The sequence below is a fragment of the Brucella sp. NBRC 113783 genome, from assembly GCF_040372265.1.
Lineage (GTDB): Bacteria > Pseudomonadota > Alphaproteobacteria > Rhizobiales > Rhizobiaceae > Brucella > Brucella teleogrylli.
The window spans coordinates 1-53,600 of record NZ_BAABRX010000016.1 but is presented as its reverse complement, the minus strand read 5'-3'; the positions used below and the strand labels follow the sequence as shown (position 1 = coordinate 53,600).

Sequence of the window (53,600 nt, the reverse complement as noted above, 5' to 3'; positions counted from 1 at the left end):
CCTATCTCTCAGACGTCCTCACCAAGATCGTCAACAATCATCCAAATAGCCAGATCGACGACCTGCTGCCTTGGGCCTATGCCGCAACGCACGATCTCAAAGCCGTGGCCTGAAAACAGCGCTTACCGTTGAACGACGGTGGCTTCAGATACGAAAAAGGCGTGCGCCACTTCCGGTATCGATAAACCGCCCAAGAGCCTGGCGCTGCTCGGCGGGCAACGGGGGATGGCAGGCCGTAAAGATCAGCCGCAACAGGTCATCATCAATGACTTCATCAAGCCTGGCTTCGATATTGGGATCGGCCTGTACCAGTTCCGTGAGGTCGATTGCCGGTTCGCGATGCTCGCCGTCGATCAGCGTGGTGCGACGCTGCCGGTCTAGCGCGCGGTACTTCGCCACATGCATCAGCCAGGCGGCAGGGTTGCGCGGTACTGTTTATGGTCGCGCCGTCAACCGCCGCGTGCAAGGTTCCGCCATTGAGAGTGATTGCGTCATTACCAAACGTGTCATGCTCTCGTCCGTGGCGCGGTTGGCCACGACTGTTCCTTGTGAGATAGTTGTGCCACCGGAACAGGAATTGGATCGATCAAGATAAAGCGTGCCCACGCCCCCATTTTATGAGGGCACCGGCCCCAGAAATAGTCGTTGCGGCGGTTGGAGCGCATCTTGAACCTTTGTGATCAGGCCGCTTCTTTCAAAATAGCACGGATCGGTATTGGTGGAGTGCCCAGATATCCCGCAATCATCCTGGTGATGTGCTCGACAATATCGGCCTCGTCCGAGAGGGAGTGGCCGCAGTCATTGAGAACGATGGCATGGGTCAACGTCTCCACTGTCGTTACGCATATAAACGCAGCCGTATCGAGGTCATTGAGCTGAACGTCTTCCTTACATTGCTCCAGATAATGCCGGACCAGATGGAGCGTGTCCTTTCGGATGGCTTCCACCTCGGCAAGTTTTCCAATACGGGGAACTTCTTCTTTCAAGATGCGGTGGAGCTCAGGATTAACCCGGTGCGCAGCAATCATCGCGCGAATGAGCTCCCGCATGGCGCTGTTCAGGTCGTCTGACGCGCATTCTTGCATGGCGTTTTCCAGCAGAGCCAGAATTTCACGATTGTGCCTTGCGACGAGCGCAGCCACAAGCGACTCCTTATTGGGAAAATACTGGTAGAGCGATCCAATGCTCACTCCCGCTACTGCAGCGACGCGATTTGTGCTGGCCCGCGCATATCCATCGCGCACCAAAACGCGAGCAGTGGCATCCAGTATCGCCTCGACGGTCATTTTCGACCTCTCTTGTGAGGCGGCTTTTCTGGGATTTGTAGCGTTGAGCTTGGCCATGTTCTCGATTTCCTAATGCGAGTAGACAATGTGAGTAAACGCTCACATATTTTGTATAAATCGTCAACAATAAATAATGTGAGCTCATTCAAGGCGTTCAAACGCCGAGATGGCGCTTCATTGTTCGAATTCGGAAAAACAAAGTAAGAGTTATATAAATGGTAATGAAGTCTATCCAAATCGTGATACTTGTTTCGGTAATGATAGTTGGAGCTGGTTGCGCCAGCTCTGGACAAAGATCCCAAATTTCAGCGGCAGACTGTGTCGTTACAAAGCACACTCAGACATTTAATGAAAAATGCGGCACGCCTCGACTGGGTTGGAAGGGCGCGAACGGAAGCGATTTCATTATTAGATAATGATCGTACGCCACAAGTCGATTAGTCTCGTGGCATCTTTCGCTTGAAAAAATGGAGGAGGGCAGTGCGTAGCCTAACATCCGAGCGGCTTCGTGGCCTTAATGAGGCCCTTGGCACCGAAGGGCTGCTGATCCATCTGTTCGGGTATTTTTTGCCTGGATTGGCCATTCTTGATCACTGGATGATAGCCATAGGCGGACTCCAATTCAAAAGCTCACACTGAGTTTCGCATTGAATCCGTTCTGTTTGGCGCCGGAAGCAAACTGGCCGTTATAGGAGATGCCGAGTGTGGCGTCTTCGGTCAGTCTAAAATCAAGTCCTGCTTCGATGAGAGCTGCATCTTCAGCGATCGGAAGACCGGAGACTGAGAATGCGTTCGAGCCGATGAAGCTCGCGGTGGAAACCGGCGTGATGTCGCCATAGGCATGGCGCCAGCCAAGATCGGTTCGCGCCGTTGCCGTGATGCTGCCCAGAAGAAACTCTGTTGATGCGCGGAGGCCAAGCGTTGAGAAGCTGGTTTCCGTCGTGTCAGACTGAACCGAAAGGGTGGCAGCAGTCTGGCCCTTCTCATCAAATCCGTCGGTCTTCAGGCGAACATAGGCAAGACCCGCATAGGGCTCGAACAGGGCTTTGCCATAGTGGATCTTATAGCCAAGCTCGCCAAAGAGCTGGAAAGATCCCGCATCGTAATCACTGGTCAGATTATCGGCAAAGCCGGGAAAGGCGACAGAACGGTTCATGTCGATATCATGCCATGTATAGGCAAGTCCGGATCGGAATGCCAAGGCATGGCCATTGTTGAGCGTCCATTCGGTTCCCGCATAGGCGCCGAGTGTATAATTATCGCTGCTGCCCGATGAAGCGCGATCATCCACATCGAAGCTGGAATGGCTGTAGCCGGCCAGAAGGCCGAGACGCCATGTGTCGAGGACAGTACCGTCGATACCGGTGACAAAGCCGCCAACAGAGGATTTTACCGATCCTGCATTGCTATTGCTATCCTGCCTCGTCCAAGCGCCATAGGCATAGCCCCAGGCGGTATAGAGATTTTGAGAAGGAGCAATGCCGACAGGGGCAGCGGCATCGATGGCAGAGGCTGAAGCCGAAACAGGCCTTTGCGCTCCGGCATAGGAAAGCGCATTGATTGGCGTTGCTGGAGCACCGCCAAATGCCTGTTGCAGACGACCGAGTGCCGCATTGCGGATAAACTGGCTGTCATCGATCAAGACGCCTTTTGCGGAAGCGTAAGCCTCGCCGGAAAGGCTGTCGAAGGCCGCACGTGCTTCATCGGCGGACAGCATCAGCAAGGTGTTGTACAAAGCCAGCGACGAACCCGTCTGCGCCAGACTATCCAGGCCGCCAGCCGTGGCATACTGATTGCGGGTCTGAGCGACCGTCGTAAAGAGGGCAGGGGAGGGCTTTTCAGGTTCGGGTGTGCCGGGGCCCGGAATCTCCGGATCAACAGGCCTCGGGCAACCTGTTTTGAGACAGATAATGAGATCTGCCGTCGTATCACCATAGGCAAGGCTCATATCGAGAAAGGCTGAGTTCGACACAACGCCAGCAAATTCACCACTGATACCGCCGTCGGCGGTCAGGATATGGTAGAGTTGGCCATTCTGGTAACTGGTTTCCGGATCGATGGTGGCAACCGAGACAGTGCTGCCGGGAGCTGTAGCAGTTCCCGCCACATCGACGCGATCGGAAGTGCCATTGCTGGCAATTTCGATCTCAAGAACTGAACCAGGTTTCAGCGTCAGATCGCCGTCGACAGTAAGCGTGCCAATGGAGTTGCCGGGAGACATTATGCCGCCGGACCGAACTGTCGTTTCTCCGAGCGAGCCATGACCGCCAAGAGTGGCGCCGGATAAAACGTCGATGGTACCTCGCAGTGTGGCGCTGCTATGGTTGATATCTCCAACGATTAGTTTGCCATCTGCGACCGTCGTTGTGCCGGTAAAGCCTGAATTATCGCCTTTGAGGAGGAGTGTGTCGGTACTCCCCTTGACGAGTTCACCACCCGGTGAACTCACGAATTGGCCGGAAAAACTGCCGCCATTTACGCGCAATTGATTGTTACCCCAGGATACTGTGCCGCCATGGCCCGGCGTTGCATCCTGTAAGTTACGAATTGTTCCGCCCTGTGTGGAGAAATCGATTTTAGCGCCGGAAGCGACGCGTGTTGCACCGGCGGCGCCGGACAGGCTTCCCAAAGTGCCATTACCGTCAATAAGGCGTCCATATGCGACCGTTATTGTCGAAGCTGGAGCAGCATTCGTACCGATGACGTCCATGATCACGTCACCTCTCGCATCATCGGTTCCGATGACCAGATCGCCCTCAATTGAGAAGCTTTGCCCCGCTCCGCCGTTGAGCCACAGCGAGGTGCCGGTTGCAGTGGTGATCGTCCCCGTTGTACCCGCTGCAACGAGATAGCTGTTGAGTGTGGAGCTCCCGAGAGCTGAGTGCAGCCGTCCCCCGTTGAGCGAAATCAGACCTGTGCCCAACGCGTCGATTACGCCATTACCATTCGCGTGATTGGCGACCAGAGTTCCTTCGGAGATATTCGTCCCGCCAGTGTAACTGCTTGCCCCGGAAAACGTTAGTACGTTTCCTCCACGGACGTTTACGACCCCATTCCCCGAAATCGCGCCGGAGAGCTCCAGATCTTTGAATGAAGTGTTAAAATTGACGCCAGAAGTGCCTTCGCCAAGACGCACATCGCTATCGAGCGTAAGGCCGCGGTCCAAAGCTGATATTGTTGCCGTTGCGTCGGCGTTAATAACAATTTCGCCGAGGATCGTCGAGCCCGAGTATAGATTAAGGCGATTTTCTGCCCCACCGAATTCTATCGCCGCTGATCGTGTGCCATTGTTCAAGGCGCCTGCGATCGTTCCCGCATTGTATATTGTGTCTTGACCACGGGTGATAATTGCGGTTCCCCCTCCGTTTCCCTCGCCGCCAATGACCGTACCAACATTGAATATGATATTGCGCTGACCACTGAGATTAATACCAGTGCCGCCCGCGCCATTTGTGCTTTTCACTCCAAAGCCGCCGCTTGCGCCGCCACTGCCTCCCACACCACCTGCGATCGTGCCGCTATTGATGATGTTTGCCATGCCGCCAAGGGAGAGCAATCCATCACCCCCCGCGCCACCACCGCCGCCAAATCCACCGTCTGCGCCGTTTCCGCCAAATCCTCCGACAATTGAACCGTCATTAGCGATGCGTGCCTGGGGTCCGACGCTAATGATCCCGCTGCCACCGCCACCACCGCCGCCACCGTTACCGACTCCACTTGTCCCGTTGAGGACACCACCGCCTTGACCGCCCGCTCCCCCAGAAATCGAGCCGAGCGAAGTGATAGAAATGTCTTGTCCGGAGTAACGGATCCCCGCCCCTCCGCCACCACCGCCGCCGCCGAAATTCGTACCTGAGGTGCCACCTGCACCGTCAAACCCAGTTCCTGAGCCATTTATAACCAACCCGTTTGCGGGGGAGATGAAACCCGGCCCGCCTCCATCGGCTGGCAAACCTCCGTCACCTTGCGCACCCGCTCCTCCGGTTCCGTTTCCACCCCAACCACCGGGATCCTGAGTGGTTACACCATCACCGCCGATGTGACTGGAACCGCCGCCTTGGCCATTGCCGATCCCTCCGTCCCCGCTGCGCCCCGGCACACCAAGACCGCCGGACGCCCCACAGCCCGTAATATCGGTTACGCTGCATTCCTCGGCCCAGGACGGTACGATTCCAACTAAACTCATCAGTGCGACTTGCAACGGGAGAAGAGCGGTCAGTATGGCACTTGGCGCATAAGCGGTTGAGGCGAACCAAAACAACTTTCGTGAGCACTGTGAAGACTCCCCGCGCGCGGAAATATCTTTAGTGAAGTGCTGCCTCATTACTGCCCCCCCGATGCGCATTCAACCAATGTGCTGCAATTTTATATATCAGGAACAGCTTTATTGCCAACAGACGAAGCGCCATATGCAATATATTCATAGACGGGCTTCATCTAATAAGTAGATGACAGGCTATTGAGGCGATAAACGATGTTCTGTTTCTCATTATAGTAGTCGCGACGCGCGTCCACTACGCCGTTTGGCATTGTTGTAATAATCGGACGCCTGCTGCACGGAGCGATGCCGCGATTGTTCCATGGCTTCAGGAAGCGGAATACCACGATTGGCCGCTTCGGTGAGATAGCCGGAGCGGAGGCCGTGGGCGGAGAATTCCGCGGCATCAAGCCCTGCCATTTGCGCCCGCTGTTTGACGATCCGGTTGACGGCGCTCGGTTCAAGCGCGCGAGCGGACACATTGCCCCAGCGATCGACTTTTCGAAACACGCTGCCCTTGTCGATCCTGGCTGCTTCCAGCCAGCGGGCCAGGGCTTCGACGGGTCGGCCGGTCAGATAGACGATTTCATCGTGATCGGCACCACTGGTTTTGGTGCGCCCGAGATGGATACCAAGTGAGGGGAGGGGGCAACCGTCCTCATCGGTGACAGCGGGCTGTTTAACAAGCTGTTCTACACGCAAGCTAGCGACTTCGCTGCGCCTGCGCCCGCCCGAGGCAAAGGCCACCATCAGGATAGCCCGATCCCGTAAAGCCGTTAGATCCTCTCCGGAACAGGTTGCCAGCAGCTTGCCCAGAATATCGCCGGTAATGGCATTGGCACTCTTGCGGCTGCGTGGCCGGCTCAAGGCGCGCACCGCAAGCCGGATGGCCGATTTGACGGAAAGCGATGAAAACGCACCCTCCAGACCGCGCCAGCGGGTCAGCGTTGACCAGTTGGCGAGACGACGGCGCACCGTTGCTGGCGCATGCGGTCCCGACACGCGCAGAAAGCCTTGTTGGCGCAATTCCTCTTCCACGCCGACCGGCATGCCGTGATCAGGTTCGATCTCGCGTTGTTGTGGCCGCCACAAATGATGCGCAATGAATTTCAGGAGCAGGGCTTCGGGAGCCGGGAAGGGGAGGGGATTGCCGGTTGCAGCCATCGACCAGGCTTCAAGATAGGCCAGATCCGAGGTCAGCGCGCGCAGCGTGTTTTCACCCATGCCTTCATTGACCAAATGGCGCAGTGTCTCGACGTCCTCATCAGTCAGAACCTCGGCTAGCATGTCGCGCCGGTTCATCGGCAAAACGGCGGCGATTGTATCTAAAGTCTCGGTGCGTTTTTCAATCGAACCTGACGACGAGCTACTCATTTCGGCAGTCCGTTCTCGTCATATAGTTCATCGTGGTTCGAAGTCTGGTGCATGTTTGCAGGCCTTCCCTTAAGCGCCAGCGCCCAGACGACCGCGAACGGACACATAGGCGGCGAATACACCGATCTGGCAGTTCGTTATCTTGCCAGCCGAACCTGTATACTGACGGGCAACACCACATGATGTCTTGCCCTGCTTGAGGAAGCCTGTTTCGTCGATGACCAGGACCGCATCATCCGTGGCGAGGTTTTCTACGACATACTCTCGTACGATGATGCGCAGCTCATCTGCATCCCAGCGCCCGCGCCCCAGAATGGCTTGTTGCCGCCACGGACCGGAATCACCGGCCGCCTCAGCACGCATCCAACCAGTCGTCCGCCGCTCGTCACCCAGCAAACCGTACAGGAAAAGGTTCGCAGAGGCTGCAACGCGCTCCTGCGTAAACAGTCCGCGCATACGAGCCTTCACGTCGCGCAACGATGATGGCATACTCTTCCTCCGTTACGCGCCATGGCAAACGTTTTGGACGGCTCGAGCGATCCTGGACAGCATGCTCTCCCCGCTTGCGCCATTTGCGCACTGTCTGATCACTGATGCCATAGCGTCTGGCGATGACACTTGCCGGCTCCGTTGATCGGGCGATCTCTGCTCGTACTGCTGGGGTCGTTCGTGCCTGAGGGTGGATTTGCATCATCTCAAAGGCCCTCGGTCATCATGGGTTCAAAACGCCAGGCATTTTCTACAATGGCCCCTCATAACTTATCCCAATGACGTTCCGCAACCAAACAGCAGGAAGTAATGACAACGCGACATTCGCTCTCAGGTCTACGGCCTGTTCTTCCCCTGCTGATCAATCAAGACTGCCTGCTGCCATCGGCTTGGCGCTTTGTCAGTGCGATGAACGCAGCCCCCCCAACAGCATGGGCGTTTCTTGCCCTCTAACAGTTCATCACAGGTTCGCTCAATACGACGCTGGCGCGTCTTTGGCTGTTTCGCATCATCCACCCAGCAGATGAATTCATTCCGTCCGAGCGGTGTTAGCCTTTCCCACAGCACGAAAACATTCGGATCCGATAGCAGGGCAGCCCGAAGATCCTCTCGTGCCTCGTGAACAGTACCGTGTGGAAAAGTGTTTGTCATGCAACCTCCAAATAATACGGCTCGTAGACCAAGCGACGGCGAGCCATTTGACCGCCGTCGTCACGTTACTTTTGTGTCCTGCGCCAATGTGTGTTCTACAACTGCGTTGGCGTGCCCGTGTCCCATTCCATGTTCGTTCTTCAGCATTGCGACGAGATTCTTGTGCTTTGACGGGAGACCCTTACGTACCAACTCCTGCCAATGGATGACGGGACGGCCGTACTTCTTTCAATTGAAGGGAAGTAGGAGGCCGGGCCCTTGACCGGTCCGTCGGGCATCAGTGAACCTACCCCATGTTGTCGGTAGCACCAAATATCGCCCGAATCGTTAATGAGCGCAACATGCTCCAAAGGGCAGCTTTCAGCAAAGTCTCACCATGAACTTGACGGCTGGCATGGGGTTGGAAACGGCCATAGATGCCATTCATGCTCCGGGTCGGCAATCTCTTGGGCTGTAACTGAAACCGAACTGACCGCTTCGGGCCTCTTAGCCGTCGGTGGATAATGCGCCCAATTTCAGTCATTACCGGAGCATTCTCTCGTTTTCCAAATCGGTGTTCCCCTTATCCTGCTTTCTACCGACGAAGGTGTGGAATGCAGCCTGCGAGAAGCGGAGCGGACTTCCTGTATCGCATGAGCCTGCTCCGCAATTTGGATTTGCGCGGCTTGTTGCCCAGCCGACGCAGACTTTCGTTATCGGGAAATTGGCGTTCGATAGACAGCTCCTGTTCCCCAGGTGCCAACCAGAAGATCACCATTCGTGGCACGGCCAAGCGCCACGGCGCTTCCTTCAAACCCCTCTACGACCACTTCGGAGCGGCCGTTGAAAGAAACCCTCCGGACCAGAGCTGCCCCGTTGTCGATAACAAAAACAGCATCGGGCCCATCGGATAGTATGCCTACGCCCGGCCGAGAAAAACTCTCTCCCAATTCCTGCATGGAGCCATCTGGAAGGATGCGTGTTACTCGCCCGCCATATTGTGAAGTTACCAGGCTGCCGTCTGCCATCTCGGTCACGCCAACGGGTAGTGACAAAGAGCGGGCGACGACGCGGGCCAATCCGTTCGACGGATCGATTGAGAGAATTTCGCCTGCGGCACGGTTTGCAACGAGCAACCGGCCTTCGGCAGAAAAAGCAATTCCAGTTGGAGTGGCCAGGTTCTCGGCAATGCGTGTATGACTTCCGTCTGGGTTGATGCGAACGATATAATCTCCAGAGTAGGAAGAGACGAATACGGTTCCTTCCGCATCGATAGCAATCCCGGCAGGAGAGGGGACGCCTTTCAAAACGGCCGAGCGCGTCCCATCCGCGGCAATCCGCTCAACCGTGCTATCGCCCCAGTTGGATACGTAGACTGTCCCGTCGGAATGGACAGCTATTCCGGTCGGGGCGTTGAACCCATCCCAGAGCTTTTCAGGTGTAGTGGGATTTGCGTATGCGGCGGTTGTAATCAAGGTTGGAAAGTCGGCAATGGGAGCGAAGGCGAGAACGCTGACCACTGCTAATGAACGTAGATGGGTCATCGTGCTGCTTCCCCCTTTTCGACGGAGAACCGGGCAGAAAACACTTCCTTGGCCGCAAACAGCCCATTGAGCGCCGCAGGAAAACCTGCATAGACGGCCATCTGCATCATGATCTCGGTGATTTCATTCTTGGTCAGTCCGACATTTAACCCCGCTTCGATATGAACTTTCAGTTGTGGGGTGGCCGTTCCCACCGCAGTCAGCGCTGCAATGGTGGCGATCTCGCGGGAGCGCAAATCAAGCCCGGGGCGGCTGTAAATATCACCAAACGAGAACTCGAAAACGTAATCTGCAAAGTCCGGCGCAATGTCAGCCAAAGCGGCAATGACATTGTGGCCAGCCTGGCCATCGATTTCAGCGAGCGCGCGCTTGCCGCGTTCCAGACGGCTTTCGTCGGGATTCGGGAGTTGATGCGTCATAGTCATTCATCCTCTGTTCGTTGCCAGCATATCCGGCAATCTTGGTATCGAGGACGACAAGGCAGGCTTGCAGTTTCGCCACATGTGCATGGACACGGTGGCGATGCTGTTCAAGCAACGCACCGCGTTCAGCTTCTGTGCCGACGCCACGCTCCCGCAAGGCTGCATAGTGCAGCATTTCCCGAATAGGCATTCCTGTCATTTTAAGACGGTCCAGAAATTCTATCCAGGTCAGGATCGATGCGTCGTAATCACGCTGGCCTGATTGATCTCTGTCAGCAAAAGGTAGCAGGCCGATCCGTTCATAATAACGGATGGTATAGGCCGACAGTCCTGAGCGCTTCGCCAACTCGCCAATCTTCATCGGAGCCCTTCTTTCGTCACGACGCAGAAGAAGCTAATTGTTAGAGTGTACTCTAAGTCAAGAGGCAAGTCGTCATTTATCATGCTCAATCGAGAAATTGGTCGGCTTTCGATTGGACAGGTGCCCAACGGCTATTCGTCTGTAAGCCATCGTGCGACCGTTCATGCTCCCGCTATGGCGATAGCCGAGAGAATTATGGCTAACAAGGTCGCAGCCGTAGGCCCCGCCTTGTCGATGACGAAGCCTGTTGCAACGGGTATCAAGCCTGCAGGAATGTAATCGCCGATGTTGAGAACATCATTCGCTTCAGCTCGATCATCGCCGGGGTGAAGACCGATCAGCGTCAGTCCAGCTAGCTGGCCAAGACCATGACTACAGCCTGCGTGAACTGTCGCACAAACGAGTGCGATCGGTTTCGAAAATGTAAGGGCCAAAACGTTCCAGTCATTGCGAGAACCGTTGCCGCCGCGTCCATCAGAAATACTGCGCGCACTGAAAGCCAGCAAGTTACATCCAACCATGGAGACCGATGGTGCATTTGTGTCATCGGTTCAAAATGAACCGATGACGGTGGCGAGCTTTAAAGCAGCCTGGATGCTCGCCCTCTACGCCGCTTGGCATTGTTGTAATAGTCGGACGCTTGCTGCACGGAGCGATGGCGCGATTGTTCCATGGCTTCAGGGAGCGGAATGCCACGATTGGCTGCCTCGGTGAGATAGCCGGAACGCAGGCCGTGGGCGGAGAACTCTGTGGCATCCAGCCCTGCCTTTTGCGCTCGTTGTTTGACGATCTGGTTGACGGCGCTGGGTTCGAGCGCTCGCGTGGACACATTGCCCCAGCGATCGACTTTTCGAAACCCGCTGCCCTTGTCGATCTTGGCTGCTTCCAGCCAGCGGGTGAGGGCTTCGACGGGCCGTCCGGTCAGATAGACGATTTCATCGTGATCGGCACCACTGGTTTTGGTGCGACCGAGGTGGATACCGAGCGAGGGGAGGGGAAGGCCGTCCTCATCGGTGACAGGCACCTGTTTGACAAGCTGTTCCACGCGCAAGCCAGCGATTTCGCTGCGACGACGCCCGCCTGAGGCAAAGGCTACCATCAGGATAGCACGATCCCGCAAAGCGGTTAGATCGTCGCCGGAACAGGTTGCCAGCAGCTTGCCCAGAATATCGCCGGTAATCGTATTGGTACTCTTGGGGCTGCGCGGCCTGTTCAGAGCGCGCACCGCAAGCCGGATGGCCGATTTGACGGAAGGCGATGAAAACGACCCTTCCAGCCCCCGCCAGCGGGTCAGCGTTGACCAGTTGGCGAGACGCTGGCGCACCGTTGCTGGCGCATGCGGTCCCGACACGCGCAGAAAGCCTTGTGGGCGCAATTCCCCTTCCACGTCGGCTGGCATGCCGTGATCAGGTTCGATCTCACGTTGCTGCGGCCGCCATAAGTGATGGGCGACGAATTTCAGGAGCAGGGCTTCCGGCGCCGGGAAGGGGAGGGGGCTACCGGTTGCGGCCTTCGACCAGGCTTCAAGATAGGCCAGATCCGAGGTCAAGGCGCGCAGCGTGTTTTCGCCCATGCCTTCATTGACCAGATGGCGCAGCGTCTCGACGTCCTCATCAGTCAGAACCTCGGCTAGCATGTCGCGCCGGTTCATCGGCAAAACGGCGGCAATCGTGTCCAACGTCTCTGCGCGCCGTTCGACCACGCTATTCATGACTTCCCCTCTTTTGCAGGGCCGCTTTTGCAGCCGTCGCTAGTTCGTGAAAAGTATCATTGGCCGATTCTATCGCTGTTTCTCCAATTTGTGAAACTAGCTGCTCCATGGTCGAGCGCCAGATACCGGTTGCCTCAATCATCAGTACACGACCGGTTTTTGTCAGGCGAAGACGTTTTCCTGACCGCCCGCGTCCGCCCTCAGCTTGGACCAGCCCGCGTGCCTCCAGGTTTTGAAGATTACGACTGATCGTCGTTGCATCAATATCAGCATCAAGAGCGAGACCAATGACCGTAACGCCTTCTGTGGCGCCGATGCCGGCAAGCAGACTGAATTGCTCGGCCGTCAAGTCGACAGATTTGAAACAGGCGCTGTAAAAGCGTGTCAGTGCGCGCGCTGTTGCACGGGCCTGAAAGGCAGGGCACCGCGCAGCAATTTCCTTCAGAAGATCCGGATCCAGTTTTTTCATATTGGTCTCTCGACAAGTCGCGATTATCTAAATACTGTATATACATGATTCTTTATCGCAACAACGGAGCGAAGCCTATGCCAGCCTATGTGCACATCAATTTGCGTATACTTGATACGGAGAAGCAAGCAGCGCTTGCGCCGCGTTTTCAAGCGGCTCTGCAAGACGCCGGAGGCCGCATATTGTATTTTGGCCGTGTTGCAGAGGTACTGGAGGGGGAAGACCAGCCTCTGCCGCTGGCCGGCGTCTTCGAATTTCCCACTCTTGCTCAAGCGCTCTCCTTCTACGATTCCGAGCAATATGCACCGATAAAAGCGGAACGACATGTTGCGCAGCAGGCACGCATGTTTGTCGTTGACGCATCCTAAGAGACGATGTGACTGGACGTGCCGCAAGGCGCCACGCAATCGCCCTTTACGGCTGGACTTGGCCTGACTTTCACAATGTCTGTCAACCAATTACGATACGACGGCGCACCGTTGCTGGTGCATGCAGTCCCGACGCGCGCAGAAAGCCATGGCTGCGCAATTCTGCTTCTACACCAGCTGGCATACCGTGATCAGGTTCGATCTCGCGCTGCTGCGGCCGCCACAAGTGATGCGCGACGAATTTCGGGAGCAGGGCTTCAGGCGCCGGGAAGGGAAGGGGGGGGCTACCGATAGCGGCCATCGCCCAGGCTTCGAGATAGGCCAGATCCGAGGTGAGCGCACGCAACGTGTTTTCGCCCATGGCTTCATTGACCAGATGGCGCAGCGTTTCGACATCCTCATCGGTCAAAATGCCGGCCAGCATGTCGCGCCGGTTCATCGGCAAGACGGCGGCAATCGTATCGAGTGTTTCGGCGCGCCGTTCGATGGCGGAAACGGGCGATGTGGTCACGGGTCAAAACTCCCTGATTGGCCTGAAAGCGGGCTTTCAGCGGCGTATTGGCCATGACTTTCGCTGATTTGCGGCTTCAAATCAATAAGCTTCGATAACCTATACTTATCAATGGTTATATGCGTAGGAGAATGCCGTCGATGTAACAAAAGCAAAAGAATAATTCAGTTTCATATAGCAATAATAGTCATACGTTTCCAATAGCTTGACTTGATTAATGCGCTCGCCAGTTCAACGCATATCGGGTGAATCGAAGCTGACCACTGCGCGTCAATGCGCCCTTGTCGACCAGATCCTGCAAATCGCGGGTGGCGGTTGCGCGTGAGGTCTTTGTTATGGCCAGATAGTTGTCGGCACTGAGGCCACCGATAAAACCCTCCGGTCCTGCCTCGAACAGACGCGCAATGACTTTCTCCTGACGGGGATTGAACGTTCCCCTGAACCGGTCGTAAAAATGCGCCTTGGCGATGTAGAAGGCGACGCGATCCAGCGTCGTTTGTTGAGCCGTCAGCACAGTTTGGGAAAACCACACCAACCATTTAGTGACATCGAGGGTTCGCTGATGGATTTCCAGCTGATCGTAATAGGCCTTCCGTTGCTGTTCGATGGTAAAACTGAGCATAATCAGGCTCGGCTGCCCAAGCGATTGGGCGAGCGCTTTCTCGGCCAGTGCGCGACCAAGCCGCCCATTGCCGTCCTCGAACGGATGGATGCTTTCGAACCACAAATGGCTAAGTCCGGCGCGGGTAAGCGCGGGGAGGGGTATACTGCCATTAAGAGCGCTTGCGTTGAACCACGATATGAACTGGTGCATTTCCTCTGGTACCTGCGCTGATGGCGGCGCCTCGAAATGAATCGTCGGACGGTCCAACTGGCCAGAGACGATCTGCATAGCGTCGGAATGGCTGCGATAAGCACCAATACTCTCCAAATGTCGGCTGCCTGCCATCAACATGGTATGCCACCGAAACAAAGTGGCGTCATCAAGCGGCAGGGCATAGGTGCCATAAACGTCGACCGTCATTTCTGCGATCCCGTGTTCACGTGGTTGCACCGAACGCCGGTCCGTGTCCAGGCCGAGTTGTCGCCGCAGTGATGACTGAACGCTCAAGCGGTCCAATGTTTCGCCTTCGATCGCGCTCGTCTTGATCGCTTCGTCACTTAAGAGTTCTATGCGCAACCGGTCGCGGTCGTCGGGATCGATGTGACGCACAGCGCCAATGACTTCGCCGGAGGAGAGCAGAAATCGCTGTTCCAGTGCCGCGAGCGCGGACGAGTCATAGCGAAAATGCGGCCAATCAGGCTGTGTCCAGTTCCAGGGCATGAGCGATAACATCCGTTTCTATCGCTCTCAATATCATATGTTTATGAGCAATAGAAGTCATCCCTGTTACTCACTGCCCTGATTGCGGAGAAGATGTTGCGTCCGCTTTGCGCCTTCAATCCGGCCTTTGGGACAAGTTTGGCGGACGCCTGTGAACAGTCGGTCCGCTTATGACTTTCGCTAAGCGCCATTTGCCGCTTCGATAGAAGCGCGCCAATTGCTGACGACGACCTACCAAAGGATGCCGACTGGTGGCAGGCCGACGCGGCCGTGTACACACTCGGGACGACGATCGCGAAGGCAGGTTCACGTGAAGCGTTTCGCGAAGTCGATCACGACTACCCCCTTGCCGTCGCCCGGCTTGCCAGGCGCATGGTACGCCGCGCTTGGCTGTCGTCTCCGCCATGGGCGCCAACCGCAATTCGCCCTTCTTCTATTCGCGGGTGAAGGGCGAACTGGAAGCGGATCTGGCTATGCTGGACTTTCCGTCACTGACCCTCGTGCGACCGGGGCTGATTGGCGGCGACCGGGCCGAACGGCGTGCCGGCGAGCATGTGGCTACGCTTGCTAAAACTTTTCGGCCCCGTCCTCCCCAAGGCTTGGCAGATCAATCCCGCTACAAGGATCGCGGAGGCTCTGCTCGAAGCCGCGCTTGGTCATCGCACAGGAACGAGGATCATCGGTTCGGCGGAGATGTCCTGATCCTCAGGAACGGTTCAGGTTCTTCGAACATGTAAACGTGCGGCACGGCCAGTTGCATGAAATGGACACTTTGAAGGGCTGATACGGCTCGGTTTTCCTGAGTCACGGCATCAGCGAAGCAGCACATCAGACGGATGAGTTCAGCTATGTGATCCAGAGGTACGTATCCGCCGTTGGATTGTTCTGTTGGACGCACTGTTCTTCGGCCAACGGCTCAACTGGAATAAAGTGGTTGGGACTGGAACTCGCTGACCGTTCGGAACTCTCAGGCAGCCCTTGAGGCGGGGCGATGCCTGACGGTAAACGTCCGCGAACCAGTAATAACTCAAGGGGAAGTAACGTCGCGATCGCCTGGCTCGACTAGAAGACGACACCCGTTTCATGGCTGATCAGTAGATCGGCAAGTTTCTGCGCTGCAGGTCCCAATGCCTCGTCCCGGCGGTGGGCAAGATAGGCACCAGACGTGATCTCGCCATTGCGACCGATGGCGTTGACATTGAGTCGCACGAGCGTTCCCTGTTCCAGGTCCCTCTCAACGAGCCAATGGGGGAGCCGCCCCCAGCCCGCGCCCTCCAGGATGAGGTGATGTTTGGTATCCTGCGTGTTGACGCGGCAGGTCTGTGACGAAACCACCCCGAAATCCCGGCCTGCTGATATGTCGGACGGGTCGGTCAGAACGATCTGGAGATGATCGGCAACATCCATCAGCTCCAGTGGTCGGCCCGCATGGCGGTGGGCCAGCGGATGGCTTGAAGCGACGACCGCGACCTGGCTGATGGATATCAGCGGCTCGAATTTGATACGGGGGTCGCGGAAATCTTCACCCACCATTACCGCAAGCGCACAACGGCTCTTCCTGAGCGCATCGAGCGGACCGCCCATAGCCTCCGACCATACACGGACGGCAACGGCAGGGTAATCGTGTCGCATTCGTGAGATCGCGCGTGCGACCTCGTGCATGGGAAAGAGCGTATCGACAGAAATCGCGAGTTCCGTCTCGACGCCATGCGCAAAACCGCGCGCCTGGGCGCGCAATACGTCCACGCGCAGAATGATGTCGCGTGCGTTGCCGAGCAATACCTGCCCCTGCGGTGTCAAGGCCGGCTTGTAGCCGGAACGGTCGAACAGTTCCACGCCAAGCGCGGCCTCAAGGTTGGCGATGGTGGCGCTGACGCCCGACTGGACGCGCGAAAGCTTCTGGGCTGCAGCGCGGAAGCTGCCGCTGTCGGCAATGGTTACGAAAGTCCGGATCTGATCAAGCGTAAGGGCATCCAGCATGATCTTTCCTCATGATCAACTATATCATTTTTATATCACTTATTTCGCTCATCCATTTGATGCAACCTTCCGCTCAATGAAATCAACGCGCGAGGTCGACGAGATGACGAAGGTGCTGGTGCTTTACTATTCCTCTTATGGTCACGTCGAGACGATGGCTTCGGCCGTGGCTGATGGCGCGCGTGAGGCGGGTGTGACGGTGGCGATCAGGCGGGTGCCTGAGCTTGTTCCCGAAGCGGTTGCTGCGAAGTCCGGATACAAGGTCGACCAGTCCGCGCCCGTCGCAACGGTGGCCGAGCTTGCGGATTACGATGCCATCATCATCGGAACGCCGACCCGTTTCGGCAATATGGCATCGCAGATGAAGAACTTTCTCGACCAGACCGGTGGCCTCTGGTTCGAGGACAAGCTGGTCGGAAAAGTCGGCAGCGTCTTCACCTCAACCGGCAGCCAGCATGGCGGGCAGGAAACAACGATCTTGTCCACCCAGACCGTTCTGTTCCACCTCGGCATGATCATTGTCGGCCTGCCTTACAGCTTCAAGGGCCAGATGCGGATGGACGAAATCACCGGCTGCTCGCCCTATGGTGCATCGACGCTGGCCGATGATGGATTGGGAGGGCATCGCGAGGTCAGTGAAAACGAGCTGGAGGGCGCGCGCTTCCAGGGACGGCATGTCGCCGGGATCGCGGCCACCCTCGTGGCCGGGCACGCGGCAAGGGGCTCGTGATGGACACGCCATCAACAACGAAAGCAGTGTCCACGCACTGGACCGCCGTGTTCGTCATCGTTGGCAGCGGAATTGCAGCCGCCTTGCAGGTTGGCAAGGCGGCGATTGCAGCGCCCCTGTTGCAGAATGATTTCGGAATCGGGCTGACGGCGATCGGCTGGCTGACTGGAATATTTGCGCTCATCGGCCTTGTCGGCGGCATTCCGACCGGGGCGTTTGTTGCGCGTTTCGGTGCGAGACGCATCCTCATCATCGGGCTCCTGGTCACGACAGTCGGCGCGGCGCTTGGCGCAGCGATACCGGGACTGCCCAGCCTGTTTTGTGGCCGCATTATCGAAGGGGCGGGTTTCCTGTTGGTGACGGTCGCGGCGCCCTCATTGCTCCAGGAGGTTACGCGACCAGCTGATAGTGATCTGGCCTTCGCCCTCTGGAGCTGCTTCATGCCAGTCGGCATGGCGGTGGCGATGCTGGTGGGGCCGTTCTTCGAGGACTGGCAGAGGATGTGGTGGGCAAGCGGGGCGCTGGCGCTGGCCATCTGCATCGCTGTTCCACTTGTCATTTCCGCTGGCGGGCAAGGCCAGATCATGTCCTGGAACGGCTTGCGCCGCGACAGCATGACCGTGGCACGCGACCGTAGCGCTGTGGGGCTGGCGATCACCATTGCGCTCTACAGCATGATGTTCTTCGCGGTCTTCAGCTTCCTGCCGGTGCTGCTGATGGAGCGGTTACAGGTGACGCACCAGACGGCCGGACTGCTCAGTGCACTGGCCTCGGCCGTGAACGTCATCGGCAATCTGACGGCGGGCCTGCTCCTCTCCAGGGGCTTTAGCCGCCCGGCGCTCCTGATCGCGGCATGCCTCGTCATGGGACTGGCCAGCTTCGGGATCTTTCTCCCTGTTCTGCCGGACGGTGCGGCCTTCGGCCTGTGCCTGTTGTTCTCGACTGTCGGCGGTGTGATCCCGGCGATCCTGCTGTCCTCCGCGCCACTCGTGGCGCCAGCGGCAAGGTTGGTTCCGGTCGTTCTGGGTCTGATCATTCAAGGCAGCAATCTCGGACAGATTCTTGGTCCGACAGCCATCGGCGGCGCACTGGATCGGTTCGGCTGGGATTCAGCCGCCTACATCGTCGCGGGCACGGCAGTGATTGCCGTGCTTGTGGTGGCCTCGACGCTCAGGCGGGTCGGGGCACAGCGGGTAAGCTTCGGGATGGGAGAGCACTGATGAGAATCGAATTCAACCACACGATCCTGGCGACACAAGACGCACACGGCTCTGCCCTGTTTCAGGCTGAAATGCTCGGACTGCAGCCGCCGCGCAGATGGGGGCCATTCTGGATGGTCAAGCATCGGCAATCTGCCACATGGGCGCATACGCCTTGGGGGCCGCTGCATACGCCGTGAAAGCGGCCAGCCTAGCCGCCTCAGATCAGGCCGAAGCCGCCGACAAAGAGATTGCTTGGCAACTCGGACAGGTTACGGCGGAAGTGCAGGCTGCACTTTTGCAGCTTCCGCCTGTTGGCGAGAACAAGTCTGGCCCGCTCGGCCCGGGTCTCCTAACTTCAGGTCAACTCGGTGAGATTATCTGCCAACTTCAAACCGGGCTTGCCAAAATCGGTGCAAACTGACCACACCGCGAACGGCAAGTATGAGGTATCGACCATTGGCGACGGGATGACCGAAATGGGGGTCGGAAGCTGTTGGACCGTTAAGCGCGTCATTGCAGATATTACCGTACAATTCACACGCATTCCAAAGCGGTCATTCCGCTTTTTTGCTGCTAACGACCGTGAAGGGTGGGGAGCGGAATGGCAGGTTCTGGAAAACTGCGCTGGGAAAGCCGCCTTCCACTGGTAATGGAGTTTGGACGACAACGCACGACAGTCCGAGTCGGTTGTTCCTCCCTCAGCCTCCAGCCGCCTTATTCTTCCGGTGATCCGCTAGTTGTTCCCACAAGCCAAGTACAAGCAGAGAGTGGATCAGGAGATCGCTGATCACTGCATTGATCATACCGCGCTCAAGCGTGCCATGTGCAATCGAATTCCGCAGGTTTAGTCCCCGAGGATCGGAGTATATAAGCTTGAAATAGAGCGTCAGATCAGCGCCGAGGATGTCCTTAACGGCCTTATTTCCGAATATTTCACCCATCCCAATAGCGATCTCGCGGTCTGGCATAGTTGGGTGCTTTTTCGTCACGGGTTCACCCAGTTTACCGGCGATAGTGCGAAGTGCACGCTCCACCTGGGGGACCAGCACATGGATTGCTTTCATGTGATCGCGAGCGAACCACGCGCCCACGCCTTCGAGTAGGAAGCTGGAATCTTCGAATAGGCTCGAGCGCTCAGCAAACCCGGTAACCGCATATGGGTTGAGTCCGTGTTTCTCGATCGCTGACTGCAGCGCGCGGTGCAGGTATGGTGAAGTCCACTGCACATTCTGCTGGGCATGATGGATTATACGTCCATCAAGATCGTCTTCTACGCCTCCAAGCATAGCGGCTTGATGATCTTTCGCCATTATCGCGATGGGAATAAAGTCCATGATCGAACCCTCGCCGTCATCCCCACCCTTTTTGATTTGGGCCTCTATCTGCGCGACCTCGGGCACAAACTGGTTCGCAATCCTGGCGAAAGTATGCAGCGGATTGTCGGTGACCACCGTGGAGACGAATATATCCATTTCCTCCTTCGTGATCGTCTGAGTCGTCTCAAACGTCTGCATTTCCTCACGAGACGCTTCGATCGCCTTTATCCGCGCGATCCTCGCTCGTTTGGCATCCTCTTGCTTGCCGGCATCGAGATAGGCGTTTTCGGCGCTCTGGAGCATTGAGGACGCGCGTAGGTTGTCACCGAGACGGGCGGTGTGCTCGAAAGCCCTACCCACTGTCTCCTGAAGCCGGACCACGTCCGGGCGGCTGCCGACGCGATTATAGTAGGCCTGCAGCCGTTCGGAGACGCTCTCGAGTTGGAAGGGGTCAAACCTTTCAGGGTTCGCAGTGTCTGCGTATTCAGCCGCCAGCCCCTCTAGGCTCTGGGCGAGGTGGGCACGTCTGTCATCGGTCAATGCCTTATCCCCAATCAGGCGGTCGTAGGTCTTCCACCACCACCCCTCTCCCGCCACGGCTTTATCATGAAGCTGCAAGAGCATGACGATCGCTGCCTCGGATCGGTCGTTGTCCCGAACTTGGCGAGCGATATCGAGTGCCCGGCTGGCTGACGCGATCTGCTCATGAAACTCTGTGACGAGACCGCTAGACACGCCTTCGAGATACGCATCAACGGCAGCGATGGCATGGCGAAAATCCGGTTTAGCATTGCCGACCGTCCTCGCAAGCTCCCAGCATAGGTCCGCGTAGCGAGCCTGCAGTCCGGGGTGCTTGAACTGACCGACACGACTGGCCCAATGCCGGAAGATCGCTTCATCGACCTGGTCGACAGCTGGCGCGAATGCCTTCTTCCCGTCGATGCTGATCCATGAGCCGAACGGGCCGAAGTAAGAATGCCACGGCTCAAGGCCCCAAGCTTCAGTTGTCAAGGTCCATGCGACGAGTTCAGCAAATGCACCGGCATTTAGGTCAACGTCGAGTTCGTTCCCGAGCTTCGTGCGGGCCTTCATCAACTCCGTCTGAAAGTAGTGAGATGGAATCGGCTCCTGTCGTTTTTCCACATCAGCGATAATGTTCTCGAATTCTACCGGTACCTTCATCTGTCCCTCCGAAATTTGCCTCTTTATGGATAGACGAAATCGGAACTTTGTGCTGCTCAAATGTCCTTTGGACTAGGGGCAGTTTACGAGAAGTCATCAATGATTTTGGAACGTCCGATTTGAGGTCGCAACCGGCCGATCGGCAATCCGCTTTATTTCTGTCATACATGCGGGCTATGAGATCCCCCAAAAGCAGCCAGTCGATTTATTTTAGCTGATGGTCCTGTTTGTGGTAGAAAAGAGAAAGGCGCTTTTGGCTGCTAGAACTAGGAAGTAGCTATTTACTGAAGCCGCATACCCTTATGTCCCGGGCTCTCAATGTTGATGTTAATATAAGCGCACATTTCATAGACAATGTGCGAGGCTCAGTACATATAGAGATCTCCCTGTCGTTACCAACTGCATCGCTTTCTGATGACATCTCCGGGATCTTGCCGATGCCTTGAGACAAAGACCTGTTTGGTCAACCGTTGCGAACCGCCCGCGTCCCGGTGGTAACAACTCGGACGGATGATGTTTATTGTGCAGAGCCTTAACTTGCGCAGCGCGCAAACCGCAACTCGAAGGATTGATCATGCAGGATGTCGCCCAACTTCGCATTGAGGCCGCTCACAAGAAAGTTGCGGAGGTGTTCTCGAAGGATTACTCCTTCACGATTCCGGCGTATCAGCGCCCCTATGCGTGGGAGACCACCCAGGTTGAAGAACTGCTGACCGACCTTTCGGATGCCATGGGGCCGGAGTCGCGGTCGGACGGGTTCTATTTCCTTGGAAGCATTGTTCTCGTCAAAACGCATGGCAGTCCTGACTCACGCGTCGTGGACGGGCAACAGCGCCTGACAACGCTGACTATCCTCTTCAGCTTGATACGCGACTTGACGGAAGATCCTGTGAAACAGGCCAGCCGCGAGACCTATATCAAGCAAGTCGCCAACGAGGACGAAGGCATCCCCGAAGCGTTGCGGCTTCAACTCAGGCAGAAGGACCAAGCGTTCTTCGAGAAGCATATTCAAACACGGGGGGCTACCGAAAGTCTTCCGTCGGCTGATGGCCACTCCGGGGCGAAGGCCCGGATCATCGAGAACGCCACGACCATTCGTGCGAAGCTGGTGGCGATGGGCGAGGACAAACGGAGCGAGCTTCTGCGTTTTCTCCTGCAGAGCTGTTACCTAGTCGTTGTGGAAGTGCCGACCCAAACCGCCGCCCGCCGCATCTTCACAGTGCTCAACGCCCGGGGGATGGACCTTTCTGCGACCGACATCCTCAAGGCCGACCTTCTTGAGCGCGCAGGCGAGTTGAGAGAACGCCACCTTTCCCAAAGGTGGGAGGACATCGAGGTCGCCCTTGAACGCGGAAAGTTCGGCGATCTGTTCACCCACATTCGGATGATCTTCGAGCGCGACAAACCGCGATCCGCGCTTGAGAACGGGTTCCCCGAGCAGGTGCCGATCTTCCGCGATGACCCCGTAGGGTTCGTCGACAAAGTCCTAGAACCCTATGCTGACGCTTTCACGTTGTCGCAGAATGACGCTGAACTCAGAAAACGGTTCGGACCCAAAACGGCCGACCTTGTGCGATCACTGGATAGGCTAGATAATAAGGACTGGCTTCCGCCGCTGATACTCTGTCTGAGGCAGAGTAACGAGGGCAAACGGGATGATGTTCCGGACATCGTGTTCCAGCTTGAGAGGTTGGCCTATTACCTCTTCATGGTTCGAGCGGACGTGAACACGCGTATGTCGCGATATGCGGACGTGCTGGATGCGTTGGAACCGCTTTCGGAGCTAAAGCCCAGAGTCAGCGTGAAGGATCGCTCGACAGGTTTCACCCTCACCCAAGCCGAAGCTTTTGCTATGTTCAACGCCCTAGACGGTGACGTGTATCTCGCAACGCGAGTAGTGAAACCGATTTTGTTGCGGCTAGAGCAAGCCTCAACGGACGGATCGGCAATCTATGACTATCCGACGATTTCGGTCGAACACGTCTGTCCACAGACCCTCCCGGACAATTCCCAGTGGGGAGAGTGGTTTTCCGACCTCGAAGCGCACAGTTCTTGGCTTCACACGTTGGGGAATCTTGTGCTGCTGAATTTTCGAAAGAATGCGGCAGCCCGAAATTTCGAGTTTGATGTCAAGAAGAGCCAATACTTCGCGCCTGGAAATTCAAGCGCATTCACTCTGACTAACGAGGTGCGCGCCTATTCGACATGGATGCCCTCAGATATTCGAGAACGCCGGGAAATTCTATTGCGGCGCTTGGCGAAAGATTGGCGTTTGGACGACACATTCGAACGATGGTGGATAGCCCAATGACCCCGCCGCCCTTCGGTATTGACGTTCACGCCGAGAACGGTAGCCACAGACGCGAATACTCCTACGGCCCACGGATCCAGCTTTGCGAAAACACTGACCCGACGCTGTTCCTAAAGAAGATCACGGCCGGCACGCCCTATTACGACCCGGCGATCAAGATCGAGAATATCTCGTCCGCAAAGCCGGCGATCAAGTGGCGGAGCCAGTTCCGGATCCGCCACGAAGCGCTGGCCAACATGAAACATAAGTCTGAGGTAGTGAATCTGGTGCTTTAGATTAAACCAGAGAACTTATTGAACTTCGACAACCGGCACGCCAGATTCCTGTAGTTTCTCCAGAAACTTGGCGACGTTGCGGAGCCCCTTGGAGTCCTCCGTCAGGGAGAACTTGAGCCTTTCCCGAGCACGCGACAAGGCGACGAAGAACACGTTCACGTCGTCGTCGCTGTTCCAGAAGGCATCGTCATTAAACTCCGTGAATATCACCGTATTGTATTCCAGCCCCTTCGACTTGTGGATCGTCATCAGTCTGACGACATTCTTTCCTTCCACAGCCTCTACGGCTTCGGACATACTGCTGGCTGGCCGCAGGCATTCGTCGAGAAAATCAGCCAACCCGGCGATTATCTTGTTCAGGTAATAGGGATTTGAATATTCCTTGAAGGCCTTGGTAAACTGGCTCCGGCGCCAATCAGGCAATGATAGTTCGAGAATTTGCGCTGCCGAAAGCTGCTGCGTTGTTTTACCTGCAGCGAGTTCGGCCAGATCTTTTGTGATTTTCTGAACCGTGCGCAAGCTCTCTGCATTTCCGCGTTCGGTGTTGATGTCATCACCCTGCAATTCGGCAACGATGTCGCGGCAGGTCTGGAAAGGTGTTCCATCCCTCACCTGAAATGCCATTTTTAGGGCTGACACGAGGAAACGTGCAACCGGTTCTTTCACAAGGTCCTGGAGCGCGACAGGGCCGTAGTTGCGGGCATCGTTACGCACTGTCAGGCCGGCATCTGCAAACGGTTGAGTAAGCCGCTCTTCCAATTTATCAACCCAAAGTCGTGCGAGGATTACAAAATCATGGACCTTCAGTTCCGGATCCGCGTCCAAGGCAGACTTGATATATCTGGCAAGGAATGCGCTCTCTTTGTCCCGCGTGGGAGACACCCATATCTCCGCTGCGTTCTCTGGCACCGGATCGTGTTCGCGAGCAGCTGTCGTCGGGACGGGATCGTCCTCAAACATTTCGGAAAGCGAGTTAATGAGCGCGACAATACGAGCATTGGATCTGAAATTGAAAAGCAGCCGTTGGCTGGATGCTCCAAAGTCGGCGTTGAACTCACCAAATATCGCTGGCAGGGCGCCAGCCCAGCCCATAATCGCCTGATTGGTATCGCCAACTGCCGTCACGACAGAGCTGCTATTGTGGAAGGCCGCTTTCACCAACGCATACTGGTGCCCGGTTACATCCTGAAACTCGTCCATGAAGACATGGGAGTAAGTCGCACGGATCGCGGCGAGGATCGTTGGTTGTGAGTTAAGTATGTGAACCGCCAGCATCTTCACCATGGCGAAGGTGAGAGCGGATTTTTTCCCTCGATAACAGTACCGCCACCACAATCTCCGGATATGCTCACCTTGTTCGGTGACAGGGTGGGAAAAGCTTGGGAATGCCTTATGCACAAGCTTGGCCAGACTGCCATCGTTGTAGTTATCAACGCTGGGCTCGTTCTGGCGACAAGACTGCCGGAAGTCCCGCCAGATATCCTTGTTGGGGAAGACTATGTCGTAGTCTGCAGATGGCCGTATGTTCTGCGGCAATGCCTCTAGGAATTGGTCAAGCAGTCGTTTGGCGAAGCCGTCAAGCGTGAGGGATTCAAAGCGGCGTGCAGCCTCGGGCGTGTTCCGCTTCTCGACCCGTTCCTGCAAATTACGGGCTGCGTCCACCTTGAAAGCTATCGCAAGGATCCGTCTTGGAGGAGGGCATTGTCCGGTGGTTAGCAGGAACGAAGCGCGTTGTGCCAAGATTTCCGTTTTGCCTGAACCAGGCCCCGCCAGAACGGACATTGACTTCACTGATTTGACGACCTCGAGTGCCACCCCTTCTAGGGTTACCCCGCCAGATGGCGTCCAGTCATCGGGGTTGACATAACTCATGCGCCTGTCTCCGGCCGCACGGCTGCGTGCGTACGGATGAGTTCCTCCGCACGCTTGACCAAAGCACGGAGTGGTTCCGGGCATTTCACCTTAAGGTCTTCACGCTTGATTTTTGCGAACGCCAGCAAGTGCGAGCCTGGTTTCGATCCAGACTTGAACAACGCCTTGTAATTGTGAAGCTCTTGCGGCGTAGCGGATTTTCCAACTGCCGTCAGCTCCGATACACCAGGTCCCTTGTCGCCGAAAACCGCTTTGGCAGTCTTGTCCGGTTCGTCCTTGGTTGCGTCATAGGCCGTCTCGGGAACATAAGCCTCTGGAAAGGCTTGCATCATCATCATGTCCAGATCGACAGGATCGGAATAGAAAATATTGTTCGCACGTGGCCAGTGGAGCCAATTTGGGTATGACGTTGCATTTAGCGTGCTGTTATTAGGCATGCTTGCTACTTGGGCGGGCTCGAGCACTTTTGTGGTTACGTTCTCAAGCTTGGGAACATACCCCGCACCAAGTGCTGCTAGCCATTGCACCATGTTTTTCAGGCGTCCCATCCCACCGCCATGGCGCCCAAGGTCGAAGTCCAGCAGCGTGATATGCGGAATCTGCAGGCCATTCAGAAGTCTCCACAAATGCTGGGCATGTCGGCCTCCGATCGAGACATAAGCGATGAATGACGGATCAAGACTGACGCCCAGTGCGTCGGCTACCTTCGGAATAACGACCCTCTCGGTGTCTCCTTCGCCAATGATAACCAGTTTGGCGAAATAGATCTCGGGGTTTGCAAGGATAACCTGCTGAAGGAATTTGTCTTCCTCGCTCTCGGCCGCCGGCAAGGGTAGCGGGAGTACTGAGGATGTCAACGAGGCGCTATCATTGCGGAAATAGCGTACCTTTCTCGGCGGGACACGACCGAGAATGCTGGTTGCGTGCGACGTAACAACTGACTGTGCGGCACCGGTTGTATTCAGCTGGTCAAGCAAGGCCATAAGGCGCGGTAGGTAGAATGGCGCGAGATGGTTTTCCGGTTCTTCCAAGGCGAAGATGGTGAGCGGCGGGTGAACAAAATCTGCGATTTTGAAACCGCCTAGCTGGCCGGGCAATGCCTTCTGCATATCCCACGAAATCTGGTGGAGCGTTGCTGAAAGAGCGAAATACAACAGCGACATCTGACCTTCGCTGAGCTCGTCAAGCAAACGACGTCCGCCGCCGGGCGATTTCTCGAACTTGAGGGTAAGATCGCGGATCAGCTTCTCGAACTCTGTAGCCACAACGCTAATGGTTGGATCTGCATCATAGTGGCCGTCATGCAATGACTTCCAAAACCCGCCCAATGTGGCCGTGACCTGCTTTATGGCATCAGTGTCGTTCAGGTTTTTCTCGAGATCGTCGGCAAAGCCTACCGACTTCTCTTTTGTATCGGCCGTCCAGTCGGCCGATCGCTCAAGCCGCTGCAGCACGTTCTTTAAGGCATACTGGCTGACACCACGAGAATCGCGGTGGGCAGGGATATAAACGACCTCTGCGTATTGCGTTGGCCGACCACGTAGTGGTGTTTTGCATTCGTCATCAGGACCGAACGGCACATCATCAAGTGTCCGCACGGAATAGAGCTTCACCTCGAGATCGCTTTCCAGCGACTGCGAGCGCTGATAGTGGCACTCGAGCCTGATCCGAACCTTCAGCTTTTGGTCTGTGGCGCTGAAAAACAAATCGTTGAACACCGTCGGAATCGCTGTTGTTGTGTCGAACCCGAAGACCGCATCAATCACGAGTTCGCGCTCTTCCAGATTGTTGACGTCTTCACTCAGGCCAAAATGAATATCCGAGCGCCTGATCTGACGATCGCCGGGATTTGGTGAGAAGAGCCGCTTTAACGCCTCCAGTGCAGTCGTCTTTCCTGATCCGTTGTTGCCAACGAACGCATTTGTGCCGGGGAGCAAGCTTATTTTTGTTCCGGGGTCACCGTAACAACGGAAGTTTCGAAGCTGGAGACTTTCAAGGTGCATCGCGGGATTTTCATTGTGAATCGACTGCTTATAAATTGGTGCGCTTGAAGTGGTTAGGCAATCAAAAATTGCTCAGGGCGTTATCTTGTGTCCGGTTTCCCACTGCTAGCTTGGTGAGCAGCGTCATATATGATGATGTGCTTTAAAGTATGCGGGAGAACACCATGGCTGAGGTCACACTCATCGACCTGTGACCTGTGTAATCTGGGCTTATGCGGCCCAAATCTTAAAGAGTCGAGTCTGCCATGCTGACCGCAGCTCAGCGGCGGCTATGCCACTCGCAGGTCCTGAAAGCTGTCATTCCGCTCCCGGCCCCATTCCCGTCGTTAGAATTCGATGATTTTCACTGGCAATGAAGTCAGCCGCCGACTTTTGTGCTCTAGTATCCTATGGCTGCACCAGCGACGGCTCGACTATCGATTGCGCCATAATAGCGGTTGTCGCCGCCTTTTTCGATGGCTGCCATATCCTTGCCACCGACAAGAATACCGGCTGCCTCACCCCAGACCGGCCAGTCATGGTCCTCACCAACCGTATAGCCCATACCGGTCAGTAGCCTGATCGTATCCGGCGAAAGAGCGTTTGCTTCCATATAGACCCGGTCGGGCAGCCACTGGTGATGGATGCGCGGGGCGTCAATTGCCTCCTGAATGTCCATGCCGTGGTCGATGACATTCATGATCGCCTCGAGCGTGATCGTGATAATGCGCGAACCGCCGGGACTGCCAATAACCATGAACGGTTTGCCATCCTTCGATACAATGGTCGGGCTCATCGACGACAAAGGTGATTTGCGCGGTTCAATGGCATTTGCTTCGCCTTGTATGAGACCATAGAGATTGGCCACGCCCGGTTTGATGGTGAAGTCGTCCATCTCGTTGTTGAGAAGAATGCCGGTGCCTTCGGCCACCTTGGCCGTGCCGAACGATCCATTCAGCGTATAGGTCACCGCAACAGCATTGCCGTCCTTGTCCACGATGGAATAATGCGTGGTTTCGTTGGACTCCTTGAATTCAGCCGGTTTCAGCGACTCGCTGACACCTGCGCGATAAGGATCGATACGACTGCGGATTTCTGCGGCATAGGCCTTGCTGGTGAGTTTCTCGATTGGATTATCGATGAAATCAGGGTCGCCCAATGCCGTGTTGCGGTCCACATAGGCATGGCGCATCGCTTCCACCATCAAACGCGTGGTTTCCGCCGAGCCATAGCCGAGATAGGAAATCGGATAACCCTCCAGCACGTTAAGGATTTCGCAGATGATCAGCCCACCCGAAGACGGCGGTGGCGATGAAACGATGTCATAGCCGCGATAGCTGCACTTGACCGGTTCCAGCTCGCGGACTTTGTATTGCTCGAAATCGGCCTTGGCGAGAATACCGCCTTTTTCCTCGCTCGACTTGACGATCAGATCGGCGATTTCGCCCTGATAGAAGGCTGCCGGACCTTTTTCCGAAATGGCCGAAAGCGACTTTGCCAAATCTGGCTGGACAAGCTTTTCACCCAAGGAAAGCGGTTTTCCGTCTTTCAGGAAGATTCTCGCCGCTGCCGGGTCTTTCGCCAGTCTTTCATTGCCGTCGGCAAAGGAGAGAATATCGCCCAGCTCCAGCGTAAAGCCGTCCTTGGCGAGTTTTAGTGCTGGATCAATCAGCTCCTCGCGCTTGCGGGTGCCATATTTTACGCGTGCCTCCTCGAGGCCAGCCACCGTGCCTGGCACGCCGATGGCGAGATAGGTTTCAGTACTGGCGCCCTCGACCGGCTTGCCATCCTTGTCCAGATACATGGTCTCAGTGGCGGCGAGCGGCGCGCGCTCGCGAAAATCCAGAAAGGTGCTCTTGCCGTCCTTGAAGCGGATCGTCATGAATCCACCCCCGCCGAGATTACCGGCAGTCGGATAGACAACCGCCAGCGCATAGCCGACCGCGACTGCCGCATCGACGGCGTTGCCGCCGTTCTTCAGCACATCGATACCGACTTGCGAGGCAAGATGCTGGGCCGTAACCACCATGCCATTCTGGCCTTCCGCCGGGGCTGGCGATGCCGCTTGAGCCAGAGGTAGATGACTTGCAATGGCGATGACAGTGGCAAGGGAAAGCGATTTCAGTGCGTAATGCTGCATGTCTTTCCTCCCAAGAGTTCTCCCGGATGGGTATCCGGTAACATCGTCAGCAATATTGATTGCAAAAGCAAGCAGGAGAAAATTATCCTGATTGATGTTGTGAACAGGGAGTGGGCGATACCAACTGGCCAACTTGCGGAATGACGTGGTGATTTATTGCTTCAGACTTTATTGCAATGTCTGCAATTTTCGGGGGCTGCGTCGGACTGATTAGCACCTTCCGCTCATTGCTTAGCGCTAACAATAGCTTAGAAAGACCTAAAGCTCAGGTCGCGGGTTCATTTCCCTTCAAGGCGTTTAGGGAACTCGATTGTTGCGGTTGAGAAGCTTGGCCCAGATTCTTGACTGACAAGCCGCACATCGGCTAACGGCGGAGTCAGCATAGAACACTTCGTTGTAGACGAATGGCTAAAAATTTAACCCAGAGAATGCACCGAGCGACACGTAAATATTTCTCGACTTAAAGGCTGGCAAAAAATCGGTCGGGTTCGAGTAATCCTTCTGATGCGTTGAAATAATCGGACAATCGCTATTTAATATTCATTCTATTATGAAATCTTAAAAATATAATGAATATACTGTTAAGAATAAATATGCTAAAATTTCTTGCAGACAAGAAGCATAATTGTTTCTACGTTGAATAGGATCCGATCCTCAAGAGCAGATTTTGCCATTAAATCGCGCTCAAAAATTATTGAACCTGTAAACCGGTTTGTCAGATAGTAATAGCTAACCGCGGCAATCGTAATATTCAGTTGCACAGGGTCGATGCCTTCACGAAAAACACCGTCCCTTACTCCTCGCTCCAATAGTTCCGCGACCATACTGACAAGCTTGCGACTGGAAGCCCGAACGATTTCGGATTTCTTGAGATGCTTGGCTCGATGCAGATTTTCGCTGTTTACGAGCGTGAGGAATTCGGGATTCTTGAGATAATACTCCCACGTAAAGCGCACGAGCCTTTCGAGCGCGGCTTTTGGATCAAGGTCCTTGAGATTTAATTTTTGCTCCGCAGCGCGAATTTCAAGATAAACGTTCTCTAACACAATGCGGAAGAGATCTTCCTTGCTTCCGTAGTAGTGATAAATCATCCGCTTGTTGGATTTGGCCTTTTCAGCAATATCGTCCACGCGGGCGCCGCCCAAACCGTTCTTTGCAAATTCTTTTTTTGCAGCTTCCAGAATGCGCAGCTTTGTAGCCTCGGCATCGCGGATACGTGGTTTTTGGCCTGATTTTTCTTGCTGCTCGCTTGTCACGCTCAAGGCCTGTCCTCCGCTGGGGTTGGTGTGTGCAATTTACTCATACACGTACGAATCGCGTGTCGTCAAAATCGAACCGTTAACACGACACGCGCAAGTTCATTGTAAGCCACTTGACGAGAAGTGCAATAATGCAGTAACCAGTTAGTGCGTTATAGGAGTGGCGCCGATCACGGATAGCGGACGAACGAACTCGCCAATGTCGAGCCAGTCGCAGCCCGGGATACGTTTTCAGACGGAATTCGGGAGGAACATATGTCAAGCTTCATAAAAGATTTTATTGAGCGTGAGACGCTTAACCGTCGGAATTTTCTTTTCGCCGCTGCAGCCGGATTGGGCACTGTTGCCATACCAGGAGTTTTCGGGCGTGGTGGGGCGCTGGCTGCATTGAGCGATCCCGCGATTGCGTGGAGCTATCGCGACCGCGCATCAGCATATTGGAATTCGGTCGTTTCGGGCGGCGAAGCCTTCGTGGAATCGCTTGGAAGGCCAAAAACGGCGCTAGTCAGTCTGATCAACGAGGGCTCGACTGAAAAGTCGCTGGCAGACATCAAGGCGTTTCTCGCCAAGAGCAATGGCAATTGCGCGATAGCCTGCGATCCCAACGATAGCCCCAATGCGCGTCCCGTGGTTGAAGCAGTCCAGGCTGCTGGCGGTTTTATTTCCACGATATGGAACAAAACCGACGATCTGCATCCCTGGGACTTCGGCGATAACTACGTCTCCCATATGACGTGGTCCGATGAGAAGCCGGCCGAGGAAACCGCGCGCATCCTTTTCGAAGCCATGGGCGGAGAGGGCGGCGTTGTGCATCTTGGGGGTATCGCTGCCAATAATCCGGCTGTTGAACGCCTTAACGGCTTAAAAAATGCCCTGAAAGATTTCCCGAACATCGAATTGCTCGATGCACAGCCTGCCGACTGGGATACCCAGAAGGGTGCGGCATTGATGTCTTCCTTTCTTACGCGATACGGCGACAAGATCAAGGGTGTGCATTGCGCAGCTGACAATATCGCTTACGGCGTTATTGAAGCCCTGCGCGCTGAAGGCATCGAGAATATGCCGATCGTAGCCTATGACGGCAATCCGGAAGCCGTGCAAATGGTGATGGAAGGCCAGCTTCTCGCTACGGTATTTACCAACCCCCATTGGGGCGGCGGCATCAGCGCTGCGCTCGCCTATCATGCCGCGATTGGAACCTTCAAGCCTTCGGAGGAGCCAAAAGAACATCGCGAGTTTTATGGGCCGACGATCCTCATTACCCAAAAAGATGCGGCCGAGTTCAAGGCCAAGTATCTGGATGCGGTTCCCGCATATGACTGGAAAGATTTCTGGGGTCCAACGAACGGTCAGATCAAATACTGATCTTTGTCGATTGGCGACGGTCAGAGTGCCGTCGCCATTTTTCCCAGTTCAGACTTCATAGGAAGAGGTAGTCCGACGTGGCACGTCATCTATCGCGCGAAACCTTGATCAAGTGGGCACCGCTTTTGGTGCTGATAGCTCTTATCATTCTTTTCACTGCGCTCAATCCCACATTCTTCTCGGTCAGGAATTTCGCACGCATTGCCATTGCATCGGCTCCGGCACTCATGGTGGCTGTGGGTGTGACTTTCATAATCATAATGGGGTCGATCGATCTCTCCATGGAAGGGGCGATTTCACTGACAGCGGTCTCGTTTGCCTTTGTCTTCGCTTATTTCGGCGGATCCTCGACAGGTCTCGGATGGATTGCCCTTCCGATAATATTGATGCTTGGCGGTTTCATAGGCCTATTGAACGGACTTGTGCATGTTAAGCTAAAGATACCGTCTTTTATGGCAAGCCTTGCCATGGGGTTCGTTGGAACAGGGGCCGCGATCCTGCTCACAGGCGGAGATATCGTCAGAGTTAGCGATAGCGCTTTTCGGAGCTTGCTGACCGTTCGCTGGCTGGGATTTCCATTGATGGTTTACATTGCGGCTTTTTTCTTCCTCGTGGCCTGGTTCATTCAGACGCACACCACGCTTGGGCGCAATTTTTATGCGGTCGGTGGCGGTGAGGATCTTGCTCACGCATCGGGTCTTAACGTCAAGCGCGTCCGTATTGTGGGCTTTGCGCTTGCGGGTATTTTCTATGCCATCGCCGCCATACTGGTTGTGGCGCGTATAGGCCAGGCGGAATCGGTAACAGGTGCAAACTTCATGTTCGTGTCCATCACTTCCGTTGTGGTCGGTGGTGTGGCTCTCTGGGGCGGAATCGGGGGCGTGTGGAATGCGCTCGTGGGCGTGTTGATCGTCAATGTGATAGACAACGGACTGGTCGTTATTGGCCTTCCCGATTTCATTCAGGACGGCGTGCTCGGTCTCCTTGTTATTGTGGCGGTTGTGTTGTCGACCGACCGCAAGATGGTCTCCTTCGTCAAGTGAGGTGTGCACTATGTATGAGCTCAAATCCCTCGACAAGAAATTCCCAGGCGTTCATGCCCTGAAGGGTATCAATTTTCACATCAAGCGCGGCGAGATCGTCGGATTGGTCGGCGAAAACGGCGCCGGTAAATCTACTTTGATGAAAGTCATTTATGGCGCCTATCAACCGGACGGAGGACAGGTGCTCATCAATGGAACCCCCGTTCGCTTTGCTAATCCGCGCCAGGCGATGGAAAAGGGTATCGGGATGGTGTTCCAGGAGCAGTCGCTCATCCCGAACCTCACTGTGATGGAAAATATCTTCCTTGGTTACGAACGCCAGTTTGTGCGTTTTGGCGTCGTCAACTGGAAGGCAATGGCAAAAGCGGCGAGCCAACAACTTGCCAAGGTAAAGCTTGATATCGATCCGACACTTGTCACGTCGAAACTGTCATTTGTTCAGCGTCAGTTGGTGGAATTGGCTAAGGTACTGACTCTGGAAGAACGTGTCGCCGGCGATCTTGTCATTTTGCTCGACGAACCCACCTCGGTTTTGTCAAAGGAAGAGGTCGGGCTGCTTTTCAAACTGGTACGAGAACTGACAACGCGTGCGTCCTTTATATTCGTCTCTCACCGTATGGATGAGGTGATGGAACTTTCTGATCGCATCTACGTCATGAAAGATGGCCAGGTCGTGGATGTTGTTGGTCGCGGCGGCGCGAGCGCCGAAGAAATCCAGCATAAGATGGTGGGGCGCAACGTCGACAAACAATATTACCGGGAACATCTCCAGAAGCCTTTTGACGCTGCAAATGTGCTTGTCGAGATGGAGAATGTCGGCCTGCCTGGCCCGGTCCGCGATATCTCGTTCAAGCTTCATGCCGGCGAGGTGCTGTGTTTGGTCGGCACGGAAGGGTCGGGCCGCGAGGCAATCCTTCGGACAATCTATGGCATGTTGACGCCGTCAATCGGATGCTTGCGGATCAAAGGGCAGGAGGCGAATGCTTATTCTCCGCGCCAGTCGGTTGCCAATGGCGTTGGCTATGTGCCGCGCGAGCGCAAGATTGAAGGCATTGTGTCCGGCATGAATGTCTATGAGAACATGACCCTTTCACAAATGAAGAAGCATTCAAACGGCGGTGTTCTGCGGGTCGCGGAGGAACGAGCCCTTGCCCGTGACTGGATCGACAAGCTGTCGATCAAAGCTCATTCCGAGTTTGCCGATTGTGGCAATCTCTCAGGCGGTAATCAACAAAAGGTTGTGCTGGCCAAATGGCGTTCAGGCGGTTCTGACATCATGCTTCTCGATCATCCCACCCGAGGTCTCGACATCGGCGCCAAGGAAGACGTCTACGACATGATCCGTGAGATGAGCGCGGCAGGAGTTGGGATCGTTTTGGTTGCAGATACGCTGGAAGAAGCGATTGGATTGTCGCACACCATTGTCGTTCTCAAGGATGGGCGTATCCAGAAATGCTTTTCGGCCGACCCGGCTTCCAAGCCGACGCCGTTTGATCTGCTGCATTATATGATCTGAGGATAAGATGGATATTCAGCGCCTTAAACCACATTTGCCCTGGATTACCCTGGTTGTGCTTGTCGCAATCGTGGGTTTCGCTGATCCAGGCTTTTTGCGGCCGTCGAACCTTCTGGGTATAGCAGGCGATATTGTGCCGCTTTTCATCATGGCACTCGGTCTTACCTTTGCGATCTACATTGGCGGTATCGATCTCTCGGCTCAATCGATGGCAAATATGGTAACGGTCATCGCGTCTGTTTACCTTGCATCCCTGGGGCCGTGGGTGGCCGTACTTTGTATTTTGTCGGGCTTTCTTCTTGGCGCGCTTTCGGGCTTCGTAACGACAAGGCTTTATGTGCCGTCTTTCATTTCGACGCTCGCAGTTGGCGGCATTGCGTTTTCCATCGCACAATGGCTCTCTGGTCAACGAGCGCTCAACATGGACGCCATTCAGCGTAACGAAACTTTCGGCTGGATGATCGGCCGTAGTTTTGGTGTGCCGCATGAATTGCTCATCGCGGGGGCATTGGTGGCGATCTGTCTATTTATTGAACGCCGCACCACACTTGGGCGTGCGCTTAAGGCGGTCGGAGCCGGAGAGCTAGCCGCTGCGGCTTCAGGTCTTGATGTCAAGCGTTTCAAGGTTCTGGCTTTCGCCATATCAGGTGCCTTGGCCGCGGTTGCGGGCCTTCTTTTTGCGGTCAAGCTCTCCGGTGGCGCGCCGACCATCGCCAATGGCTTTTTGCTTCCCGCAATTGTTGCTGTGCTGGTCGGAGGCACGCCGCTTACAGGTGGTGTCGGCGGGGTGATCAACACTGTTGTCGGAACCCTTATCGTTGCGGTTATCCGCGCATCGATGCTCTATTTCGAAATCGACGCGACCAAGCAGCAAATGCTGTTCGGCATCGTGCTTATCGCGGCAATCGCCCTGACGATCGATCGCGCCAAACTGCGCACGGTAAAGTGAGAAGGATAGCTCATGAAAATGAAGGCAGCTTTCCTTTCAACTCCACGTCGTTTTGAGGTGCGTGAGATCGATGTGCCTCGCATAGGGCCGGAGGACGTGCTTATACGCGTGGCGCGAACCGGAATTTGTGGAACCGATATTCATATTTTCAACGGTCACTATGCTGTCGATAGTTTGCCGCTGGTTCCAGGTCACGAATTTTGTGGAACGGTTGCCGAGTGCGGTGCCAATGTAAAGCATCTTTCGGTTGGATCGCGCGTCGTCGTTGATATCAATATAGGCTGTGGAACCTGTTTCTGGTGCCGTCGCAACGAGGTGCTTAACTGTGCGGAAGTCACCCAGCTTGGCATTGGCCGTAACGGGGCTTTCGCGGAATATGTTTCGGTTCCTGCGCGACTGGCCATCCCCGTATTTGCCAATATTGCCGATGACATCCTTGCGCTGACCGAACCGGTTGCCTGTGTGGTGCGCGCGGCGCGCAAAGCGGGCGTGAGTTTTGGCCAGTCAGTGGTGGTGCTCGGCGCCGGGCCAATCGGAAATCTTCATGTGCAGATGATGCGGCTGGTCGGCGCAGCTCCGATTATCGTCGTTGATCTTTCACCGGAGCGCTGCCAAATGGCCCTTGCCGCAGGCGCGGACTTCGCCGTAAGCGATCCTGCTGAAGTTCGCCGGACGGTTTTGCAAATGACGGGCGGATGCGGTGCCGACTTTGTGATTGAAAGCGTCGGCAGCCGCAAGCTCTACGAGCAAGCCTTCGATCTGATCAGACGGGGCGGGCACATTGCGTTCTTTGGCATTACCGCACCGGACGAAGCGATACCGGTCAATATTCTTCGAACAGTACTCGAGGAGAACGGTCTGAAAGGCTCTGTGGCCGGCATGGGCGCGGACATGCACGATGCGCTGACCTTGCTGTCGCATGGGCGCTTTCAGACGGAAAATTTCACGAATGCAAGCTATAGCCTGGAGGATATCCAGGAGGCTTTCGAAACCATTGGTCAGCGACCGCAACATCTCAAGACACAGATCGCCATTGCGGCGTGATAAAATCGAAGTGGAGGTATCCGATGGATCACAATAACGCATTTCTTTCGCCCCCGCGCGAAGCGCGTACGTTCGGTTTCTTTATCGATGGTAGGTGGAAGGAAGGCACTGACTACTTCGAACGACTTTCGCCTGGCCATGGAACGCCTGTCACACGAACCGTTCGTTGTACCACCGAGCATCTTGACGAAGCTGTAGGGGCGGCGCGGCGGGCCTTTGAGGATCGCCGCTGGTCGGGATTGTCAGGAGCGTCTCGCGCCGGCGTGCTTCTAAGGGCAGCGGAGATTCTGCGTCGCCGACGCGATGAGATTGCCTATTGGGAGACGCTGGAAAACGGTAAGCCGATCTCGCAGGCTCGTGGAGAAATCGACAATTGCATTGCCTGTTTTGAAGTTGGCGCAGGTGCGGCACGGCTTCTGCACGGCGATAGTTTCAATTCACTCGGTGACGATCTTTTCGGCATGGTGTTGCGTGAGCCTATCGGTGTTGTTGGCCTGATTACACCTTGGAATTTTCCGTTCCTGATTTTGTGTGAGCGCGTGCCGTTTATTCTGGCCTCCGGCTGCACTACGGTCGTCAAGCCATCGGAGGTGACGTCGGCGAGCACATTGTTGTTGGCCGAAGTACTGGCGGAAGCCGGTCTGCCTGCAGGTGTCTTTAATGTGATTACCGGCTCTGGACGTATTATTGGTCAGGCAATGGCTGAACATCCGGATGTTGACATGCTCTCCTTCACTGGTTCAACCGCTGTGGGGCGTTCTTGCGTTCATGCCGCCGCTGACTCCAATTTCAAGAAACTTGGTCTGGAACTGGGCGGCAAGAATCCGATCGTTGTATTTGCCGATGCAGATATGGAAGACGCGGCGGATGCCGCAGCATTTGGAATTAGCTTCAATACAGGACAGTGCTGTGTTTCTTCATCGCGCCTGATTGTTGAGCGTTCAATCGCTGCGGATTTTGAAAAGTTGCTCGTGGAGAAAATGGCCAAAATCGGCGTTGGTGACCCGCTGGATCCAAATACCCAGGTTGGAGCAATAACGACTGAAGCGCAGAACGCTACGATTCTGGACTATATAGCCAAAGGCGGAGCGGAGGGTGCAAAGCTTCTTTGTGGCGGATCGCCGCTTGACCTTGGCCGCGGACAATATATTGCACCGACGCTTTTCTCGGGCGTTTCTCGAGAAATGGCGATTGCTCGGGATGAGATTTTCGGCCCCGTACTCTGTTCCATGCATTTTGATACACTCGAAGACGCGATCCGAATGGCAAATGATACGGTCTACGGTCTTGCGGCAAGTGTCTGGACCAAGAATATCGACAAGGCGCTTATGGTAACACGACGCGTACGTGCCGGCCGGTTCTGGGTGAATACGATCATGGCGGGCGGGCCGGAAATGCCGCTTGGAGGCTTCAAACAGTCTGGTTGGGGTCGCGAGGCCGGGATATACGGCGTCGAGGAATATACGCAAATCAAGTCCGTTCACGTCGAAATAGGCAAACGCTCGCATTGGATAGCATGATGACGACAGGTTTTGATTATGTGATCGTCGGGGGAGGGAGTGCTGGCTGCGTCCTTGCCGCGCGTCTTTCGGAAAATCCTTCTGCACGTGTCTGTCTTATTGAAGCGGGCGGACGGGACAGTCATCCTTTCATCCATATGCCGGTTGGCTTTGCTAAAATGACTACGGGCCCCCTGACTTGGGGGCTCAAAACCACCCCTCAACGACATGCGAACAATCGTGAGATTCCGTATGTGCAGGCTAAAGTACTTGGCGGTGGCTCGTCCATCAATGCCGAGGTTTTTACACGTGGTCATCCGAGCGATTACGATCGCTGGCAAAGTGAAGGCGCTGAAGGATGGAGTTTCAAGGATGTACAGAAGTATTTCCTTCGTTCGGAGGGTAACACGATTCTGTCGGGTGGCTGGCATGGAACCGATGGGCCTCTTGGAGTTTCAAACCTTCCTGATCCACAACGCATGACGCGTGCATTTGTGCAGAGCTGCCAGGAATACGGTATTCCCTATAACCCGGACTTCAACGGACCAACCCAGGAAGGGGCTGGCGTTTATCAGACGACGATCCGTAATAACCGCCGCTGTTCCGCAGCCGTTGGCTATCTGCGGCCGGCCCTGAAACGCCCAAACCTGACTCTGGTCACCGGCGCATTGGTCCTGCGGATTGTTTTTGAAGGCCGGCGCGCTGTTGGGGTCGATTACGAGATCAACGGCAAACAAATGACAGCGCGTGCCGATAGTGAAGTGCTTGTGACGTCCGGTGCAATTGGTACACCAAAACTGATGATGCTGTCAGGCATCGGGCCAGCCACTGCCCTGCGTAGCCATGGCATTGATGTGATAGAGGACCTCGCGGGCGTTGGTGAGAATCTACAGGATCATTTTGGCGTCGATATCGTCGCTGAACTTCAGAATCATGACAGCCTTGATAAATACAACAAGCTCCACTGGATGTTGTGGGCGGGTATTCAGTATTCCCTGTTCAATTCAGGTCCTATCACCTCGAATGTTGTTGAAGGTGGTGCATTCTGGTATGGCGACAAGGAGTGCGCCAGTCCTGACCTGCAGTTCCATTTCCTTGCCGGTGCAGGGGCGGAAGCTGGAGTTCCAAGCGTATCGAAAGGGGCTTCAGGAATAACGCTCAACTCATATACGCTTCGACCGAAGTCACGTGGAACGGTTGCCTTGCGCTCCGCCGATCCGCGGGACTTGCCGGTCATCGATCCCAATTATCTCGCTGACTCGGAAGATTTGAAAATTTCTGTTGAGGGCTTGAAGATCAGTCAAGAGATATTCAATCAGCCGTCCCTGCAAAAATACATCAAGGTGCTGCGCTTTCCTGATAAGAATGTGAGGACGCAGGCGGACTATATCGCTTATGCCCGTCAGTATGGTCGCACGTCCTATCATCCCACTTGCACCTGCAAGATGGGAACGGATGCAATGTCTGTCGTTGATCCGCAACTGCGTGTGCATGGCGTTGACGGCATTCGTATCTGCGACAGTTCCATCATGCCAAGTCTGGTCGGCTCCAATACCAACGCCGCGACCATAATGATTGCAGAAAAAGCTGCCGACATGATCCGCGGCAACGCCTGATCCAATCGATATATTCATAAGAAGGCGGCCATTGGCCGCCTTCTTTTTTCAGTCCCATTCGGGCGTCCAAGGCAGTTGGCCTGACTTGACGACACGATAATCGAGGGCATTGAGGGTATCGATCCTGTTCATATCGATCGACGACAAAGTAAAATCCATAATGTTGAAATTGGCCTTTATATTTTCCGGCCGTGTCGACATCGTATTCAGCGGTATGCCCTTTTGTAATATCCAGCGTAACGCGATCTGCGCTGCCGATTTGCCATAGCTATCGCCAATCTCTGAAAAGAGATTGTGCTTGAATACCTCGCCTCGGGCGATTGATGCATAAGAGGATAGCGGAATGCCTGTCTGCTCTGCGGCCGCCAGAAGTTTTCTCTGGTCCAGCAAAGGGTGGAATTCAATTTGGTTGGTGACGAGCGGCACGTCAACGATCGTTTTGGCCTCATGCATCATGCGTGCGGTATAATTTGATACGCCGATGAAGCGGGTAAGGCCCCGCAACTGTGCTGATTGCAGCAGGCGCAGGGAAGAAGCAATCTCACCGCCTGTGTCGGGCCAATGCAAAAGCAGAACATCGACATGATCAAGCCTGAGGGCTTTCAGACTGGCTTCGACCGAGGGAATAAACTTATCTTCCGAATAATTTTCGGGATGCACCTTTGTTGTAATGCACAGTTCGTCACGGGCAATGTCACACATCGCCAATGCGTGGCCCGTATCTGTCTCATTGCCATACATTTGCGCCGTATCGAAGGCTCTGTAGCCTGCGGCAAACGCTGCTTCCATGGCATTTCGCAATTCCGCTCCCTTAAGCGGATAGGTACCAAAACCGCGCTGAAAGCTCTTTTGAAAATAGATGTTCATGTGTCCTCTCTGATTGGTGTTGAGGCTGCGCGGCGAGAACCGGCTTGCGTGCCCGCACCGCTTGTGATTAATGTATAACTAGTTAGTTACTTAATGCAAAGGCATGTGGAGGTTTTGATGCGGAAGGTGAAGTCAGCGGAGGACGCGGTAAAGCTCATAAAGGACGGTGCAGTCATAGCCGTCAACTCATCGTCCGGCCTTTGTTGCCCTGATGCCGTTTTGAAGGCTTTGGGTGAGCGGTTCGACAATGAGGGGCACCCGCGCGGCCTGACTTCAGTTCATCCGATTGCGGCCGGCGATTTCTTTGGCACGCGCGGCGTCGATCATATCGCGAAGCCCGAAATGCTTGTCCAGATTATCGGCGGCTCATACCCATCCGGGCCCAGCAATGCCGAGCCTCCGCTTATCTGGCAGATGATTGTGCAAGAGAAGCTGGCCGCATGGAATGTGCCTTCCGGTATCGTCTTTGATATGTTGCGTGAGGGCGCGGCCAAACGGCCCGGTGTGCTGACAAAGGTCGGGATGGATACTTTTGTGGATCCCGATCAGGAAGGCTGCGCTATGAACGCCAGCGCACGCGCGAAACCATTGGTCAAGCGGGTTTCTTTTGAAGGAGAAGACTGGCTGCATTTTCCGGCCATTCGTCCCGATGTAGCGATCATTCGCGCGACGACCGCCGATGAGAAGGGCAATCTCACCTTCGAGCATGAAGGCGCGACACTTGGAGCGATGGAAATGGCGCTGGCCGCCCGAAATTCCGGAGGCATCGTAATCGCACAGGTGAAGCGTGTCGCGGCAAGCGGTACAATCCGCCCGCATGACGTTCGGGTGCCCGGTATTCTGGTCGACGTGATCGTAGAGGCGCCCGATCAGTTGCAAACCACGGCAACGCAGTACGATCCGGCGATCTCGGGCGAGCTTTTCCGTCCGCTTGATAGTTTCGATATACCAAAGCTCGATGTGGGCAAAGTCATCGCGCGCCGCGTTGCACAGGAACTGAAGGCTGATTGGGCGGTCAATATTGGTTTCGGCATTTCAGCCAATGTACCGCGAATCCTGATTGAAGAAGGACATCACGGAAAAATCACCTGGGTTATCGAGCAAGGGGCGGTAGGTGGTGTGCCGTTGCTTGATTTCAAGTTCGGTTGTGCTTCCAATGCCGAGGCGTTTGTCGCTTCCCCGCACCAGTTTAGCTATTTTCAGGCAGGGGCTTTTGATTGTTCGCTCCTGTCATTTCTGGAAGTCGATGCCGACGGATCGGTCAATGTCAGCCGACTGGCGGCAACGCCACATCGCACCGCAGGCGCAGGCGGTTTTGTCGACATCACCACTCGGGCAAAGAAAATCGTTTTTTCCGGCAACTTCAATGCGGGCGCAAAGATGCGCGTCGAAGACGGCCGCCTCGTGATCGACAGGGAAGGCAAAATTGCGAAGTTTGTTCGTAAGGTGGATCAGGTCAGCTTTTCCGGCAAGCGTGGCCGCATGCAGGAACAGGATGTGACCTATGTCACCGAGCGTTGTGTGATCCGTCTGGAACAGGACGGGCTCGTTGTGACGGAAGTTGCGCCCGGCATTGATCTTCAGCGCGATGTTCTCGATCAGGCCGCTACACCATTGCGTGTTTCCAGGACTTTGAAGACGATGGACGGAGCGCTGTTTCGCCCTGGCCTGATGGAACTTGCACTATGAGTGATGCACGTATCGAGCTTCTTTTAGAAGGCCATATTGCGCGCCTGACAATTCGGCGCGCGGAAAAACTCAACGCAATCGATGCCGGCATGGCGGATGCCCTGCTTGACGCCTGCCGAAAGATCGAGCGGTCCGATGCCGGTGTGGTCATTCTCACCGGAAAGGGGCAAAAATCCTTCTGTGCGGGCGGCGACATAGATGCCTGGAGCCAACTCGATGCGGATAATTTTTCACGCCGCTGGTTGCGTGATGGACATGACGTTTTCGATGCGCTGGCGCGGCTGAGCGTGCCGGTCATCGCTGTGTTGAACGGCCATGCTTTGGGCGGCGGACTTGAACTCGCGGCCTGCGCCGATATGCGCATCGCGGAAGCACATGTGAAAATAGGCCTGCCGGAAACCGGTCTCGGGGTGATACCCGGCTGGTCGGGAACCCAGCGTGTGTCGCGGCGCTTCGGCTCTGGACTGGTTCGCCGCATGGCGCTCTTTGGTGAAGTGTTTTCTGCCGATGAGGCGCTTTCGCTTGGTCTGGTAGATCAGGTCGTCGCGACGGGAAATGGTTTGATGGCTGCTGAGGCGTCTGCCTCTCGCTTGCTGCAGCGGTCGCCGCGCGCAACGGAACTCGTCAAGATGCTGATCAATGTCGCTGAAGGCGAGGAAAGCGAGCGTATTGTGGAGGCTCTGGCCGGAGCGGTCGCTGTCGCTTCGGATGATTTGGAAGAAGGTCTTGCAGCCTATCGGCAGAAGCGCCCCGCCAGTTTCAAGAAATTCCGCCGGTGAGATGGGCATATGATATCCGACGATAAACGTTTTCTGACGGAGCTTTTTCATAGCGCGGTTGCTGCTGCCGATCCACAAAAAGCGCTTGGCGCTCACCTCCCCATTCCTCCACGCGGGCGGACGGTCGTGATCGGCGCCGGTAAGGGCGTGGCCCAGCTTGCTTCAGCATTTGAAAAATTATGGGATGCGCCGGTCGAGGGCGTTGTGGTGACGCGGTATGGCTATGCGATGCCTTGTGATCATATCAAGGTAATGGAGGCCGCGCATCCAGTGCCGGATGCCGCAGGGCTGGAAGCATCCAAGGCGCTTTTCGAAGCGGTTCGGGGCCTTACCAAGGATGACCTCGTTGTTGCCTTGATTTGCGGCGGCGGATCAGCGCTGCTCCCAGCCCCGCCGGGGGCTCTGACGCTGGAGGAAGAGGCCGCGATGAACAAGGCGCTTCTTGCAAGCGGCGCTCCAATATCTGTGATGAACGCGATCCGCAAGCAGGTTTCGGCAATCAAAGGCGGGCGTCTGGCTGCGGCTTGCTATCCTGCGCGTCTGGTGACGCTGGTTGTATCTGACATTCCCGGCGATGATCCGGCACAAGTCGCCAGTGGGCCAACCATACCTGATGCCATGGATCGTCAAAGCGCGCGCAATCTGGCCAAGGTTTGGAATATTGGTCTTCCCGAGCGCATTGAAGCGTGGCTCGCAGGAGATCAAGGGCTGGCGCCAAAGCCGGAAGACGCTGTGTTTGCGGGTAACGAGGTGCGGGTCATCGCTTCTGCGCGTCTTTCTCTGGAAGCAGCGGCCGGGCGGGCGGAGGCCATGGGAGTTCCGGCGGTCATTCTGTCGGACGCGATGGAGGGTGAAGCACGCGATGTGGCTCGTGTTCACGCGGCAATGGCGCGTGAAATTGCAGCGCGTAATCGCCCTTTCACCCGCCCCGTTGTCATGCTTTCGGGGGGCGAAACAACTGTGACCATCAAGGGCACTGGTCGTGGCGGGCGCAATACGGAGTTCCTTCTGTCCCTTGCACTTGCAGCCGAAGGTGTTCCTTTCGTCGCACTGGCGGCCGATACCGACGGTATTGACGGTTCAGAGGATAATGCCGGTGCCTTTGCTGATGGACACAGTATGCAACGTTTACGAGAAATGGGGATGGACCCTTTTTCGCTCCTTGCTCGTAACGATGCGTGGAGTGCATTCAACCAGTTGGGAGATTTGTTTATCCCCGGTCCGACGGGAACGAATGTCAACGATTTCCGTGCAATCCTGATTCGATAGACAGCCAGCCCGCGCTTTATGCATCGCGCGGGCTGAAATTTCTTCTTATGTCGGCACGGGCGCGTCTTCTCGTAACAAGCCTTTTTGCTTGAGGTCGTTCCAGAACTCCGTTGGAATCGGATGGGCGAACCAGGCGAGATTTTGCTCCAGCTGTTCAAGCGTGCGCGTGCCCGCCATGAAGGATGGCACGGCTGGATGGGCAACGACAAATTGAAGCGCTGCAGCGGCCAGCGGCACATTGTGCTCCAGGCAAACAGCTTCGATCTTTGCCACTTTTTCCGTGATTTCACGTGGTGCAGGGGCGTAGTTGTACTTGGCGCCTTCGCGTGCGCCCGTGGCAAGGATGCCGGAATTAAAGCCACCACCAACGACAACGGCAGCACCGCGTTCCTCACACAATGGCAGGAAAGTATCGAGCGCTTCCTGCTCCAGTAGCGTATAGCGGCCAGCCAGCAGGAAGCAGTCGAAATCATTACGCTTCAGCGCTTCGTGGCACACTTCCCATTCATTGACGCCAACGCCGATTGCCTTCACGAGTTTCTCGGAGCGAAGCCGTTCCAGTGCTCGCCAGGCGCCATCCATTGCCTGATTGAAAACCTCGGCCTGTTCGCTGCCGCGCGTGTACACATCAATATCGTGGATGAAGCACATATCCATTCGCTCCAGCCCCAGGCGTTGCAAACTGTCTTCGAACGCACGTAGTGTGCCATCATAGGAATAATCGAAATGCATAGTGAATGGGGCTGCATTCGTCCACGGCGCAAAGTCGATTGTATTGCGTGGCGCGGGGCGTAAAAGTCGGCCCACCTTCGAGGCCAAGACGAAATCATCACGTTTTTTCCAACGCAAGCTGTGGCCCGTACGCAGTTCTGCCAGACCATGGCCATACATTGGAGCTGTATCGAAGAAGCGTATGCCAGCATTCCAGGCGCGAGAGAACATTGCTTCGGATGTCGCTTCATCAATCTCGCGGAAAATATTTCCCAGCGGCGCTGTTCCAAATCCGAAAGCGGTGACCTCGAGGTCGGTTCTACCAAATTTACGTTTTTCGTCTGGCTGCATGAAACTCCTCCATAAGTAACCAATTGGTGCATAATAATCACGAGGCGATTTTTGGTGCAAGCCGCTTCCTTCGGATCGCATCTTTTCTGTCTTGACCTTGCAAGGAATAAGAATGTATGTAACTAGATAGTTACTTTATTGGAGGAGATGCCGATGTTTCTCACGCAGACACAACAACAGGCACGCGATATGGCGCGGGCCTTTGCCGACGAAATGATACGTCCCGTGGCGGAAATGCTGGACAGGGAGGAGCGTTTCCCTGCGGATCTTTATGCCGAGATGGGTAAACTGGGCCTTTTTGGCATTGGCGTACCCGAAGAACTCGGTGGGCCAGGTTTTGACACGCTGACCTATGCCGTCGTTATGGAAGAACTGAGCAGGGGCTATGCGTCTGTCGCCGATCAGTGCGGCCTTATAGAGCTCATTTCCACTCTATTGGTGCGACATGGCACGAGCCACCAGCAGGCTATGTTGCCGGAGATTCTTTCGACGCAAGCAAAGGTAGCCTATTGTATAACCGAGCCCGAAGCAGGCACTGACGTTTCAGGCATTCGCACGACAGCGGAACGTGACGGCTCTGGCTGGCGGCTCAATGGCGGCAAGATCTGGATCCACAACGCGCCTGTCGCAGATTACGGATTTGTGCTGGCGAGAACCGACAAGGAAGCTGGTAATCGGGGGATGTCCATTTTTATTGTGGACCTTCATGCCGCAGGTGTCGAAAAAGGTCCTAAAGAACACAAAATGGGTCAGCGTGCGAGTCAGGTCGGCGCTTTGACATTTACCGATGTCCGCCTGTCCCCCGATGCCATGCTTGGCGTTGAAGGTCGCGGGTTTCATATGATGATGTCCGTGCTCGACAAAGGCCGTGTCGGTATCGCATCGCTTGCGGTGGGTATCGCTCAAGCCGGTCTTGAAGCTGCGCTTGATTATGCAGGGACGCGCAAGCAATTCGGCAAGCAGATCGCTGAATTCCAGGGTGTGCAATGGCTGCTGGCCGATATGGCAAAAGATATTGAAGCTGCACGGCTTCTGGTTCAATCGGCGGCATCAAAAATCGACAGCGGGGGTGATGCGACCAAAGCCTGCTCGATTGCCAAATGCTTTGCTGGCGATATGGCTGTTCAGCGCACCGCAGACGCTGTTCAGGTTTTCGGAGGCTCAGGTTATATCCGCGGTTTTGAAGTCGAGCGGCTTTATCGCGACGCCAAAATTACACAGATCTATGAAGGCACGAACCAGATACAGCGCATGATCATCGCGCGAGAACTCCTGAAAAAAGGAGCCAGGGCGTGAACGCACACAACAACCATCGGGTTGCGCTGGTGACCGGATCATCGCGTGGCATTGGGCTTGCCGCGGCGCAGGCTTTGGCCAAGGAAGGTTTCGCTGTCGCAGTCAACGGCCCGTCAGACGATGCGGAATTGGCTGCGGCGGTGGAAAAAATTGCATCTTTGGGCGCTCAAGTCACGGCTGCCCCATTCGACGTCACTGATATTGCCGGATATGAAACTGCGCTTGATCAGATTGAAGCGAAACTGGGACCGCTTACCACGCTTGTCAATAATGCGGGCGTCGGCGTTTTGAAACGCGGCGACATGCTGGACGTCTCAGAAGAAAGTTGGGACCGCTGCTTTGCCGTTAACTCGAAAGCTGTGTTTTTTTTAAGTCAGGCCTTTGCGCGACGCCTTCTTGAACGGCAGCGGTCGGCAAGCCTCCACTCGATTATCAATGTCACGTCTTCAAACGCGGTGGCTGTAGCTGTCCAACGCTCGGAATACTGCGCTTCGAAAGCCGCCGCCGCTATGATTTCCAAGGCGCTGGCAGTGCGCCTGGGACAAGACGAAATAGCCGTCTACGACGTGCAGCCGGGATTGATTGCAACAGAGATGACAGCTCCGGTTATTGAATCCTATCGCACGCGCGCCGAGCAGGGCCTCACCTTGTTTCCGCGCGTCGGAGACCCGCAGGATATCGGCACCCTCGTAGCTTCCTTAGCTTCTGGGCGGCTTCCTTATACAACTGGCATGACGATTCCTGCTGACGCGGGCATGCTCGTACCACGCTATTGAGGTTACACCATGAAGATTGCACTTCCCGACGCAAGCGGTCGGCTCTCGGACTATCATATGAGTGGCAAGACGATTGCGTCCGCGAAACTTGGATCAAATCCCGCACGTATTATCTATTCCGCTGCTCATGTCGTGGCTGATCCATTCACGGCCAGGGATCCTTCCGGACGCGCTGCGATCGACTGGAGCAAGACGATGGAATTCCGCCATTATCTTGCTGGCCTGGGACTTGGAATAGCGGAAGCTATGGACACGGCGCAGCGGGGCATGGGGCTCGACTGGCCGGGAGCACTTGAACTCATACGCCGCACACGTGAGGAGCTTCCTGATGCGCTGGTCGCTAATGGTTGTGGGACGGATCATCTCGATCCTTCAAAAGTTACAAGTCAGGATGAGGTGCGGCGGGCATATCTGGAGCAGGTTGAAGCCGTCCAGAAGATTGGCGGGCGCATTATCCTTATGGCATCACGCGCTTTGGCGCGTGTCGCGAGTGGACCGGATGACTATATCAAAATTTATTCCGAAGTGCTTTCGGCATGTGACAATCTGGTAATACTGCATTGGCTTGGCGATATGTTCGACCCGCAGCTTGCGGGCTATTGGGGGGCTTCATCCGTCGAGCCGGCAATGCAAACGGCTCTCACCATCATCGAGAACAATAGCCAGAAGATAGATGGCATCAAAATATCGCTGCTGGATAAGCAAAAGGAAATTCAAATGCGCCGCCTGTTACCGGCTGGCGTGAAGATGTTTACGGGAGACGATTTCAACTATCCCGAACTGATCGAAGGCGACAGTGAAGGATTCTCGCATGCCCTCCTGGGTATATTCGATCCCCTTGCACCTGCGGCAGCCTATGCTGTCGAACAACTGACGAATGGAGACAAGGCGGGCTTCCGTGCGACATTGGACCCAACGGTGCCGCTTGCAAGGCTGATTTTCCGTGCGCCAACCCAATACTATAAAACAGGCGTAGTTTTCATTGCTTGGTTGAACGGCTTTCAAGATCACTTTGTGATGTTGAACGGCGCACAGGCTATGCGTCCACTTCCTTATTTTGTCGAACTTTTCCGGCTTGCTGACCAATGTGGTCTGTTGCGCCATCCCGAGCGCGCAGCAGACCGCATGAAAAAGCTGCTGGCGCTTTATGGAGCCTGATGATGCGTGATTTCTCGCAGGATCACTCAGCACTTGCGCTCAACACTGCCAGTCTGGGCCACAATCTCGACGGCCATGGCGCCGGTTGGTCCCCCGAGCGGCTTATTGATGCCTGTGCGGCGCGCGGTTTCGGTTCGATCGTGTTCTGGCGGCGTGAAATCGGCAGGCGCGCGGTGGAGATCGGTGAACGAACGCGGGCGGCGGGCCTTTCGGTTGCCGGGCTGTGCCGTACGCCATTTCTTGTCGGGGCTGATGCGGTCAATCGGGATGTTGTGATTGATGGTGCAAAGGCGTCAATCGATATGGCCGCCGAACTCGGCGCGGCTGTGTTGACCATTGTCGTCGGTGGAGTACACCCAGCTTCGAAAGGTCCGGCGGAAAGTCTGAAGATTATTGCGGACCGCCTTGGTGACATCGTGCTTTATGCAGCCGAACGCAATGTTAGGTTGGCGCTCGAGCCTCTTAATCCCGTATATGCCGGTAATCGTTCCTGCTTGACCACCCTTCGCGATGCCGTTGACATTTGCGAGGCGCTTGCCGAGCCCAATCTTGGTATTGCAGTCGATGTTTATCATGTCTGGTGGGATACTGACCTTCCGGCTCAGTTGAAGCGAGCTGGCAAGGAGCGCATCTTGGGATACCACCTTTGTGACTGGCTCGCGGATACCAGCGATGTGCTGCTTGATCGCGGCATGATGGGCGATGGCGTCGCCGATCTGAGGTTCATTCGAGAAAACATTGAAAATGCCGGTTACGACGGACCTTGCGAAGTCGAAGTCTTCTCGGTCGATAATTGGTGGAAGCGGGATCCGGGCGAAGTCCTCGATGTTATGGTTGAGCGGTTCCGCACAGTTTGCTGAAGCTCTATTGGAGAAACTGATGAAAGTCCTTGTCGCAGTAAAACGGGTTGTCGATTACAACGTAAAGATCCGTGTGAAGGGAGACGGTTCGGGCGTTGAGCTTGCCAACGTCAAGATGTCGATGAACCCTTTTGACGAGATTGCGGTTGAAGAGGCGATCCGTCTGAAGGAAGCTGGCAAGGTAACGGAGATTGTGGCTGTTTCGGTTGGCCCGGCACAGGCGCAGGAAACGCTGCGCACGGCGCTCGCCATGGGTGCGGACCGCGCCATTCTGGTCAAGACCGACGAGACGGTCGAGCCACTCGGCGTCGCCAAGGTGTTGAAGGGTGTGGTCGAGGCTGAACAGCCGGACCTCGTCTTCCTCGGCAAGCAGGCAATCGACGACGATGCCAACCAGACCGGCCAGATGCTGTCGGCGCTCTTGAACTGGAGCCAGGCAACCTTTGCCTCCAAGGTGGAACTGGCTGATGGTTCGGCCAAGGTCACGCGCGAAGTGGATGGCGGTCTGCAGACCATCGATGTGAAGCTTCCGGCGATTGTCACGGTTGATCTTCGTTTGAACCAGCCGCGTTATGCGTCGTTGCCCAATATCATGAAGGCGAAGAAGAAGCCGCTGGACGAGAAGTCGCCTGCCGATTTCGGCGCCGATATTGCGCCACGCCTCAAGGTGCTGAAGACCGAAGAGCCGGGTGGCCGCAAGGCTGGCGTCAAGGTTGGCTCGGTTGCCGAGCTGGTTGAGAAGCTCAAGGCTGACGGCATCATCTAAGAAATCGGAAGGGACGAGATAAATGGCTATTCTTCTTATTGCCGAACACGACAATGCAACCCTTTCGGACCAGACGGCAAAGGCGCTGACGGCAGCTGCCCAGATCGGCGGCGATGTCGATATTCTGGTTGCAGGCAAGGGCGCAAAATCTGCAGCCGATGCAGCCGCCAAGCTCAAAGGCGTGCGCAAGGTTCTGCTGGCTGAAAGCGATGCGCTGGAAAACCGTCTGGCCGAGCCAACGGCAGCGCTCATCGTGGAACTGGCCGCCAATTACGACACGATCATCGCACCGGCGACGACCTCGGCCAAGAACATCCTGCCGCGCGTTGCAGCGCTTCTCGATGTGATGCAGTTGTCCGAAATCATGGAAGTGGTGTCGGCGGATACGTTCAAGCGTCCGATCTATGCGGGCAATGCGATCCAGACGGTGCAGTCCACCGACGCCAAGAAGGTGATCACGGTGCGTACCGCTTCCTTCTCCGCAACGGGCGAAGGCGGTTCGGCTGCCGTCGAGAACGCAACGGTGCCTGCCGATCCGGCCCTGTCGAGCTTTGTGGGCAATGCGCTGTCGGCTTCGGATCGTCCGGAACTGACCTCGGCGAAGATCATCATCTCGGGCGGTCGCGCACTTGGTTCGGCTGAAAAGTTCCAGGAAGTGATCCTGCCGGTTGCCGACAAGCTCGGTGCGGCGGTTGGCGCCAGCCGTGCGGCAGTCGATGCGGGCTATGCGCCAAACGACTGGCAGGTTGGCCAGACGGGCAAGGTGGTTGCACCGGAGCTTTACATCGCTGTCGGCATCTCCGGCGCGATCCAGCATCTGGCTGGCATGAAGGACAGCCGCGTCATCGTCGCCATCAACAAGGATGAAGAAGCGCCGATCTTCCAGGTTGCTGATTATGGCCTCGTCGGTGATCTCTTCACCGTGCTGCCGGAGTTGCAGAAAGCTATCTGATACACTTAGAAAACATCCCTATGCCTGAGTTATCCAGGCGATGGGGATGTTTCATTACGGCCAATCGCAGGAACAAAGCCGTGATAACGATTCTTGACTGGCAATCAGCTGGATTACTGTGCGGCATTCGCGCTTCCAGTTTTTCGCCGAGAGCTTCATACGGCCGACGGAGCCACAGCCCCCGAAACTCAATCAACCTAGCGCCAAGGCCGACTGCATGTCGATACGGAAAAGGTCTCTATGAAGGACGGCGACACCATGAGGTAATCCTGGTGCGATTGCTGAAACTTTTCTGAAGGCGGCCACGTTCTTCGGGGGTGCGGATAAAAACTTGGACTGAGTTATACGTTAAGGCCAAGACTTCTTCGATACTCAATCGGGCTGAGCGACCCCAGTGATAATTTGATGCGCTTCTCATTGTACCATTGGATGTAGGCATCAACCTCGTGGACAAACTGTTCGATCGTGACTGTCTTCCAGTCTCGGGGATAGAAGAGTTCCGTTTTCAATCGACCGAAGAAGCCCTCGCACGCGGCATTATCCTGCGAACAGCCCTTGCGGGACATTGAACGAACCATCTTCGCATCGCTGATCCGAGTAAGCCAACCCGGCCAGCGATAGTGGGCTCCACGGTCAGAATGGACGATTGTCCCGCCTTCGCCGTCGGTAACTGTCTCGATGGCGGCGTCCAACATTTTATTGACCAGCCTCGCATCGGGTTGTGTTCCAATGGACCAACTGATCACCATGCCATCGAAGCAATCTATGATCGGCGACAGATACACTTTGCCGGCGGGAATTTGGAATTCAGTGATGTCCGTGAGCCATTTCTCGTTCGGTGTTTTCGCACGGAAATCGCGGTTGATCAGGTTCTCGGGCGCAGGAATGATTTCTCCCAGGTACGAGCCAAAACGCCGTCGCCGTGGTCTGACTACGACCAAACGCTCTTGTTTCATCAATCGCTGCACAACCTTTTCCGATATTGTCACACTCTGCCTGGCAAGCAACGCCTGCAGTCTGCGATAGCCGTAGCAGCGATGGTTGCTTTCGAATATTTCCGTCAGGTTGCGACGGATGGTGACGTACTTGTCTTCGAAGTTCACTCGGGTGCGATGGTAGAAGTACGAGCTTCGCGCAATCCCCAGCTGCAAAAGCAGTTCTGACAATCGATAGGTATCTTTGAGGGCGTCAACCAGCTGTGTCTTCTCCCGATTACTCAGGAGTTGCAGATCGACGCCCAGGCCTTTTTTTAGCAGTTCATTGGCCTTCTTCAGCAGATCGTGTTCGAGTTGCAATTGGCGGATATCGCGCTGGAGGGCTTCAAGCTGTCGCTCGAGTTCTTCACGCTCGGGCGCTGGCGCATAGGCTTTGCGGCGTTTCATGGATGAGGCAGCCTCATGACCGAGTAACTCATTCTTCCAAGCGTACAACGTCGGCCGGCATACGCCTAGCCGCTCGGCCACTTGCTGGGCGCTTTCCTCTCCACTGCAAAGAGCAATGACCGCGACTTGCTTCAACGCCTCGGGATAGGTCGGACGCCAGGAGCGACCGACCATCGAAGTCCTCGTCTCTGGAAACGCTTCTCGAACCCATGCTGTCAAAGTTCCACGACCTGGATAGCCCAACGCCCTCATCGTCGCAGAGATACAGCGATCGTGAATGCGGTAGTGTTCAAGCGCCGCCTGCCTCTGGGCCTCAGAAAACTTCGGTGCGCGAGCCACACAACCAACACGTAGGTCTTGATGTTGCTGGTATTCGCGATACCAGTTTCTCAGCGCATTCTTTGTCGGATAACCCAATTGGCGGATCGTCGCCTTAACTCGCTTGCCAAGCTGGATATACAGCTCAACGGCGCGAATTCTGTCTGCATGGGAATACATGAACTAACTCCTGGTGGTCCAAGTTTTAGTCCGCATCCCCGCCGGGTCAGTTCTCAGTGGCAATCAACAAACGGGGCATAAAGTGCTTCAAGGTAAGCGCTGTTTTCAGGCCACGGCTTTGAGATCGTGCGTTGCGGCATAGGCCCAAGGCAGCAGGTCGTCGATCTGGCTATTTGGATGATTGTTGACGATCTTGGTGAGGACGTCTGAGAGATAGG

48 protein-coding genes and 4 pseudogenes are annotated in these 53,600 nt (G+C 55.5%); 25 read left to right on the top strand and 27 right to left on the bottom strand.

Annotation, left to right across the window (positions count from 1 at the left end; all coding sequences use genetic code 11):
- Nucleotides 1-113 (top strand): transposase domain-containing protein (locus tag ABWW11_RS24145; protein ID WP_353411743.1); only part of this gene is annotated, 113 nt, incomplete at its 5' end.
- A 31-nt stretch (nt 114-144) separates the two neighbouring features.
- Here the strand turns inward: ABWW11_RS24145 and ABWW11_RS24140 are convergent.
- From ABWW11_RS24140 to ABWW11_RS24070, 15 genes and pseudogenes are all read right to left on the bottom strand, one after another.
- The gene (locus tag ABWW11_RS24140) at nt 145-399 is read right to left on the bottom strand and encodes a hypothetical protein (protein WP_244597057.1); all 255 of its coding nucleotides are present in this window, start codon (nt 397-399) and stop codon (nt 145-147) included.
- 36 nt (nt 400-435) lie between these two features.
- Nucleotides 436-606: a hypothetical protein gene (locus ABWW11_RS24135; protein WP_109366383.1), complete on the bottom strand. Its 171-nt coding sequence runs from the start codon at nt 604-606 to the stop codon at nt 436-438.
- A 74-nt stretch (nt 607-680) separates the two neighbouring features.
- Complete coding sequence (locus ABWW11_RS24130) at nt 681-1,343, bottom strand: TetR/AcrR family transcriptional regulator (protein WP_167836177.1); 663 nt, start codon at nt 1,341-1,343, stop codon at nt 681-683.
- A 565-nt stretch (nt 1,344-1,908) separates the two neighbouring features.
- Complete coding sequence (locus tag ABWW11_RS24125; RefSeq protein WP_146200162.1) at nt 1,909-5,472, bottom strand: autotransporter domain-containing protein; 3,564 nt, start codon at nt 5,470-5,472, stop codon at nt 1,909-1,911.
- Between the two features lie 303 nt (nt 5,473-5,775).
- The gene (locus ABWW11_RS24120) at nt 5,776-6,918 is read right to left on the bottom strand and encodes a site-specific integrase (protein WP_109366380.1); all 1,143 of its coding nucleotides are present in this window, start codon (nt 6,916-6,918) and stop codon (nt 5,776-5,778) included.
- A 90-nt stretch (nt 6,919-7,008) separates the two neighbouring features.
- Nucleotides 7,009-7,407 (bottom strand): annotated as a pseudogene (locus ABWW11_RS24115) (transposase); the annotation flags it as partial.
- Nucleotides 7,403-7,612 (bottom strand): annotated as a pseudogene (locus ABWW11_RS24110) (helix-turn-helix domain-containing protein); the annotation flags it as partial. The pseudogenes ABWW11_RS24115 and ABWW11_RS24110, both read right to left, overlap by 5 nt.
- Before the next feature lie 131 nt (nt 7,613-7,743).
- Entirely contained in the window at nt 7,744-8,058 is a 315-nt protein-coding gene (locus ABWW11_RS24105) for a YdeI/OmpD-associated family protein (RefSeq protein ID WP_109366379.1), read from the bottom strand.
- A gap of 60 nt (nt 8,059-8,118) precedes the next feature.
- A pseudogene (locus tag ABWW11_RS24100) lies at nt 8,119-8,336 on the bottom strand (DUF4287 domain-containing protein).
- 414 nt (nt 8,337-8,750) lie between these two features.
- Nucleotides 8,751-9,581 (bottom strand): virginiamycin B lyase family protein, encoded by an 831-nt coding sequence (locus ABWW11_RS24095; RefSeq protein WP_109366378.1) that lies wholly within the window; start codon nt 9,579-9,581, stop codon nt 8,751-8,753.
- Nucleotides 9,578-10,000 (bottom strand): carboxymuconolactone decarboxylase family protein, encoded by a 423-nt coding sequence (locus ABWW11_RS24090; RefSeq protein ID WP_121539127.1) that lies wholly within the window; start codon nt 9,998-10,000, stop codon nt 9,578-9,580. The genes ABWW11_RS24095 and ABWW11_RS24090 overlap by 4 nt, the downstream gene beginning before the upstream one ends.
- Nucleotides 9,936-10,364: a MerR family transcriptional regulator gene (locus ABWW11_RS24085; protein ID WP_121539128.1), complete on the bottom strand. Its 429-nt coding sequence runs from the start codon at nt 10,362-10,364 to the stop codon at nt 9,936-9,938. Before ABWW11_RS24085 ends, ABWW11_RS24090 begins: the two co-directional genes overlap by 65 nt.
- 161 nt (nt 10,365-10,525) lie before the next feature.
- Nucleotides 10,526-10,870: a hypothetical protein gene (locus tag ABWW11_RS24080; protein ID WP_109366375.1), complete on the bottom strand. Its 345-nt coding sequence runs from the start codon at nt 10,868-10,870 to the stop codon at nt 10,526-10,528.
- A 74-nt stretch (nt 10,871-10,944) separates the two neighbouring features.
- Nucleotides 10,945-12,075, bottom strand: a complete 1,131-nt coding sequence (locus ABWW11_RS24075; protein ID WP_109366374.1) for a site-specific integrase — start codon at nt 12,073-12,075, stop codon at nt 10,945-10,947.
- The gene (locus tag ABWW11_RS24070; protein WP_109366373.1) at nt 12,068-12,544 is read right to left on the bottom strand and encodes a MarR family winged helix-turn-helix transcriptional regulator; all 477 of its coding nucleotides are present in this window, start codon (nt 12,542-12,544) and stop codon (nt 12,068-12,070) included. Before ABWW11_RS24070 ends, ABWW11_RS24075 begins: the two co-directional genes overlap by 8 nt.
- Before the next feature lie 77 nt (nt 12,545-12,621).
- Between ABWW11_RS24070 and ABWW11_RS24065 the strand changes: the two genes are divergently transcribed.
- Entirely contained in the window at nt 12,622-12,912 is a 291-nt protein-coding gene (locus tag ABWW11_RS24065) for a DUF1330 domain-containing protein (RefSeq protein ID WP_109366372.1), read from the top strand.
- A 94-nt stretch (nt 12,913-13,006) separates the two neighbouring features.
- Here ABWW11_RS24065 and ABWW11_RS24060 read toward each other — a convergent pair.
- Together ABWW11_RS24060 and ABWW11_RS24055 are read right to left on the bottom strand one after the other, a co-directional pair.
- A pseudogene (locus tag ABWW11_RS24060) lies at nt 13,007-13,351 on the bottom strand (integrase); the annotation flags it as partial.
- A gap of 286 nt (nt 13,352-13,637) precedes the next feature.
- Nucleotides 13,638-14,747, bottom strand: a complete 1,110-nt coding sequence (locus ABWW11_RS24055; RefSeq protein WP_109366462.1) for a Fic family protein — start codon at nt 14,745-14,747, stop codon at nt 13,638-13,640.
- 386 nt (nt 14,748-15,133) lie between these two features.
- Here ABWW11_RS24055 and ABWW11_RS24050 point away from each other — a divergent pair, with 386 nt between their 5' ends.
- The gene (locus tag ABWW11_RS24050; RefSeq protein WP_124915751.1) at nt 15,134-15,484 is read left to right on the top strand and encodes a Rossmann-fold NAD(P)-binding domain-containing protein; all 351 of its coding nucleotides are present in this window, start codon (nt 15,134-15,136) and stop codon (nt 15,482-15,484) included.
- 325 nt (nt 15,485-15,809) lie between these two features.
- Here ABWW11_RS24050 and ABWW11_RS24045 read toward each other — a convergent pair whose 3' ends face one another.
- Entirely contained in the window at nt 15,810-16,727 is a 918-nt protein-coding gene (locus ABWW11_RS24045; protein WP_063881613.1) for a LysR family transcriptional regulator, read from the bottom strand.
- A gap of 103 nt (nt 16,728-16,830) precedes the next feature.
- On the opposite strand from ABWW11_RS24045, the gene wrbA reads away from it, so the two are divergent.
- Genes wrbA through ABWW11_RS24025 form a run of 4 tightly spaced genes read left to right on the top strand, consistent with a single transcriptional unit; the run spans nt 16,831 to nt 19,080 of the window.
- Complete coding sequence (gene wrbA / locus ABWW11_RS24040; RefSeq protein ID WP_063881646.1) at nt 16,831-17,457, top strand: NAD(P)H:quinone oxidoreductase; 627 nt, start codon at nt 16,831-16,833, stop codon at nt 17,455-17,457.
- Nucleotides 17,457-18,677: an MFS transporter gene (locus ABWW11_RS24035; protein ID WP_100556839.1), complete on the top strand. Its 1,221-nt coding sequence runs from the start codon at nt 17,457-17,459 to the stop codon at nt 18,675-18,677. Before wrbA ends, ABWW11_RS24035 begins: the two co-directional genes overlap by 1 nt.
- Nucleotides 18,677-18,856 carry a VOC family protein gene (locus tag ABWW11_RS24030; protein ID WP_100556840.1) on the top strand — a complete coding sequence of 60 codons (180 nt, stop codon included), beginning with the start codon at nt 18,677-18,679 and terminating at the stop codon, nt 18,854-18,856. The genes ABWW11_RS24035 and ABWW11_RS24030 overlap by 1 nt, the downstream gene beginning before the upstream one ends.
- Entirely contained in the window at nt 18,775-19,080 is a 306-nt protein-coding gene (locus tag ABWW11_RS24025; protein WP_063881615.1) for a putative immunity protein, read from the top strand. Before ABWW11_RS24030 ends, ABWW11_RS24025 begins: the two co-directional genes overlap by 82 nt.
- 277 nt (nt 19,081-19,357) lie before the next feature.
- On the opposite strand, the gene ABWW11_RS24020 is transcribed toward ABWW11_RS24025, so the two are convergent.
- A complete protein-coding gene (locus ABWW11_RS24020) occupies nt 19,358-21,157 on the bottom strand; it encodes a DUF7380 domain-containing protein (protein ID WP_109366370.1) in 1,800 nt (599 codons plus the stop codon).
- Nucleotides 21,158-21,731: 574 nt separating this feature from the next.
- Here ABWW11_RS24020 and ABWW11_RS24015 point away from each other — a divergent pair.
- Both ABWW11_RS24015 and ABWW11_RS24010 read left to right on the top strand, forming a co-directional pair.
- Nucleotides 21,732-23,468 carry a DUF262 domain-containing protein gene (locus tag ABWW11_RS24015; protein WP_109366369.1) on the top strand — a complete coding sequence of 579 codons (1,737 nt, stop codon included), beginning with the start codon at nt 21,732-21,734 and terminating at the stop codon, nt 23,466-23,468.
- Nucleotides 23,465-23,743 (top strand): hypothetical protein, encoded by a 279-nt coding sequence (locus ABWW11_RS24010; RefSeq protein ID WP_109366368.1) that lies wholly within the window; start codon nt 23,465-23,467, stop codon nt 23,741-23,743. The genes ABWW11_RS24015 and ABWW11_RS24010 overlap by 4 nt, the downstream gene beginning before the upstream one ends.
- Nucleotides 23,744-23,758: 15 nt before the next feature.
- On the opposite strand, the gene ABWW11_RS24005 is transcribed toward ABWW11_RS24010, so the two are convergent.
- From ABWW11_RS24005 to ABWW11_RS23990, 4 genes are all read right to left on the bottom strand, one after another.
- On the bottom strand, nt 23,759-25,615 hold the full coding sequence (locus tag ABWW11_RS24005; protein WP_181375987.1) for a UvrD-helicase domain-containing protein: 1,857 nt from the start codon (nt 25,613-25,615) through the stop codon (nt 23,759-23,761).
- On the bottom strand, nt 25,612-27,618 hold the full coding sequence (locus ABWW11_RS24000; RefSeq protein WP_109366366.1) for an ATP-dependent nuclease: 2,007 nt from the start codon (nt 27,616-27,618) through the stop codon (nt 25,612-25,614). The genes ABWW11_RS24005 and ABWW11_RS24000 overlap by 4 nt, the downstream gene beginning before the upstream one ends.
- Nucleotides 27,619-27,997: 379 nt before the next feature.
- Entirely contained in the window at nt 27,998-29,737 is a 1,740-nt protein-coding gene (ggt, locus tag ABWW11_RS23995) for a gamma-glutamyltransferase (protein ID WP_109366365.1), read from the bottom strand.
- A gap of 596 nt (nt 29,738-30,333) precedes the next feature.
- Nucleotides 30,334-30,999: a TetR/AcrR family transcriptional regulator gene (locus ABWW11_RS23990; RefSeq protein WP_109366364.1), complete on the bottom strand. Its 666-nt coding sequence runs from the start codon at nt 30,997-30,999 to the stop codon at nt 30,334-30,336.
- Nucleotides 31,000-31,251: 252 nt separating this feature from the next.
- Here ABWW11_RS23990 and ABWW11_RS23985 point away from each other — a divergent pair, with 252 nt between their 5' ends.
- The 7 genes from ABWW11_RS23985 to ABWW11_RS23955 all read left to right on the top strand — a co-directional run bounded on the left by ABWW11_RS23985 (nt 31,252) and on the right by ABWW11_RS23955 (nt 40,028).
- Nucleotides 31,252-32,361: a sugar ABC transporter substrate-binding protein gene (locus ABWW11_RS23985; RefSeq protein ID WP_109366363.1), complete on the top strand. Its 1,110-nt coding sequence runs from the start codon at nt 31,252-31,254 to the stop codon at nt 32,359-32,361.
- A gap of 77 nt (nt 32,362-32,438) precedes the next feature.
- Complete coding sequence (locus ABWW11_RS23980; protein WP_109366362.1) at nt 32,439-33,404, top strand: ABC transporter permease; 966 nt, start codon at nt 32,439-32,441, stop codon at nt 33,402-33,404.
- A gap of 10 nt (nt 33,405-33,414) precedes the next feature.
- A complete protein-coding gene (locus ABWW11_RS23975) occupies nt 33,415-34,920 on the top strand; it encodes a sugar ABC transporter ATP-binding protein (RefSeq protein WP_109366361.1) in 1,506 nt (501 codons plus the stop codon).
- Between the two features lie 7 nt (nt 34,921-34,927).
- Nucleotides 34,928-35,869 (top strand): ABC transporter permease, encoded by a 942-nt coding sequence (locus tag ABWW11_RS23970; protein WP_078341244.1) that lies wholly within the window; start codon nt 34,928-34,930, stop codon nt 35,867-35,869.
- A gap of 12 nt (nt 35,870-35,881) precedes the next feature.
- Nucleotides 35,882-36,913 (top strand): zinc-dependent alcohol dehydrogenase, encoded by a 1,032-nt coding sequence (locus ABWW11_RS23965; protein ID WP_244597055.1) that lies wholly within the window; start codon nt 35,882-35,884, stop codon nt 36,911-36,913.
- A gap of 23 nt (nt 36,914-36,936) precedes the next feature.
- Nucleotides 36,937-38,433 carry an aldehyde dehydrogenase family protein gene (locus tag ABWW11_RS23960; protein WP_109366360.1) on the top strand — a complete coding sequence of 499 codons (1,497 nt, stop codon included), beginning with the start codon at nt 36,937-36,939 and terminating at the stop codon, nt 38,431-38,433.
- Nucleotides 38,433-40,028: a GMC family oxidoreductase gene (locus ABWW11_RS23955; protein WP_319080928.1), complete on the top strand. Its 1,596-nt coding sequence runs from the start codon at nt 38,433-38,435 to the stop codon at nt 40,026-40,028. Before ABWW11_RS23960 ends, ABWW11_RS23955 begins: the two co-directional genes overlap by 1 nt.
- Before the next feature lie 48 nt (nt 40,029-40,076).
- Here the strand turns inward: ABWW11_RS23955 and ABWW11_RS23950 are convergent, their stop codons facing one another.
- A complete protein-coding gene (locus tag ABWW11_RS23950; RefSeq protein ID WP_078341247.1) occupies nt 40,077-40,895 on the bottom strand; it encodes an aldo/keto reductase in 819 nt (272 codons plus the stop codon).
- Between the two features lie 117 nt (nt 40,896-41,012).
- Here ABWW11_RS23950 and ABWW11_RS23945 point away from each other — a divergent pair, with 117 nt between their 5' ends.
- Genes ABWW11_RS23945 through ABWW11_RS23935 form a run of 3 tightly spaced genes read left to right on the top strand, consistent with a single transcriptional unit; the run spans nt 41,013 to nt 44,632 of the window.
- Nucleotides 41,013-42,584: an acyl CoA:acetate/3-ketoacid CoA transferase gene (locus ABWW11_RS23945; RefSeq protein ID WP_109366359.1), complete on the top strand. Its 1,572-nt coding sequence runs from the start codon at nt 41,013-41,015 to the stop codon at nt 42,582-42,584.
- The gene (locus ABWW11_RS23940; protein WP_109366358.1) at nt 42,581-43,363 is read left to right on the top strand and encodes an enoyl-CoA hydratase/isomerase family protein; all 783 of its coding nucleotides are present in this window, start codon (nt 42,581-42,583) and stop codon (nt 43,361-43,363) included. Before ABWW11_RS23945 ends, ABWW11_RS23940 begins: the two co-directional genes overlap by 4 nt.
- Before the next feature lie 9 nt (nt 43,364-43,372).
- Nucleotides 43,373-44,632 (top strand): glycerate kinase type-2 family protein, encoded by a 1,260-nt coding sequence (locus ABWW11_RS23935; RefSeq protein ID WP_109366357.1) that lies wholly within the window; start codon nt 43,373-43,375, stop codon nt 44,630-44,632.
- Nucleotides 44,633-44,677: 45 nt separating this feature from the next.
- On the opposite strand, the gene ABWW11_RS23930 is transcribed toward ABWW11_RS23935, so the two are convergent.
- A complete protein-coding gene (locus tag ABWW11_RS23930) occupies nt 44,678-45,694 on the bottom strand; it encodes an aldo/keto reductase (RefSeq protein WP_319080927.1) in 1,017 nt (338 codons plus the stop codon).
- A gap of 153 nt (nt 45,695-45,847) precedes the next feature.
- Between ABWW11_RS23930 and ABWW11_RS23925 the strand changes: the two genes are divergently transcribed.
- The 6 genes from ABWW11_RS23925 to ABWW11_RS23900 are packed head-to-tail and all read left to right on the top strand — an operon-like array spanning nt 45,848 to nt 51,502.
- On the top strand, nt 45,848-46,990 hold the full coding sequence (locus tag ABWW11_RS23925) for an acyl-CoA dehydrogenase family protein (protein WP_109366355.1): 1,143 nt from the start codon (nt 45,848-45,850) through the stop codon (nt 46,988-46,990).
- Complete coding sequence (locus tag ABWW11_RS23920) at nt 46,987-47,766, top strand: 3-ketoacyl-ACP reductase (RefSeq protein WP_109366354.1); 780 nt, start codon at nt 46,987-46,989, stop codon at nt 47,764-47,766. Before ABWW11_RS23925 ends, ABWW11_RS23920 begins: the two co-directional genes overlap by 4 nt.
- A 9-nt stretch (nt 47,767-47,775) precedes the next feature.
- Nucleotides 47,776-48,924, top strand: a complete 1,149-nt coding sequence (locus tag ABWW11_RS23915) for a dihydrodipicolinate synthase family protein (protein WP_109366353.1) — start codon at nt 47,776-47,778, stop codon at nt 48,922-48,924.
- A 2-nt stretch (nt 48,925-48,926) separates the two neighbouring features.
- Nucleotides 48,927-49,784, top strand: a complete 858-nt coding sequence (locus ABWW11_RS23910; RefSeq protein WP_109366460.1) for a sugar phosphate isomerase/epimerase family protein — start codon at nt 48,927-48,929, stop codon at nt 49,782-49,784.
- Nucleotides 49,785-49,803: 19 nt separating this feature from the next.
- Nucleotides 49,804-50,550 (top strand): electron transfer flavoprotein subunit beta/FixA family protein, encoded by a 747-nt coding sequence (locus ABWW11_RS23905; protein ID WP_109366234.1) that lies wholly within the window; start codon nt 49,804-49,806, stop codon nt 50,548-50,550.
- Between the two features lie 22 nt (nt 50,551-50,572).
- Nucleotides 50,573-51,502 (top strand): electron transfer flavoprotein subunit alpha/FixB family protein, encoded by a 930-nt coding sequence (locus ABWW11_RS23900; protein ID WP_109366352.1) that lies wholly within the window; start codon nt 50,573-50,575, stop codon nt 51,500-51,502.
- Between the two features lie 341 nt (nt 51,503-51,843).
- Here the strand turns inward: ABWW11_RS23900 and ABWW11_RS23895 are convergent, their stop codons facing one another.
- Together ABWW11_RS23895 and ABWW11_RS23890 are read right to left on the bottom strand one after the other, a co-directional pair.
- Nucleotides 51,844-53,382 (bottom strand): IS3 family transposase, encoded by a 1,539-nt coding sequence (locus ABWW11_RS23895; protein WP_109366351.1) that lies wholly within the window; start codon nt 53,380-53,382, stop codon nt 51,844-51,846.
- A gap of 105 nt (nt 53,383-53,487) precedes the next feature.
- Nucleotides 53,488-53,600 (bottom strand): transposase domain-containing protein (locus ABWW11_RS23890; protein WP_353411743.1); only part of this gene is annotated, 113 nt, incomplete at its 5' end.

Excerpts from the sequence above, each read along its gene's own strand:
- ABWW11_RS24130 (WP_167836177.1), bottom strand. The coding sequence starts at position 1,343 with ATGGCCAAGCTCAACGCTACAAATCCCAGAAAAGCCGCCTCACAAGAG.
- ABWW11_RS24125 (WP_146200162.1), bottom strand. The coding sequence starts at position 5,472 with ATGAGTTTAGTTGGAATCGTACCGTCCTGGGCCGAGGAATGCAGCGTA.
- ABWW11_RS24120 (WP_109366380.1), bottom strand. The coding sequence starts at position 6,918 with ATGAGTAGCTCGTCGTCAGGTTCGATTGAAAAACGCACCGAGACTTTA.
- ABWW11_RS24105 (WP_109366379.1), bottom strand. The coding sequence starts at position 8,058 with ATGACAAACACTTTTCCACACGGTACTGTTCACGAGGCACGAGAGGAT.
- ABWW11_RS24095 (WP_109366378.1), bottom strand. The coding sequence starts at position 9,581 with ATGACCCATCTACGTTCATTAGCAGTGGTCAGCGTTCTCGCCTTCGCT.
- ABWW11_RS24090 (WP_121539127.1), bottom strand. The coding sequence starts at position 10,000 with ATGACGCATCAACTCCCGAATCCCGACGAAAGCCGTCTGGAACGCGGC.
- ABWW11_RS24085 (WP_121539128.1), bottom strand. The coding sequence starts at position 10,364 with ATGAAGATTGGCGAGTTGGCGAAGCGCTCAGGACTGTCGGCCTATACC.
- ABWW11_RS24075 (WP_109366374.1), bottom strand. The coding sequence starts at position 12,075 with ATGAATAGCGTGGTCGAACGGCGCGCAGAGACGTTGGACACGATTGCC.
- ABWW11_RS24070 (WP_109366373.1), bottom strand. The coding sequence starts at position 12,544 with ATGAAAAAACTGGATCCGGATCTTCTGAAGGAAATTGCTGCGCGGTGC.
- ABWW11_RS24065 (WP_109366372.1), top strand. The coding sequence starts at position 12,622 with ATGCCAGCCTATGTGCACATCAATTTGCGTATACTTGATACGGAGAAG.
- ABWW11_RS24055 (WP_109366462.1), bottom strand. The coding sequence starts at position 14,747 with ATGCCCTGGAACTGGACACAGCCTGATTGGCCGCATTTTCGCTATGAC.
- ABWW11_RS24045 (WP_063881613.1), bottom strand. The coding sequence starts at position 16,727 with ATGCTGGATGCCCTTACGCTTGATCAGATCCGGACTTTCGTAACCATT.
- wrbA (WP_063881646.1), top strand. The coding sequence starts at position 16,831 with ATGACGAAGGTGCTGGTGCTTTACTATTCCTCTTATGGTCACGTCGAG.
- ABWW11_RS24035 (WP_100556839.1), top strand. The coding sequence starts at position 17,457 with ATGGACACGCCATCAACAACGAAAGCAGTGTCCACGCACTGGACCGCC.
- ABWW11_RS24030 (WP_100556840.1), top strand. The coding sequence starts at position 18,677 with ATGAGAATCGAATTCAACCACACGATCCTGGCGACACAAGACGCACAC.
- ABWW11_RS24025 (WP_063881615.1), top strand. The coding sequence starts at position 18,775 with ATGGGGGCCATTCTGGATGGTCAAGCATCGGCAATCTGCCACATGGGC.
- ABWW11_RS24020 (WP_109366370.1), bottom strand. The coding sequence starts at position 21,157 with ATGAAGGTACCGGTAGAATTCGAGAACATTATCGCTGATGTGGAAAAA.
- ABWW11_RS24015 (WP_109366369.1), top strand. The coding sequence starts at position 21,732 with ATGCAGGATGTCGCCCAACTTCGCATTGAGGCCGCTCACAAGAAAGTT.
- ABWW11_RS24010 (WP_109366368.1), top strand. The coding sequence starts at position 23,465 with ATGACCCCGCCGCCCTTCGGTATTGACGTTCACGCCGAGAACGGTAGC.
- ABWW11_RS24005 (WP_181375987.1), bottom strand. The coding sequence starts at position 25,615 with ATGAGTTATGTCAACCCCGATGACTGGACGCCATCTGGCGGGGTAACC.
- ABWW11_RS24000 (WP_109366366.1), bottom strand. The coding sequence starts at position 27,618 with ATGCACCTTGAAAGTCTCCAGCTTCGAAACTTCCGTTGTTACGGTGAC.
- ggt (WP_109366365.1), bottom strand. The coding sequence starts at position 29,737 with ATGCAGCATTACGCACTGAAATCGCTTTCCCTTGCCACTGTCATCGCC.
- ABWW11_RS23985 (WP_109366363.1), top strand. The coding sequence starts at position 31,252 with ATGTCAAGCTTCATAAAAGATTTTATTGAGCGTGAGACGCTTAACCGT.
- ABWW11_RS23975 (WP_109366361.1), top strand. The coding sequence starts at position 33,415 with ATGTATGAGCTCAAATCCCTCGACAAGAAATTCCCAGGCGTTCATGCC.
- ABWW11_RS23970 (WP_078341244.1), top strand. The coding sequence starts at position 34,928 with ATGGATATTCAGCGCCTTAAACCACATTTGCCCTGGATTACCCTGGTT.
- ABWW11_RS23965 (WP_244597055.1), top strand. The coding sequence starts at position 35,882 with ATGAAAATGAAGGCAGCTTTCCTTTCAACTCCACGTCGTTTTGAGGTG.
- ABWW11_RS23960 (WP_109366360.1), top strand. The coding sequence starts at position 36,937 with ATGGATCACAATAACGCATTTCTTTCGCCCCCGCGCGAAGCGCGTACG.
- ABWW11_RS23955 (WP_319080928.1), top strand. The coding sequence starts at position 38,433 with ATGACGACAGGTTTTGATTATGTGATCGTCGGGGGAGGGAGTGCTGGC.
- ABWW11_RS23950 (WP_078341247.1), bottom strand. The coding sequence starts at position 40,895 with ATGAACATCTATTTTCAAAAGAGCTTTCAGCGCGGTTTTGGTACCTAT.
- ABWW11_RS23945 (WP_109366359.1), top strand. The coding sequence starts at position 41,013 with ATGCGGAAGGTGAAGTCAGCGGAGGACGCGGTAAAGCTCATAAAGGAC.
- ABWW11_RS23940 (WP_109366358.1), top strand. The coding sequence starts at position 42,581 with ATGAGTGATGCACGTATCGAGCTTCTTTTAGAAGGCCATATTGCGCGC.
- ABWW11_RS23935 (WP_109366357.1), top strand. The coding sequence starts at position 43,373 with ATGATATCCGACGATAAACGTTTTCTGACGGAGCTTTTTCATAGCGCG.
- ABWW11_RS23930 (WP_319080927.1), bottom strand. The coding sequence starts at position 45,694 with ATGCAGCCAGACGAAAAACGTAAATTTGGTAGAACCGACCTCGAGGTC.
- ABWW11_RS23925 (WP_109366355.1), top strand. The coding sequence starts at position 45,848 with ATGTTTCTCACGCAGACACAACAACAGGCACGCGATATGGCGCGGGCC.
- ABWW11_RS23915 (WP_109366353.1), top strand. The coding sequence starts at position 47,776 with ATGAAGATTGCACTTCCCGACGCAAGCGGTCGGCTCTCGGACTATCAT.
- ABWW11_RS23910 (WP_109366460.1), top strand. The coding sequence starts at position 48,927 with ATGCGTGATTTCTCGCAGGATCACTCAGCACTTGCGCTCAACACTGCC.
- ABWW11_RS23905 (WP_109366234.1), top strand. The coding sequence starts at position 49,804 with ATGAAAGTCCTTGTCGCAGTAAAACGGGTTGTCGATTACAACGTAAAG.
- ABWW11_RS23900 (WP_109366352.1), top strand. The coding sequence starts at position 50,573 with ATGGCTATTCTTCTTATTGCCGAACACGACAATGCAACCCTTTCGGAC.
- ABWW11_RS23895 (WP_109366351.1), bottom strand. The coding sequence starts at position 53,382 with ATGTATTCCCATGCAGACAGAATTCGCGCCGTTGAGCTGTATATCCAG.